The sequence below is a fragment of the Microbacterium proteolyticum genome (assembly GCF_030818075.1).
GTDB lineage: Bacteria > Actinomycetota > Actinomycetes > Actinomycetales > Microbacteriaceae > Microbacterium > Microbacterium proteolyticum_A.
In genome coordinates, this window is the sequence record NZ_JAUSZZ010000001.1 from 979,090 (window position 1) to 1,036,760 (window position 57,671).

The following is a 57,671-nucleotide window of genomic DNA, read 5'->3' on the forward strand; positions in this document are numbered from 1 at the left end:
CGCAGCTCCCCCGTTGCCGATCACCGGTGCCGTCGGCTCCCCGGTGAACCCCCTGGCCCTTCTCTAAACCCCCGCCCCAGAACAGAGAGGTTCTGACATGACCGCCGTTCAGAAAGTCGCGATCGCCGGAGCCGGCGTCGCGGGCCTGGCCACCGCCATCTTCCTCGCGAAGGCCGGTGTCGAGGTCGATCTCTACGACGCCCAGCCCGCGCTCACCACGCGCGGCTCGGGCATCACGCTGCAGGGCAACGCCCTGCGGGTGTTCGACGAGCTCGGCGTGTGGGACGAGGTGGCCGCCGCCGGCAAGGCGTTCGAGGGTCTCAACCTGCGAGCCCCGGGACCGGGCGCCCCGGTCGTCGCGGCCCTGCCCGACCTCAAGACCGGCGGCCCCGACTACCCCTCCACGATGGGCATGTCGCGCCCCGACCTGGCCCGCATCCTGCTCGCCGCGGCCGAGAAGCACGGCGCGCGCGTGCACTTCGGCACCCGCGTCACCGGCGTCTCGCAGACCGACGACGGCGTCGCCGTCGAGGTCGACGGGGAGCCCGCGGGCACGTTCGACCTGCTCGTCGGCGCCGACGGCCTGCACTCCGCGGTGCGCGAGATGATCGGCATCCACGTTTCGCCCGAGCAGACCGGCATGGGCATCTGGCGCACGTTCGTGTCGCTGCCGCCCGACGTCGACCGCAGCGAGCTGTACTACGGCGGGCCGATGTACATCGCGGGCTACACCCCCACCGGCGACGACACCATGTACGCCTTCCTCGTCGAGGCCGCGCAAGACCGCTCGCTCGTCGCGCCCGACGAGGCCCGGCGCATCATGGTCGAGCAGTCGCGCGCATACGACGGTCCGTGGAACCACATCCGCGCCGACATCGAAGCGGGCGCCGACGCGAATTACACCTGGTTCACCCGGCACCTCGTCGACGCTCCCTGGAACCGCGGTCGGGCCGTGGTCATCGGCGACGCCGCCCACAGCTGCCCGCCCACCATCGCCCAGGGCGCGGCTCAGGGTCTCGAAGACGCGGCGGTCCTCAGCGAGCTGCTCGTGGAGAGGGATGCCGTCGACCAAGCGCTGTGGGATGCCTTCCACGAGCGCCGGGTGGCGCGGGCGAAGGCCATCGTCGACGCGTCGGTGCAGCTCGGGCAGTGGCAGCTCGACGGCGTCCGCGACGCCGACATGGGCGGACTGATGTTCGGGGTGGCGCAGCTGACGGCGGCCCGCGCGTGACCGGCGTCGTCGACGGCACCGCGGCCGTCACGGGCGACCACGGTTCGGCGCACACGGGTGAGATCACCGACGTGCACGCGCACCTGCTCATGCCGGGGCTGCACGCCGAGGTCGAGCGCCGCGTGCCCGACGAGGTGAAGGCCGCGGCCGACCTCGAGCTGAGACGCAACGGGCTCCCGAGCCTGCAGGCCTCGGGCCGCATGATCGGCGAGCGCTTCCCGCAGCTGACCTCGGTCGACGCGCGCCTGGCCGCGATGGACGCGCAGGGCGTCGACCGGCAGTGGGTGAGCCCCTCGCCGAACCACTTCTACCCGTGGGCGAACGAGGGCCTGGCGACCTGGGCTACCGGCGAGGCGAACCGTCTGATCGCCGAGCACGTCGCTGCAGCGCCCGAACGGCTGGTCGGGCTCGGAACCGTGCCGCTGCAGCATCCGCACCTTGTCGTCGACGCGCTCGATGACGCGGTGCTCGGGCGCGGCCTGGCTGGTGTCGAGATCTCCTCGTTCGCCGGTGACGTGGAGCTCGGCGACGAGCGGCTCGAGCCGTTCTGGGCGCGGGCGGCGGAGCTGCGCGCCGTGGTGTTCCTCCACCCCTTCGGCTGCTCGCTCGACGAGCGTCTCGACCGGTTCTACCTCTCCAACACCGTGGGGCAGCCCATTGAGAACGCCGTCGCGCTGTCGCACCTCATCTTCGCCGGCGTGCTGGATCGGCATCCGGGCCTGCGCCTCGTCGCCGCGCACGGCGGCGGGTACCTGCCCACCGCGATCGGACGATCGGACCGCGCGTGGAGAGTGCGGCCCGAGGCGCACGGCTGCGCTCACGCGCCCTCGACCTACCTGTCGAAGCTGTGGTTCGACACCGTCGTCCACGACGAACGGGCCCTGCGCTGGCTCGTCGAGGTGGCCGGCGCCGACCGCGTGCTGCTCGGCAGCGACTTCCCCTTCGACATGGGGCTCGACGACCCCGTCGCCTTCGTGCGGGGGGCGGGCCTTCCGGAGTCGGACGTCACCGGCATCCTGGGCGCGAACGCCGCCGAGCTGCTGCGCACCCGGGTGCACGCGTGAGGATCGCGCGCTGGGCCGATGGCGCCGACGTGGGCGAGGGGTTCGTCGTCGGCGATGAGGTCGTGCCCTTCCCCGACGGTCTGCGCGTCGCGGAGGTGCTCGCGCAGGGGCTGTCGGCCGCTGCGGCGCTGTTCGAACGCCGGGACCGCTCCGCCGCGCGGCCGCTCGCCGAGGTGCGCCTGCTCGCCCCGCTCGTGCCCGCGTCGATCCGCGACTTCGTGGCCTTCGAGGAGCACGTGGAGGGCGTGAGCGCCTCGGTCGACGGCAAGAGCGAGGTCGTGCCCGAGTGGTACGAGGCGCCGACGTTCTACTTCACCAACCCGCACACCGTGCGGGCGACCGGAGATGTGGTCGCGATCCCCGAGACGCAGCGCCTCGACGTCGAACTCGAGCTGGCGGTCGTGATCGGCGCGGTGCCCGGCTCGACCGGCGAGAACCTGGATGCCGCAGCGGCGGCATCCCACATCTTCGGCTACACCGTGATGAACGACTGGTCGGCGCGCGATCTGCAGTCGCGCGAGATGAAGGTGCGCCTCGGCCCGGCCAAGGGCAAGGACTTCGCGATGACGCTGGGTCCGTGGATCGTCACGGCCGACGAACTGGAGCCGTACCTCGACGACGACGGCTTCCTCGCCGTGCGAGCCGAGCTGTTCATCAACGGCGAGCTGATCGGCCACGACCTCGTGTCGAACATGGGGTGGCCGTTCCCCGAGCTCGTCGCCTACGCCGCGCGCAACTCGGTGGTCGTGCCGGGTGACGTGCTGGGCTCGGGGACCGTGGGCAACGGCGGCTGCCTCGGCGAGCTGTGGGGCCGCCGCGGTGGGCTCGACCCGCGACCGCTCGAACCGGGCGATGAGGTGCGCCTCGTGATCGAGGGCGTGGGCGAGATCGTGAACGTCGTGGGGGAGCGGGTGGCGGCGCCGTCCGTGGCGCGGGCGCGGGGGCGCTCGCGAGCGCGGGCGCGATGAGCACCCCCGGGCTCACCGGGAACCTGTTCGTCGTCACGGGGGCCGCCGCCGGACAGGGCGCCGCCGAGGCCCGCGCTCTCGCGCGTGCGGGCGCCGACGTGGTCGCGGTCGACGTCGCCCCCGAGGCCCCCGATCTCGACGAATCGGACCGCGTCACCTACCGCCGCCTCGACGTCTCATCGGAAGAGGGCTGGGCCGCGCTCGCCGCTGCGCTCGCGGGTCGCCGGGTGCGGGGCCTCGTGAACAATGCCGGGATCACGCATCGCGCCCGCATCGGCACGCTCACCCGGCACGACTGGGATCGCGTCTTCGCCGTCAATGTCACCGGGGCGATGCTCGGCATCCAGGCTCTTCTTCCGCTGATGGATGCCGGCTCGTCGATCGTCAACATCGGCTCGGTCGCGGGGCTCACCGGGCACTACACGGCGGCCTACACCGCCAGCAAGTGGGCGCTGCGCGGCCTCACGCACGCCTGCGTCACCGAGCTCGGTCCGCGCGGCATCCGGGTCAATCTCGTGCACCCCGGCTTCATCGACACGGCGATGACCGCGAGCGCCCCGCCGGCGTTCCGGGCCGCGAACGACTCCGTCATCCCGCTCGGTCGGGCGGGTTCCGCCGACGAGGTGGCGGGGATGGTGGCGTTCCTCCTGTCGGACGCGGCGGCCTTCGTCACGGGCGCGGAGATCACCGTCGACGGGGGTCAGACCGTGTCGGGAGCGGCATCCGTTCTTTCTCGCGCCCTGCGTCCACGGTGAACGGGCGCGGGCTGCGGCCGATGCGTCGGAGACGGCGTGGATGGAATGGGCGGCTCGTCCCTGCTCTCCGAGATGGGGCGGGCAGCCACCGCAAGCCGAACGAGAACACCGTCGTCAGCACGACGCCCGGGAGGACAAGACGGCGTCGACACCGCGATGAGCTCGAACCCCTGAGCGCCTGGGCGAACGGGCGCCGGCCGCTCGTGCAGCGTGCGCACGGCGGCACGGATCCACGAACTGCCGCGACCCGACCGGACCGGGACGCCGGGTTCCGGCGCGGCGTCGTCGATCGGGTGCGGCCGCACGTCCTGCAGGGTCACGGCGCCACTCTCCGCCGACCGCCGGTGGCGGCGAACTCCGCGGCGACGTCGGCGCGCAGCTCCTCGTCCGAGACGAAGTCGGCCGCCGCCCCGGCCAGGGCGATTGCGGCATCCACGAGGGCGTCGAAGGCGGCCGGCTGCACGGTGCTGTCGGCGAAGGCCGCGTTGTGGGGCAGGACGCCGGGCGCCGCTCCCAGGCCCAGCGTCGGGTGGATCGACGGCACGAACCAGCTGACGTTGCCCATGTCGGTCGACGGGCCGCCTTGCCGGGCGGTCCGCGGGCGGAGGGGCACGACGCGGCCCCGACGTTCCAGCGCCGTCGCCCATCGTTCCGTGAGGGTGACGTTCGGCCGGAGAGGGAGGTAGGCGGGCACGAAGTCGAGGTCGAGGTCGAGCCGCGTGCCGGTCGACAGCGCCGCCGCCTCGAGGATCGCGACGACCCGCTCGACGAGGACGTCGAGGGTGGCGATGTCGTCGGAGCGGATGAGGAACTCCGCCGATGCGCGCTCGGGGACGACGTTCGCCGCCGCGCCACCGTCGGTGATGATGCCGTGGATGCGGTCGACGGGCAGGATGTGCTGTCGCAGCTGAGCGATCGACTGGTACGCCGTGACCACGGCATCCAGGGCGTTCAAGCCGAGGTAGGGGCTGAGCGCCGCGTGCCCGGCGCGGCCGTGATACGTCGCGATGAGGCGGCGCACGCCGCTGGTGCCCCCGCCGAGGATCGCGCCGACGTCGTCGCCCGTCGAGGGGTGAACCATGCCCGCCGCATCGACGTCGTCGAAGCCTCCGGCGCGGAGGATGAGTTCTTTCCCCCCTCCGCCCTCTTCGGCGGGGGCGCCGATGATGCTGATGCGCCCGTCGCGGACGACGTCGGATGCCGCCAGGAAAGCGCCGGCGGCGATCGCCGCGATGACGTTGTGGCCGCACGCGTGACCGATCCCGGGAAGCGCGTCGTACTCGGCGACGACGGCGAAGTGCGCTCCGCCCGCTCCGCTGGTGGCGCGGAACGCCGTGGGCAGTGCGAAGGCGCCGCGCTCGACCTCGGCCCCGTGCGCCTCGAGCAGGTCGGCGATCCGGGCGGCGCTGCGCACCTCTTCGAAACCGACCTCGGGGTTCGCGTGCAGATCCACCGCGAGGGCGGTCAGCTCGGGACGCAACTGCTCGACCCGTGCGGCGATCGCGGCGTGGACCGACGGCCCCGCGCCTCGGCGGTCGCGTCGGACCGGTTCCGCGACGGTGGCCTCCGCGCGGGCCCGGCCCCACGCGGTGTACACCTCGAGGGGGTCGACGGTGTGTCGAGCGCTCATGCCTCGTCCTTCGATCGTCGGGGATCGAACGCCGTATCGCCCACTTCTCGAGCGACGACGTGGTCGATCCGTGCCAAGGTCTCGGCATCCAGTCGGATGCCGGCGGCTCGCGCGTTGGCCGCGAGATGGGCCGAGGAGCGACTGCCCACCACCGCCCCCGCCCCGGGCGCCGTGGTGAAGATCCAGGCCAGGGCCACCTGGGCGCCGTCGAGGCCGAGCGGCGCGCCGATGGCGGACAGGCCGGCGAACAGCGCCCGGTGCTGGTCGGCGCCGATCCCGCGCCCCAGCAGCGGCCAGTACGCGAGGAAAGGGATGCCGCGCTGCTCGAGACCGCGGACGAGATCGGCGTCGCCCCGCGCCACGACGTTGTAGAGGCTCTGAACGGCGGCGAGGTCGGGCTCGAGCGCGAGGACCTCGTCGAGCTGCGTCGCGGAGGGCTGGCTGACGCCGATATGCCCGATCAGCCCCTGGCGGCGCAGCTGCTGCAACGCGCCGAGCTGATCGGCGAGCGGATAGTCGGGATCGATGCGGTGTAGATAGACCAGGTCGATGCGCTCGCGACGAAGTCGCGACAGGCTCGCGTGCACCTGCTGTCGCAGGTAGTCGGGGCGACCGAGCACCCCCCACTCCCCGGGACCGGGCCGCAGCATCCCGACCTTGGTGGCCACGAGCACATCGGCGCGATCGCCCACCACGTCGCCGATGATCTGCTCGCTGACGGCGGGGCCGAGCGAGTCGGCGGTGTCGATGTGGTCGATGCCGGCATCGAGGGCCGCCCGCAGGATGCCGCGGGGCACGTCGAGGTCACGGGGCACGCCCCACCCGTCCCCGGCGGTCAGCCGCGCCCCGCCGAGAGCGACGCGAGAAACACGGTGTCCGGCGAGGTCGAGGACGGCGCGCGCGGGCGCGTCGAGGTGGGGCGGCGAGGCGGCGAGGCTCACGGTGATCCTTTCGAGCGGGGCGAGGCACGACGCTAGGGGAGCGTCGCGGCCCGCACGGCATCAGCCGACACGCGAGGTCAAACCCGGTAACGCAACGACAACGACCGTCACAATCCGGAACCTTTCTCGTCGCGCCCGTCGTCGGGCTGCTCGTTTCCGGGGGTGCGGCTGACGGCAGCGGGGTTACGAAACGTGACCGTCCGGTTCGAGATGTGTTCGTTCGTCGTGATGAGGTGGGCATCCCGTCAGCACCTTCCCTCGCCCGCCGTTGTTCGGCACCTCTGGAGATCACATGTCACGACTGACCCGCACAGCCGTGACCGCGGCATCGACACTCGCCGTGGTCGCCCTTCTCGCCGGTTGCTCTGCGAGCCCCAGCCCGTCCGCGTCGGATCAGGGAGGCGAGCCCGTCAGCGGCGGCACCCTGACCTACCTCGAGCCGCAGACCTGGACGACGCTGTACCCGCCGTCCGCGGGGTTCTACCCGAACGGGGGAATCGTCAACAACATCACCGACCGGTTGCTCTACCAGAACCCCGAGACCCTCGAGCTCGAGCCGTGGATCGCGACCGACTACACGGTCAACGACGACGCGACGGAGTACACCTTCGACCTGCGCACCGACGTCACCTACTCGGACGGCACGGCGCTCACCGCCGCGAACGTCGTGAAGAACATCGACCTCTACGGCAAGGGCGACAAGGACCGGGCGCTGCCGATCTCGGAGGCCATCAACAACTACGACCGCGGCGAGGTCGTCGACGACGACACCGTGGTCTTCCGTTTCACGGCACCCTCGCCCGGCTTCGCCCAGGCGGTGTCGACGATCAACTCGGGCCTGCTCTCGGATGCCACCCTCGATCGCACCAGCGAGCAGTTCGGCCCCGGCAACGCCGCGGAGATCATCGGCAGCGGTCCGTTCGTCATCTCCGCCGAGCAGATCGGCACGCAGACGAGCGTCACCAAGCGCGACGACTACGACTGGGCGCCCGCTTCGGCGAGCCACCAGGGCCCCGCCTACCTCGACGGCATCGACTACATCCTCGCCGGCGAAGACAGCGTCCGGATCGGTACGGTCGTCGCGGGACAGGCCGACATCGCCCGCAACATCCCCGCCCCCGACGAGGCGCAGTTCGCCGCGGGTGGTTTGTCGCTGCACGCGGCGGCCACGAACGGCGTCAACAACGGTCTGAGTTTCCGCTTCCGCGAGCCGCGGCTGGAGGACGTCCGGGTCCGCAAGGCCATCATCGCGGGCATCGACCGCCAGAAGATCGTCGACACCCTCTTCACCCAGAACTACCCGCTGGCCACCGGCCGCCCTCGCCAAGACGGCACTCGGCTATGTCGACACCTCGTCGTCCTACGTCTACGACCCCGACGAGGCGGCCGCGCTGCTCGATGAGGCCGGCTGGACGCGTGGCTCCGACGGCATCCGGGAGAAGGAGGGCGAGAAACTCACCCTCACCTTCAACGAGGCGTTGCCGCAGCCGCGTTCCCGCGAGGTCGTGACCCTCATCCAGGAGCAGCTCGGCGAGCTCGGCATCCAGGTCTCGCTCTTCGCCGGCGATCAGGCCGCGCAGACGAAGGCGTCGACCGATCAGAGCACCATCCAGGTGTACCACTCGATGGTCGGCCGTGCGGATTTCGACGTCCTGAAGTCCCAGTACTTCTCCAAGAACCGCAACACGCTGCTGAACCTCAACCCGGCCGACGGCACGGTGGGCGACACCGAGCTCGACTCGCTCCTGCAGGCGATCGCGTCCAAGCCCACCACGCCCGAGCGTCAGGCGGCCTCCGAGGCCGCGCAGGCCTACCTCGCCGAGAACGCCCTCATCCTGCCCCTCTTCGAGGAGCCCCAGGTCTTCGGCCTGACGAGCCGGGTCCGGGGCTTCGAGACGGAGTCGGTGGGCCGGCCGTCGTTCTTCTCGACCTGGCTCGCAAGCTGAGGTCGTCGGACGAATCGATCCGGAGTATCCATGTCCTTCGTCCTTCGTCGTGTGGGCCAGGCGCTGCTCGTGCTCGTCCTGGCCTACACGGCGGCCTATCTGCTCCTGGCCGCGCTCCCCGGCGACGCTGTCATCGCTCGGTACGGCAGCCCCGAGCTGGGCCTCACGCCCGAGCAGATCGAGGCCATCCGTCAGACTCTCGGGGCCGACCAGCCCCTCGTCGTGCAGTACGCCCGATCCATCGCGGGCTTCGTGACCGGCGACTTCGGGTATTCCGTCGCGAGCGGCGCGGCGGTCTCCGATCTGATCGCGACGGCGCTCCCGCCCACTCTCACCCTCGCCGTGCTCGGGCTCGGGCTCGCGATCCTGCTCGCGGTGACGATCGCCGTCACCGCGACGTACGGCGCCGGTCGCGGGCTCCGCCGGGTGTTCCGCGGCATCCCCCCGCTCTTCGTCTCCTTGCCGGTGTTCTGGATCGGCATCATCCTCATCCAGGTGTTCTCGTTCCGCCTGGGCCTGGTGCCGGTGATCGGTGCGAACCCCGTGCAGGCGCTGATCCTGCCCGTCATCACCCTGGCCATCCCCATCGCTGCGCCGCTGGCGCAGGTGCTCATGCGCTCCATCGACGAGGTGCGCGAACAACCGTTCGTGGCCGTGGTGCGCGCGCGGGGCGCGAGCACGTCATGGCTGCTCTGGCGCAACGTCGCCCGCAACGCGCTCCTGCCCACCTTGACCATGGCCGGCCTGCTCTTCGGCGAACTGGTCGGCGGCGCGGTCGTGACCGAGACGGTCTTCGCTCGTGCCGGCATCGGCCAGCTCACGGCGCAGGCCGTGGCCAACCGCGACACCCCCGTGCTGCTGGCCGTCGTGGTCATCTCGACGGTGGCGTTCGTCGTCATCAACCTGATCGTCGACCTCCTCTACCCCGTCCTCGACGCGCGACTGCGCACCGCCGGCCGTACGCGCGGCGATGGTGCCCCGGCCCGGATCCCGGATGCCGCCGAGCACGCCGTCGACGAGCTCATCGAGGCCGAGGTCGGCGCGCCGCACGCCGGCTCGAGAGGAGGAGATCGATGACCGCTGTGACAACCGCGGACGCCGTCGCCGACGGGTCCGGTGGGAGAGGCCCCGCCGATGCGCCGCCCCGCCGCGGCATCCGGTGGAGCGTCGTCGCCTCCCGCGCCGGGTTCGTCGTGCCCTCGGCGATCATCCTGATCGCCCTGCTGTGGTCGGTTCTCCCGGGGGTGTTCACCGCGGTGGACCCCCTGGAGACCGTGGCGCCCGCTCTGCAGCCGCCGAGCGCGGAGCACTGGTTCGGCACCGATGCCACGGGCCGAGACCTCTATGCGCGCGTCGTCTACGGCGCATCGCAGTCGATCCTCGGCGCCCTCGTCGCGGTGCTCGTGGGACTCGTCGTCGGAACGGCCGTGGGGCTGACCGCCGGTGCGCTGGGCGGCGCGGTCGACGACGTCCTCATGCGGGTGGTCGACGTCCTGTTGGCGATCCCGGCGCTGCTGCTGTCACTGAGCGTCGTCATCCTGCTCGGTTTCGGCACCACCAGCGCCGCGGTCGCCGTGGGCGTCACCTCGATCGCCGTCTTCGCGCGACTGGCCCGCTCTCGCGTGGTCAGCGTGCGCGTGACCGATTACGTCGAGGCGGCCTACGGTTCGGGCGGCACGTTCTTCGGCATCCTGTGGCGTCACATCCTGCCCAATTCGCTCACGCCGGTCATCGCGCTCGCCGCGCTGCAGTTCGGCTCGGCCATCCTGCAGATCTCGACGCTCGGCTTCCTGGGCTACGGCGCGCCGCCGCCCACGCCGGAATGGGGTCTGCTGATCGCCGAGGGCCGCAACTACGTCGCCACCGCCTGGTGGCTCACCGTGCTGCCGGGAGTCGTCGTCGTCCTCGTCGTGCTGGCGACGAACCGCCTCAGCCAGGCTCTTCGAGGAGGGGATGCCGCATGAGCGCGCAACCGCTGCTGTCCATCCGCGACCTCGCCGTGTCCTACCGCACGCGTCGCGGCGAGGTCGATGCCGTTCGCGGAGTCTCGTTCGACGTCGAGGCGGGATCGGTCACAGCGCTCGTGGGCGAGTCCGGTTCCGGCAAGAGCACCGTCGCCCAGTCGGTGATCGGGCTGCTCGCCACGAACGGCCGCGTCACCGGCGGCAGCATCCGTCTGTCGGAGCGCACCGACGGCCCGACCGAGCTGGTGGGTCTCGGCGAGCGGAGCTGGCGCCGCTTGCGCGGACGGTGCATCGGTCTCATCCCCCAGGATCCCGGCAACTCCCTCAACCCGGTGGCCACCATCGGGTGGAGCGTCGGCGAAGCTCTCCGCATCCACGGTTGGAGGGACTCCGCCAAGATCCGCGCCCGCGTGATCGATCTGCTCGAGCGTGTCGGCATCGACGAGCCCGAGGTGCGGGCGCGGCAGTATCCGCACGAGCTCTCCGGCGGCATGCGCCAACGCGTGCTCATCGCCGCGGCACTCGCCCTCCAGCCCGAGTTGATCATCGCCGACGAGCCGACGAGCGCTCTGGACGTGACGGTGCAGCGCACGGTCCTCGACCTGCTCGACGAGCTGCGGGCCGAGACGGGCACCGGCGTCCTGTTCATCACCCACGATCTCGCGGTCGCCGCCGACCGCTCCGACGCCCTCGTCGTCATGCAGGGCGGCCGGGTGCACGAGACCGGCCCGACGGCCCAGGTCCTGGCGGCGCCGTCCTCGGCGTACACGCGAACGCTCCTCGCCGACGCCCCGTCGCTCGCCCGTGTCGTCGAACGGGTCCCGCCCTCCCCGGCATCCACCCCCGGTGCGGTGCCACTGGTCGAGGTCGCGGGCGTGACCCAGGAGTTCCGCCGAGCGGGGCGGTCCCCGCTGGTCGCGGTGGACGACGTCTCGTTCACCGTCGCGCGCGGCACGACGCACGCGCTGGTCGGGGAGTCGGGATCGGGCAAGACCACGACCGGTCGATCCATCGCGGGCTTCACCAAGCCGACGCGGGGTGTGATCCGCGTCGGCGGCACGGAGGTCACCTCGTTGCGCGGCCGTCGGACGCATCGCGCCTTCCACCGCACCACCCAGTTGGTGTACCAGAACCCGTACGCCTCGCTCGACCCGCGCCAGAGCATCGCGCAGATCCTGACCGAACCCCTGCGGAACTTCGGCATCGGCTCGCGCTCCGAGCGGGCCGATCGCGTCGCGCATCACCTGTCGCTCGTGGCCCTGGCGCCGGAGATCGCGAACCGTCACCCCCGGGAGCTCTCCGGCGGTCAGCGCCAGCGCGTGGCCATCGCCCGGGCCCTGATCGTGGAGCCCGAGTTGATCGTGCTGGACGAGGCGGTGTCGGCGCTCGACGTCACGGTCCAGGCGCAGATCCTGCGTCTGCTCGCCCGCCTGCAGGCCGAGCTGGGCGTGACGTACGTGTTCATCTCGCACGACCTCGCGGTCGTCCGTCAGATCGCCGACACCGTCTCCGTCCTGCGGCGCGGCCGACAGGTCGAGTACGGCCGTGCCGATGCGGTGTTCGACGACCCGCAGCACGCGTACACGCGTGAGCTGCTCGCTGCCATCCCCGGCGCTTCCCTGCGTGACAGCGGCGCCCCACCGACCCACGCGGCAGTCGCCGCCGGTCTCGAACAGAAGGACGACGTGCCCGCATGAACGCCCCCCGTCTCGGGTTCTTCAGTCGTGTGCTCGAACACGCCTCTGCCGCTGACCGCTACCGTTTCGCGGTGGAGCAGATCGCGCACGCGGAGCGCAGCGGCTTCGCGTCCGCCTGGATCGCGCAGCACCACTTCGGGGAGAACGAGGGCGGGATGCCGTCGCCCTTCGTCCTTCTCGCCGCCGCCGCGCAGCGGACGAGCCGCATCGCGCTCGCGACCGGCGTCGTGACCCTCCCGCTGGACGACCCCCTGCGTGTGGCCGAGGACGCCGCGGTGCTCGACCAGCTCAGCGGCGGACGCGTCCAACTCGGGCTCGCGACCGGCGGGACTCCGTCGTCGTTCGCGGCCTTCGGGCGCGAGTCGGATCGCCGGCGCGAGATCTTCGCCGATCACCTCGAGGTCCTCCTCGACGCCCTGGAGGGGCGGGGCGTGCGCGGTTCGCAATCGCGCATCTACCCGCACGCCGGCGACCTCTCGGAGCGCATCTGGCAGGCCACGTTCTCGGTGGACGGCGGCCGGCGCGCGGGTCAGCGGGGCGACGGCCTGTTGTTGTCGCGCACGCAGCCCCGCGCGGCGGACGCGCCGTCGGCGCCCCTGCATGATCTGCAGCTGCCCATCATCGAGGCCTACCGCGCGTCGCTGCCGCACGGAGCGCCCGTGCGGGTGCTCGCCTCCCGGACGGCACTCGTGGTCGACCCGGAGAATCGAACCCGCGCGCTCGAGCTCGCGGGCGACGGGCTGCGTCACCTGGCCCGGACGGTGCTCGGCATCGACACCGACGGAGTCGCGCTCGACGACCTCGTGCGTCTCACCGACACCCATGTCGGCACGGTGGACGAGGTCGTCGCGTCCCTGTCCGCCGATCGGACGCTCGCCGAGGCGAGCGACGTGTCGTTCCAGGTGCACTCGATCGCGGCGACGCACGAGCTGACCCTCCGTTCGCTCGAGCTGCTGGCGGACGAGGTCGCTCCCCGGCTCGGATTCGCCGTCGGACCGGATGCCGCAACCGACCTCCAGCGCGCGCACCGGCCGTTCGCCGCTGCATCCACTTCCTCGGAAGGCCCCGCATGAGCACGACCACCGCCGACATCATCGACCTCCTGGCCGGTATCGCGCCCGGCGACGCACTCGACGGTGTCCGCCGTCAGCGCGCCCAGGCGCGCGAGAACGCCCAGCGCAGCTTCGAGGCCCTGCTGGAGCCGGACGATCCGGGCACCTTCTCTCTCGCGGAGCGGTATGCCGTGGCGGTCTTCGTCTCGCAGCTGCACGGCTTCGACGCAGCCACGGCGTTCTACGGCGACGTGCTGGGCGATGAGAGTCCCGAGCTGGCTCCGATCGTCACCACGGCTGCGACCGCCGCCGCGGCGACCGGCCCGTTCGGGTCGTACCGTGAACCGCGCCTCGAGCCGGAATCGACGGACGGTCCGCGATGGACACCGGATGCCGCGGTCGCCGGCGAGCTCGGTAAGCGGCTGGCCGCGGCGCTCGCGCACGCGCACCTGCTCGTGTTCCGGCCCCGCGAGGCGCGCAGCGAGGCTCTGCGGGCGCTCGTGGATGCCGGGTGGGACCCGGACGCCATCGTCTCGCTGTCGCAGCTGGTCGCCTTCCTCACGTTCCAGCTGCGCGTCGCGTGGGGGCTGAGAGTGCTGGCCGAGGCCGCCCCCGCCGCATCCGTCGCCGAAGGAGTCTGACATGACCGAGATCGTCACCGAGTACCCCCAGCTCGCTCGCCCCGACGCCTTCACGCAACGCGGGCTCGGCTGGGTGCCGTGGCTCGCCCCCGTCGCCGAGGACGAGCTGTCCGAGGCGCAACGCGATGCCCTCATCGAACCGGCGCGCGCGAAGATGCCCTACTTCCGGTTGCTCGCCCGCGACCCCGCGGCCCTGCGCGCCCGCACCCTCACCGACCTGGACATCTTCTACAACGTCTCCGGGGGCATCGGCCGTGCCGAGCGCGAGCTCGCCGCCGCCGCCACGTCCCGCCGCAACGGCTGCGTGTTCTGCGCGTCGGTGCACGCGGCATCCGCCACCCGGGAATCGGGTCGCGAAGCCGACGTGCAGCGCCTCCTCGACGAGGGAGTGGATGCCGATCTCGGCGACGAGAGGTGGAACGCGGTCGTCGCGGCCTCCGTCGCCCTGGCGGAGACGCCGCTCGCGTTCGGAGAGGCCGACATCGCCCGGCTTCGGGCGACCGGACTCGACGACGCCGAGATCATCGACGTCATCGGTGGCGCGGCCTTCTTCAACTGGGCGAACCGCCTGATGCTCTCGCTCGGCGAACCCGAAGTACCCACCCCGAAGGGAGCGAAACAGTGACCATCCCCACTCTCCTCGACCACGTCGTCATTGCCGGCCCCGACCTCGCCGATCTCGTCGAGTGGTTCGCCGACCGGACCGGCGTGGTGGCCGCGCCCGGAGGCGCGCACCCGACGGGGACCGCCAACGCGCTCGTCGCGCTCACCGTCGACGGGCGCCGGGGCCCGCAGTACGTCGAGCTGATCGGGCCCGATCCCGCACGCGCAGAGGCCGCCCTGCCCCGGACCTTCGGCATCGACGCGCTCTCCGTTCCCGTCGTGCAGGCGTACGCCGTCCACCCCCACGACATCGACGCGACCGTCGCGACCGCACGGGCGGCCGGTTACGACCCCGGCGACGTGCAGCCTCTCTCGCGGCGGACGCCGGCGGGGACGCTGCTGGAATGGCGGCTGACGCGCGGGGAGCACCAGCGGCTCGACGTACCCTTCCTCATCGACTGGGGAACGACGCCGCAGCCGGGCGTGAGCGACATCCCGTCGATCGAGCTCGTCTCGTTCGTTCGGACGGAGCCCGACCCGGAACCGTTGCGCGCGACGTCGTCCGCCCTCGGCCTGGGAGACGGGGTGGCCGAGGTGCGGTCGGGCGAGGCGTCGGCGTTCCACCTCACGGTGCGGACCGCCGACGGCGCGCTGGTGACGTTGTGAGACCCATGCGGTGATCGCGGGGGCGCTCGGGACGGGGTCGTCGAGATGATCGGGGGAGGGGGCCCGCTGGCGACCATCGCCCGCAGGGCCCGGGACGTGGTCGACGCCGACGACAAACGTTGAATTCCGACATAAGTCCGCTACACTGGAGGGGACGTCGGGGCTCATCGAGTCCGTTCGCCCGGTGAGGGAGCCGGTGCGGCACACACGGTCGCGTCGATCGCCCGGTCTCACGGGCGCCCTCGCATGACTCTCTCCCGCACTCGGCTGCGCGTCCTCGTCGCGGCCCTCCTCTCCGTCTCCTTCCTCGGTGCGCTCGACCACACCGTGGTCTCGACGTCGCTGGCCACGATCGCCGGGCAGCTCGGCGCGCTCGAGCACATGAGCTGGATCATGGTCGGCTACACCCTGGCCGCCACGGTGATGCTGCCCGTGCTGGGCAAGCTCGGCGACATCGTGGGGCCGCGCCTCGTCTTCGTCGTGTCGCTCGTGACCTTCCTCGTCGCCTCGCTGGTGTGCGGCTTCGCCCCCGACCTCGGGTGGCTCATCGCCGCGCGGGTGCTGCAGGGTCTCGGGTCGGCCGGGCTCCAGCTGATGTCGCAGACGATCATCGCCCGCGTCACCACCGCGCGCGAGCGCCCGCGCTACATGGCGATCATCGGGGCCGCCTTCCCCATCGCGATCGTGGTCGGCCCCGTCGTCGGCGGGCTCATCACCGACTACTGGAGCTGGCCGTGGGTGTTCTGGATCAACATCCCGGTCGGCGTCGTCGCCCTCGTGCTCGCGGTCACGGCCGTCCCGCGGCTGCCCGGCGGCGCGCACCCGCGCTTCGACGTGCCGGGCTCGCTCGTGTTCACCGCGTCGCTGCTGGCGCTCATCCTCGCGGTGACCTGGATCGGCGACGACGCCCTGCGTCCCGCGGCGATCGCCTGCGCGGTCGGTGCGGGTGTCGGCATCCTGGCCCTCGTCGCCATCGAGCGTCGGGCCGCCGCCCCCATCTTGCCGCCGCGGATCCTGCGCGACCGCACCATCCTCGTCTGCCTCGGGCTTTCGCTCGTCGTCGGGGCGGGCCTGTTCTCGGTGGTCGCGTACGTGCCGACCTACGTGCAGATGGCGTACCGCACGAGCGCGACGGTGTCGGGTCTCGTGCCCATCGCGACGGTGCTGGGCATGCTCGTGAGCAGCCTGCTGACCGGGTGGCTCGTCAGCCGCTCGGGGCGATACCGCCTCTATCCGATCGCGGGCACGGCGCTCGCCGCGCTCGGCCTCGTCGCGATGGCGCTGCTTCCCGCCGGCATCCCGCTGTGGGTGCCGATGGGGGTCATGGCCGCGGTGGGAATCGGGACCGGGGCCTTCACGAACCTCATCTTCGCGGTCGTGCAGAGTGCGGCCTCGCGCGACGACCTCGGCGCGGTCACCGCGACCACGAACCTCGTGCGGCAGATCGGCGCGGCCGTCGGCACCGCGGTGGTGGGCGGCGTGATCGGCTTCGCCGTCGCGGCGGGTCTTCCGGCGGGGATGGATGCCGCGACGCTCACGCCCGCCGCGGTCCGGTCGATGCCGGAAGCGTTGCAGGAGCAGATCGCGCTGGTCTATCACGACGTCTTCGCCCCCGTCTTCCTCGGGCTCGCGGCCGTCTACGCGTGCGGTGTCGTCATCGCGCTGCTGCTCCCGTCGGGACGACTGTCGGACGAGATGCCCGCGCCCGCCGCGCCCGTTGCCGGCCGCCAGCCCGTGTGAACTCGAAGGAGAGGACATGTCCGAAACCACCATCGCCATCGTCGGCAGCGGACCGATCGGCTCCGCCTACGCGCGCGTGCTGCTCGAATCGCTGCCCGACGCGCGCGTCGTCATGTTCGAGGCCGGCCCGCAGATCACCGAGCGTCCCGGCGAGAGCGTCCGCAACATCGCCGACCCCGACGAGAAGGCCCGGGCGCGCGAGCGGTCGCAGGGACCGCAGTCCGGCGCGTTCCGCGATGCGCTCGGCATCCCCGCGACGGCCGTCGTCGAGGGCATGTTCACCGCCCGTCAGGGGACGCACCTGTTCGACTTCGGCGGGGAGGGATCCGCGCACGCGAGCTCGTTCCCCGCGGCCGCCGGGGCGACGAACGTCGGCGGCCAGGGATCGCACTGGACCTGCGCGATTCCGCGCCCGGCGTTCAGCGAGAAGCTCGACTTCATCGACGACGACGAGTGGGAAGACCTCGTCTCGACCGCTGAAGACCTGCTGCACAAGCAGAGCGCCGCCTTCTCTGACTCACCGGTCGGCGCGGCGATCCGCACCCTGCTCGACCGCGAGTTCGGTGCGGAGCTCCCCGAGGGGTACGGCGTGAGCACGCTCCCGGTCGCCGGTGACCCCCAGCCCGACGGCACGATGCGCTGGGCCGGCGCCGACACGGTGCTCGGTCCCCTGATCGAGCCCGGCACCGGCACCGCAGCCCGTTTCGAGCTGCGCGACCTCCACCTCGTGCGGCGCATCGCGCACGACGGCACGCACGTGCGCGGTCTCGTCGTCGAGGATCTGCGCACCCGCGAGGAATCGTTCGTCGAGGCGGATGCCGTCGTGGTCGCCGCCGACGCCTTCCGCTCGCCGCAGCTGCTGTGGGCCTCCGGCATCCGTCCCGCACCTCTGGGGCGCTACCTCACCGAGCATCACGTGGTCATCAGCACCGTCGCGCTCGACGGCGAACGCATGAGCGCACTCGTCTCGGACGACGAGCTCGAGGCCGAGCTCGCCCGCCGCGCCACGAACCCCGCCGACCCGGTCGCCGCGGTCAACCGCATCCCGTTCTCCGAGCCCGGGCACCCGTACTCCGCCCAGATCATGTACGCCGAGAACCCGCCGTTCCCGCTCGACGCGTCGCACCCCGCATTCGAGAACCGCTGGGGGTACGTCAACATGGGCTTCGGCGTGCGCAAGTTCCCGCGGGTGGAAGACGGCGTGACGTTCTCGGACGACGAGCTCGACTACCGCGGACTGCCGAACTTCACGATCGACTACTCGCTCGACGCCGACGAGGAGCGCGAGATCGCCGAGGCGACCGAACGGCTGCGCCGCGCGGGCGACGCCCTCGGCACCTTCATCGCCGAGCCGCGGCTGCTGCCGTTCGGGTCGAGCCTGCACTTCATGGGCACGATGCGCGCGGGAACGGATGCCGAGACCTCGGTCGCCGACCCGTACTCGCGGGTGTGGGGCTTCGACAACCTCGTGGTGGGGGGCAACGCGCTGATCCCCACCGCGAACACGATGAACCCGACGCTGACGAGCGTGGCCATCGCCGTACGCGGGGCGCGGCATCTCGCGCAGGAGCTCGGCGCACGCGGATGAGGCTCGGGTGCGGGTCGCGAGATCACACCGTCTGCGCGAGATCACACGCTTTTCGACGCAATCGCGGGTGATCTCGGGGACAACGGGTGATCTCGGCGAGCGGGCCGAGCGCGGGCGGGGAGATCTCCTCCCCGCCCGCGCCTCCGGTGGGCCGCTCAGGCGGTCAGCGGCAGCTCACGGCCGCGAACGGCGCGTCCACCGTCCGGGACCCGGTGGGCCCCGCCGCCGTCACCTGGACCGACCCCGCCGCGACCGACGATGCGCGCACCGTGGTCGTGGTCGAGACCGTGGCGCCGGCTGCGACCGCGTTGTGGGTCTTCGAGCCCCACTGCGAGGTGACGGTGATGTTCGCCGCCGCATCGCTGTCGTTGGTGACACGCGTGGTCAGGACCACCTTGCCGCTGACGCACCGCGCGGACGCGACGGCCGTGACCGCGGGTCCGGGAGGAGCCGTCGCGGTGATGGTGGCCACGGCCGGGGTGGCCGCGGAGTTCGCCAGCTGGCCGCGCACCTGGACGGTGTCACCGGCCTTCTTCAGCGACGACAGGTCGGCCGTGTCCCAGGTCACGGCGACCGTCTCACGGTGTCCGTCCTTGAAGGTCGCCTGCACCGTGCCGGGCAGGGTGACCTCGGAGGAGCCGGCGGGCACGGTCGTCGAGACCGGGTCGACCGAGGTCACCAGCAGCGAGGGGTTCCACTTCGCCGCGAGGGCGTCGCGCTCCTTCGCGGTGATCGCCAGGATCGAACCGTGTCGCGGCGATGCCGGGAGCGAGAAGCTGCTCGGGATCGTCCACTGGATGTCGCCCTCGAGGGAGTTCGTCCCCAGCGGGATGTAGCCGCGGCCGCCGTAGTTGTCGACCCACAGGAAGTACTTGTACCCGGCGCGGTCGCCCTCGTTGGCCTTGAAGATCTCGGGCCCTTCGACCTCGGGCGTCCCGGCGTTGCGGCCGATGCAGGTGTCGATGAGCGACCAGGCACCCGACTCCGTGGTGGCGCGGAGGTTCGTCGACTTCTGCCCGATGATGTCGGGAGACGGGCACCCGCTGCTCTGCGTCGCCTTCGTGAAGCGGTAGTAGGTGTCACCCTCCTTCAGGACGGTCGAGTCGATGAGGCCGTTCCCCTGCACCAGCCCGGCGACGTCGCGTGCCTTGAACCACGGCTGCGGCGTGGTGAAGTCACGGAAGTCGCGTGTGGTGGAGATGAGGATCTGCGGGCCGTTGCCGTCCGGCGTCGTGCGGCTGGCGTCGCTGAAGATCGTCGAGGTCCAGTAGACGGTGTACGCGCCGATGGTCTCGTCGTAGATCGCCTCGGGTGCCCAGGTCATGCCCGTGTTCGGCAGGTTGACCTCGACGTGACGCTGCTCACCCCAGTTGACCAGGTCGGTGGACTCCCAGATCTCGAGGAAGTGGCTTCCGCGATCGGTGGCGCCGCCCCAGCCGGACGTGCCCACCGACAGGTCGGTGGCGAGGAGGAAGAAGCGGTCGCCCTCCTTGGAACGGAGGATGAAGGGGTCGCGCAGACCCGTCGTGCCCTTCGTCGACGTGAGCACGGGCTGCGCGTCGTTGAGCGTCTTCCACCGCAGCGAGTCGTTGCCGTCGGAGGTGGCGAAGCGGATCTTCTCCCCCTCGACGTTGTCGCCCGTGAAGTAGGCGAACATGTAGGCGTCGAGGTCGCTCGCCGCGACCGGTGCCGCGGCCGGGACGGTGCGCGCGAGGTCGCGGGTGACCGCGGCGGCTCCGGGCACGGTGACCGTCGCCGTCAGCGTGACCTGCGTGTCGGCGGCCGGCCGGACGACGGCACCCTTGGCGATGACGTTCGGGGCGGTGCCCGTGTCGACGCTCGAGATGACCGCCTCGTTCGACGAGGCCCAGGTGATGGTCGCGTTCGATGCGCCGGCCCGGTTCTTCGTGGCATCCACGTCGGCGCCGTTGGTGGGCAGCGTGACGTTGCCGCGGATCGGGCTCGCGAGGGCAGGGTCGGCCGCGACGGCGTCGGCGACCGCGCGGGCGAGCTCGGCCTGGGCGCTGTCGCCCTGCGCGTACGCCGGCACCTTCACGGTGATGCCGCCGCCGGCGACGGCGGTGCCGCCATGGGTGGCGGTGGGGGTCAGGATGACGGTGGCGTCGGGCGATCCGGCCGCGGGGCGCACGACTGTGCCGGTGGTGCTGACCACGCCCGGGGCGCTCGAGGTCCAGGAGATCGTGGAGCCTCCTGCGCCGGTGGTCGGCAGGGCCAGGTCGGCGGTGACGTTCGAGGTGTCGCCGAGCGAGACGGCGGCGTCGCTGCGGGCGATCGTCGCGTGCACGTCGCTCTCGGCCTGCTGCAGCTGACCCGTGGTCAGCGCCGAGGTCCAGACCTTCACGTCGTCGATGGCGCCGGCCCAGTAGGCGTCCGGCCCGTAGAACGACTTGCCCAGGTACCCCGAGAAGGTCGACGAGCCGATGGCCGCCGCGGCCGTGTGCGTGGTGGATGCCTGGCCGACGAGCGCACCGTCGAGGTAGGTGGAGACGGTCTTGCCGCCGGCCACGACCACGGCCATGTGCACCCAGCGCGACGCCGCGACGGGGGCGGTGCCGGAGGCGCGCACCTCGTAGCCGCTCTTGATCGCGCCGTAGCCCGAGCTGCCGCACTGCGTGGTCGCCAGGATGTGGGCGTCGACGCTCGAACCGAGCGTGAACGGCCACGTGCACTGCGGCGCGCCGCTCCAGCGGATCCACGCCGACATCGTCACGTCGGTGGTGCCGGCGGGGATGAGCCCGGGAGCGATGCGCACGTGGGGCGCGGCGGCGTTGCTGGCTCCGCCGGGGAGCGACAGAGCGAGGTCGCCCGCGGCGCCGGTGGGTCCGGCCACGCTCATGGCTCCGCCGTTGACGACGGTGCCGGCGTGGTTGCCCGGGGCGCTGTCGGCGATGATCGCACCGTCCGCGGGACGTGCGTCGATCTGGTCGAAGCCGTACTCGAGGATCGGAGCCGGCACGGTCTCCGCTGCCGTCGCGGCGGGGGTGACGACGGTGACCATCGACGCGATGCACGCCGCGGTCGCCGCAAGAGCCAATCCCGCTCTTCCTCGTCGAGAACCCGTGGTCCTCGGTCCTGCATGATTCGTCATGGTCTCCTCCTCGAGACATGGGGTCGGGTAGCCCGCTGAGTCCCTCGGGGGAGGGGGCTCTGGCCGTTACGTTATCGCTCACAATTGCGTGCCGACAAGAGTTCGAGGCAGCGGTTTCCTCCGAGAACGCCGCATGGCGCCGTCATGAGAGCCCCGCACGAGCAGCGGGTCGGCGCGGTAGCGAGACGATGCCCGTCCGGCGGGTCCCAGTCGGGCGGGGGTGGGGCGACGGCGTTGTGGGCCCTCGGGGTTACCGCTAACGTGTAGCCCAACGTCCCCCGACGACCGATGCGGGGGCGCTGACCCGAGGCGACGGAGCCCGCGGTCCTCGACCGTGATGGCGAGGAGTACCGGCGTGCTCCGCCCGATTCGGATCCCCCACCATCGCGTCACCCCCCCGCACCACACAGAGAGGTCTCATCGATGAGATCGTCCGATTCCCGCCCGCCCCGAGCCGCACGGTTCTCGCGAGGGCTCGGCCTGTCGCTGACCGGCGTGCTCATCGCCTCCACGATGAGCCTGGTCGCGCCGGCGGCTCACGCTGCCGACGTCCCGACGCCGACGGCGCACTACGACATGTCGCACACGGGCACGACGCTGACCGACGTGTCCGGCAACGGTCGCAACGCGTCGCTCACCGGCTTCACCGACGCGTCGTTCGCGGACGCCGCCGGCGACGCCGTGCTGCGCTTCAAGGCCGACGGCTACGCGGCCCTGCCGAAGGGCCTCGTCACCGGCACCGACAACGACTTCACCGTCGAGTACACCGTCTCGACGCAGACCTCCGCCAACCACTTCGGCTGGGTGATCGGCGACGGGGTCGGGCCGTGGAACACCACGCAGCTCGGCAACCACATCTTCCTCAGCCCGCGCTCGGCGCAGGGCGGATACACCGACCAGGTGCTCGCGGCCATTCGCGTGAAGAACGGCAGCAGCAACGGCGAGAGCCGCATGCCGGCGGGCGGCGGGCTCAATCCCGGCTTCACCACGCTGACCATGGTCGGCGCGGGGAACACGCTGACGCTCTACCGCGACGGCAGCGTCATCTCCACGCTCTCGCACACCAACGCGCTCAGCTCGATCATCCCGTCGGGCACCGTGCTGGGGTACCTCGGTCGTTCGCTCTACCAGGGTGACGCGCTGCTGCGAGCCGATGTCAGCGACGTGAAGTTCTGGGATTCGGCGCTGACCGCCGACCAGGTCTCGTCGAGCATGCCCACGGCGTCGCAGAAGTCCGCGACGACATCGGCGCTGCTGCGCGGCGACGTCCAGGCGATCATGCTGCGCGCCAACCCGTCCCTCGACAGCGTGTCGAGCGACCTCAACCTCGCGAGCTCGGTGAACGGCGTCGCCCTCACGTGGTCGTCGTCCAACCCGGCCGTGATCTCCAACACCGGTGTCGTCTCGCGCTCCATCACGACGAACACCCCCGTCACCCTCACCGCCACGAGCTCGCTCGGGGTGTTGACCTACGACGTCATCGTCGTCGCGCCGAACGTCTCCACCGACCTGGATGCCATCTCCCTGGCATCCCGGACGACCGAGAACCTGCCGCTGGTCACGAAGGGCGCCGTCAACGGCGCGGCGATCACGTGGGCCTCGTCGGACGCGGCCCTGGTCACCCCGACGAAGGCCGATTACGCGGCGCAGGCGGTCGGCGCGGCCGACCCGTTCCGCGGCGGCGGAGTCGTGGCGCGTCCCGCCTATGGCGCGGGCGATGCGAAGGTCACGCTGACGGCCACGGCCACGCTCAACGGCCAGACCGCGCAGAAGAGCTTCGAGGTCACCGTGGCCGAGAAGGGGCGCTGGGCTCCGGATGCCGGATACGCGGCGGCGTACTTCAAGTCCGACGGCGACGAGAAGATCTACCAGGCGGCCACGAACGGCAACGACTTCTTCTCGTTCTCGCCCGTCAACGGCGGTCAGCCGGTCATCACCTCGACGACCGACACGAAGGGTCTGCGCGACCCGTACATCCTGCGGTCGAAGGACGGCGACAAGTACTACATGGTCGCCACCGACCTCTGCATCAGCTGCGGCACCGGCTGGGGCCCCGCGCAGTCCGACGGCTCGCTGAAGATCGAGGTGTGGGAGTCCACCGACCTCGTGACGTGGACGCGCACCAACGGCAAGAACGAGGGCATCACGATCAACCAGCCGGCGGCCGGCATGACCTGGGCGCCCGAGGCGTACTGGGACGATGCGCTGCAGTCGTACGTCGTGCACTTCTCGTCGCGCCTGTACAGCAGTGCCTCGAAGACGAACTCCGACAACCTGCACGCCCGTGTCTTCTCCGTCCTGACGCGGGACTTCAAGACGTTCACCTACCCGCCGACCGAGTGGCAGAACACCGGCTTCGCCCGTATCGACTCGACGGTGCAGAAGATCGGCGACTACTACTACCGCTTCACCAAGAACGAAGAGGGTGGTGCGGCCGACGGCCTCGAGGCGGGCAAGGACATCTTCCTCGAGCGCTCCAAGGTCCTCACCGCCCCGACGACGCGGTCGAACTGGAACGCCGACCCCGAGACGACCTGGCAGCTGACCGATACGAACATGACGGTGCCGGAGACGGGTCAGGCCGGTGAGGGGCCGCAGATCGTCAAGCTGAACGAGGGTGACCCGAACAACGCCGGGGGCGACGGCTACGCCTTCCTCGTCGACAACTTCGGGGCGGGCGGCTACCGCGCCTTCGTCACCACCGGGGCGGCCATCGCGAGCAGCTCGCAGGCCGATCGTCTGTCGCGTCGCGCGGACTGGAACGTGCGTCCGGTCGGCGGCCTGCCCGCCAGCCCCCGCCACGGCTCGTTCGTGAGCGTGAGCCAGTCGGTCCTCTCCGCGATGCAGGACTGGACGTCGGTCAAGGCGGTCGCCTCGACCACGACCCTCTCCCGGGACGGACGTACCGTCACCGCCGCCGTCGCCGCGGCCGACCGGGGCGATGTCGCCGGAACCGTCACCTTCTCGGGGGACGGATGGACGCAGACGGTGAAGCTCGATCAGCGCTCCGCGACGGTCGACGTGCCGGCGAACGTCCGCTCCGTGACCGCCCGATACGACGGGTACACCGACGGTCGCGTCACCGCATCCACCTCGGCGGCTCTGACGCTCGGCCTGCAGGTATCGGCCGTCGTCGCGAACCGCTGCGTGTCGGGCAAGGTGACGCAGATGGTGACGGTGACCAACAAGGATGCCGTCGCCGCCGACGTCACGGTGACCAGCGCATTCGGGACGAAGCAGCTGACGCTGGCCGCGGGCAAGTCGGCGTCGACGGCCTTAGCGACGCGAGCGACGAGCGTCGAGGCGGGAACGGTCTCGATCGACGCCGTGGCCAGTGCGACGAAGGATGCCAAGACGTCATTCGCGGTGTCGGCACCGTCGGGCAGCTGCCGCTGACCGACGCCGGCGCGGTGGGTGCGCTCGGGCGTCCGGGCGCACTCACCGGCATGGCGGAGCTCGCGTTCCTCGCGCCGACGCACCCGTCGGCGCGGGCTCGTATGCGTCCGCCGGCATACGGTCCACCCCAGATGTCGGGAAGACGATCTGAGTCTTGTCTTCCCCATCTGTTCTCGCTAACATTTGAGGTGCGCGGGTCGTGGGTGACCCGGATCCCTCCCGTAGCAACCGGAGCGTCCGGTGAGCGTTGTGGTCGTTCGACGTCGGTGTCGGATGAAGAAATGGAGTTGACAATGAAGTTTTCCAAGGGTTTTGCTGCGCGTATCGCCGTGGCGACCGTGGGCGGCCTGGTGCTGATCGGAACGGCCGGTGCGGCCTCCGCGGCTGAGCAGGTCGGCGGTGAGGACGTCGACGTCAACGTCGACATCGCCGACACCGGAGCGGAGAGCCTGAGCCTGACCATCGCCGGCACGAAGGCGACGCTCGCAGAGACCGCGTCCGGCGTCGCCGACGTGCGTCAGTTCGACGGCACCCTCCCGACGGTCACCGTCACGGACACCCGCGACGTCGCCGACATCCCGGCGAACACGTGGTGGTACGTGACCGGCCAGGCGTCCGACTTCGTCGGCCCCGACGGCGCCATCATCACCGCCGACCACTTCGGCTGGACCCCGCAAGCGGTCGACGACGGCGACACCGGTCTGATCGCCGTGGGCGACGAGGTCGGCACGTCCCTGGACTCCGGCCCGAACGCCGTCGGCCTCGTCGGCCAGGAGCTGCTCTACGCCTCCCTCGAGTCGGCGACCGTCCGCGAGAGCGGAGAGACGTCGTGGACGGCTGACGCCGCGCTGGTGCTGAAGACCGATGCCGGTGTCACCCCGGGTGCGTACACCTCCAAGCTGACCCTGTCGCTCTTCGAGGACGTGTTCTGAGCCGACCAGCCGTAAACTCGGTTACTCGCGGGCCGGGTCCTGACAGGGACTCGGCCCGCGGTTTCGCGGGAGTGACGAGGTCGCCGCGGTCGATGACGATCTGGAGAGTGACGAAGCGGTATGTCTGAGAACCGCCCCTTTCTCATGCGGGCGACGATGGTGCTGCTGGCCGTCGTCGCGACGGTGTTCCTCGGCGTGCCCGCCGCGCATGCCGCCTCCGACACCGACATCACCTGGGCGGTGACGCCGGCGGATGAGTCGGGTCCGGACAAGCGCGGCATCATCCAGCAGGAGCTGGACCCGGGAGCCTCCCGCCAGGACTTCCTGGCGGTGCGCAACCTGAGCCGTTCGGAGGTGACCTTCGCGCTGACCGCGGCGGACGGCTTCTACACGCCGACGGGGCGCTTCAACATGCTGCCCTCCGACCAGGAGTCCGTGGACGCCGGTCTCTGGATCGATATCGCGGACACCGTCACGGTCGCCCCGAACGCGATCGTCGTCGTGCCCTTCACCACGACGGTGCCCGACGACGCCATTCCCGGCGACCACGCGGCGGGTATCGCGGCGTCGGTCTTGTCGACCGGTACCGACGCCTCCGGGGCCGAGGTGGGCGTGGAGAGCCGCGTCGGCTTCCGCGTCATGACCCGCGTCACCGGCGACATCGTGCCGTCGTTCGCTGTCACGGGGATCGACGCGTCATACGACATGTCGTGGAACCCGTTCCGCCCCGGCGCCGCCCACACGACGTTCACGGTCGAGAACACCGGCAACGCCAGCCTGCTCGTCACCGGAACGGCGGCGATCGGCACCGGTTCGGCGGCCTTCCCCGAAGACGGCGCCCCCCGGCAGGAGCTCCTGCCCGGCGAGTCCCGCTCGTTCACGGTGACCACGCCGGATGTGTGGCCGACGATCTTCGTTCCGGGTTCCATCGACGTCGTCCCGACGGCCACGGATCTCGGCGGCGATGCTGTCGAGGTGGCGCCCCGGTCGACCGATGCGTCGCTGTGGGCCTTCCCCGTCTCGCAGGCGCTCGTGCTCCTGGGCGTCCTGCTCATCGTCGCCGCGATGTTCTGGCGGCGCCGCCGGTTCGAGGCCGCCCTCGATCGCGCGCGTGCGGAGGGTCGAGCGGCTGCCGGCGCTCCGGCCGAGTCCGCCGGGTCGGCGGTCTCGTCCGAGAACGCCCCCGCGCGGGGAGCCGGTGCGGACCGCGCCGAGAGTCCGTGGACGTCGCCCACGGGGAGGCCGTGATGTCGGCCGGTCCGACGGGGTCGCTGCACGACGACGACTTCTTCATCACGGTCGAGATCGCGCCCCTCCCGAGTCCTCCGTCGGTCCTTCCGCCCCCCGCGTCCGACGGCTCGTCGTCGGTGTGGGCGGGTCTCGGCCAGGGCTGGCTCCCCGCGACCGGCGCGGAGCCGGCGTGGCTCGTCGGCGGCGGTGCCCTCCTCCTCGTCGTTCTCGGCGTCGTCCTGCTCCGCGCCCGGCGTCGCGCCTCGCCTTCGCCGTCCCCCTCTCCCGCGCCTGGGCCCGCGAGAGACGTTCCGCGGGATCTCTGAGCGACGTGTGGTGAGGCCCGTCCCAGCGAAATGTTCGCGTGCTATAGAGTGGCCAGATCGACTTGCCGGGGGGCGCTGTCCGAAGTCTGCCGCGTGTTCCGTTATTTTCGGTACACCCGTGATCGCCGGCGGAATCGGATGAACCTCAATGCCTCAGTCCTCTGACCGCGGGTGGCAGCGGCCCAGTATCTACGACGTCGCGCGACGCGCGGGTGTGTCGCACATGACGGTGTCGCGGGTGCTCAACAATCACCCGAACATCCGCGAGTCGACGCGGTCGCGCGTGCTGCAGGCCATCGAGGAGATGAACTACACGCCGAGCTCGATCGCCCGCGCCCTCGCGACCCGGCGTGCTCGCAGGATCGGTGTCGTCATCGATGGCCCCGTGCAGAACGGTCCCAACAACACCCTGCGTGCGCTCGAGAAGGCCGCGCGGGGGGTGGGCTACGCGGTGAGCGCGTTCTCCATCAGCGACGAGGACTCGTCGCAGATGGACTCCGGTGTGATGGAACTGGTGACCCAGGGCGTGGACGCCCTGTGCATCATCGCTCCCCGGGCGTCATCGTTGGATCTGCTGCGCCAGCAGAGCGTCGGACTCCCGACCATCGTGATCAAGGCCGAGGCCGACTCGGTGTGGCACACGGTCGGCGTCGATCAACGGCAGGGAGCCCGACTGGCCGTCCGGCACCTGATCGAGCTCGGTCACCGCCGGATCGCTCACCTCGCCGGTCCCATGGACTGGTTCGACGCCCGGGAGCGCACGGAGGGATGGCGCGAGAGCCTGGCCGAGGCGGGGCTGGAAGAGGGACCGTTCCTCATCGGCAACTGGAGTTCCGATTTCGGCTACGAGTTCGGCCGGTCCTCCGACCTGGGAGACACCACCGCGGTGTTCGCGGCGAACGACCAGATCGCCCTCGGCGTCATCCACGGGCTCCACGGTCGCGGCATCCGTGTTCCGGAAGACATCAGCGTGGTCGGGTTCGACGACCTGTCAGACGCGCGTCATTTCCTGCCGCCGCTCACGACCGTGCGGCAGGACTTCTGGGAGCTCGGCGAACTCGCCCTGCAGCAGATCATCGCCGCCATCGAAGGCGACGTCGAACCCACTCACGACATGATCCAACCGCGCCTCATCGTGCGCGAGTCGACGGCATCCGCGGCGTCTGCGTAGTGCCGCGCGCGACCGTCCCGACGGCTCGCGAGCACCGGCGTGATCGAGTTGTGATCTGATTCGCGAACATTCTCGTTCTCGCTCTTGCGCTCGGCTTTGTTAGCGCGCACACTGGACCTGACCAAGAGTGCCGCTCAAAGCTGCACAGCACTCCTCTCCAACCCGATGCTGGAGAGATCTCAAGGAGGAGAACACATGTCGATTTCGAAGCGCATGCGCGGCGTCGTCGGATTCATCGGAGCGGGCGTCGTCGCCCTGAGCCTGGCCGGCTGCGCCGGCGGCTCCAGCTCGGGTGGCGAAGGGGACGCCGCGGGGGGAGACGATGTCGTCACCGTCGGCTTCGTCGCCGTCGGCCCCGAGGGCGGCTGGCGCAACGCCAACGAGCAGGCGATCAAGGACGCCTTCACGGCCGACGCCGGCTTCGACCTGAAGTACGCCCCCGCCGCCAGCCCGAGCGACCAGAAGTCGCAGCTCGACGCCTTCGCGACCTTCGTCAACGACGAGGTCGACGTCATCCTGCTCACCGCCACCGAGGCGTCGGGCTGGGAGTCGTCGCTCGAGCTCGCCAAGGAGGCGGAGATTCCCGTCGTGCTCCTCGACCGCGGTGTCGACGCGTCCGACGACCTCTACGTCACGCGCATCGCCCCCGACAACAAGCAGGTCGCGGAGTCGGTGGGCTCGTGGGCCGTGTCGACGTTCCCGAGCGGCGCGAAGTACTTCGTCCTCGAGGGCGTCCCGGGCCTGTCCGTCGTCAACGAGCGCAACGAGGGCTTCGACGCCGAGGTCAGCAGCGCTTCGGGCTTCACCAAGGTGGGCGCTCAGACCGCCAACTGGAAGACCGACGAGGGCAAGTCCGTCATCGAGACCGTCCTGAAGGCCAACAACAACGACATCCAGTTCATCTTCGCCCAGAACGACGAGATGGGCATCGGCGCGGCGCAGGCCGTGTCCGCCGCGGGCCTGACCCCGGGCACCGACGTCAAGATCGCCACCATCGACGGCACCAAGGGCGCGCTCGAGGCCCTGGCCGCCGGCCAGCTGAGCTTCGTCGCTCAGTACAACCCGTTCTTCGGTGACACCGCCGTCGAGGCCGTGCAGAAGGCTCTCGCCGGCGAGACCGTCGACAAGACGATCATCGTCGACAGCGCGATCTTCGACTCGCCCGAGGCGGCCGAGACCGCGCTGTCCGAGGGCCTGGGCTTCTAAGCCCCGTCCCGCCCGCTCGAACAGTACGACCCACGGAGTGGGGGCGGCCCGCCGGGCTGCCCCCGCTCCCCATTCCCTACCCGCTCCGTACAGCGAGGAAGTTCGTCAGCGATGACAGAATCCCTACCGATCGTCGAAGTCCGCGGCGCATCGATCACGTTCCCCGGCGTCAAAGCCCTCGATGAGGTCCAGTTCCGACTGCTGCCGGGAGAGGTCCACACCCTCATGGGTGAGAACGGGGCGGGCAAGTCCACCCTCATCAAGGCGCTCACCGGCGTCTACCAGATCGACTCCGGCTCGATCCTCATCTTCGGCGAGGAGCGCCGGCTGACCGGCACCGCCTCGGCTCAGGCCGCCGGCATCTCGACGGTCTACCAAGAGGTCAACCTCTGCACGAACCTCACCATCGGCGAGAACGTCATGCTCGGTCACGAGATCCGCGGACCGCTGGGCATCAATTGGCGCGCCACCCACAGCCGCGCCCAAGAGGCGCTGACCCGCATGGGCCTCGGTCATCTCGACACCCGTGCTCCGCTGTCGTCGATCTCGATCGCTCTCCAACAGCTCGTCGCCATCAGCCGCGCGATGGTCACCGACTCGAAGGTGCTCATCCTCGACGAGCCCACCTCCAGCCTGGATGCCGCCGAGGTCGAGGTGCTCTTCACCGTCATGCGGCGTCTGCGCGACCAGGGCGTGGCCATCCTCTTCGTCTCGCACTTCCTCGATCAGGTGTACGCCATCAGCGACCGCATCACGGTCCTGCGCAACGGCGGCTTCGTCGGCGAGTACCTCACCCGCGACCTCGATCGCACCCAGCTCATCTCGAAGATGATCGGCAAAGACATCGAGGCCCTGCGCGCCCTCGGCTCCAACCGCCAGGTCGACGCGCGCGACCGCAGCGAGACCCCCGTCTACGCCGCCGAGGGAATCGGCCGCGCCGGGGCTCTCGCGCCCACCGACATCGAGATCCACAGGGGTGAAGTCGTCGGGTTCGCGGGTCTGCTCGGGTCGGGCCGCACCGAACTCGCCCGCCTGATCGCCGGGGCGGACCGCGCCGACTCGGGCACCGTGCGTCTCAAGGGCAAGAAGGTCAACGTCAGCTCGCCGGTCTCGGGGCTCGGCAACCACATCGCCTACTCGACCGAGAACCGTCGCGACGACGGCATCATCGGCGACCTCAGCATCCGCGAGAACATCATGCTGGCCCTGCAGGCCAAGCGCGGATGGCTCCGCCGCATCCCCGCGAAAGAGGTCGACCAGCTCGTCTCGACCTACATGGAGCGCTTCAGCGTCCGACCCAACGACCCCGATCGTCCCATCCGTCTCCTCTCCGGCGGCAACCAGCAGAAGGTCCTGCTGGGGCGCTGGCTCGCGACCGACCCCCAGCTCCTGCTGCTGGACGAACCGACGCGCGGGATCGACGTCGGCGCGAAGGCCGACATCCAGGAGACCGTCGCCGAGCTGGCCGAGGGCGGCATGAGCGTCGTGTTCATCTCGTCCGAGCTCGAAGAGGTCGTGCGCCTGTCCGAGCGCATCGTCATCATGAAGGACCACGAGAAGGTCGGCGAGATCGTCAACGGCCCCGACGTCACGGCGGAACGCGTCGTGTCGATCATCGCCGCCGAGAGTGAAGAAGAGGCAGAGGCTCAGACCGAGGCCCTCGCCGAAGGAGAGACCCGCTGATGCCCGTTCTCAAGTCGCTGCTTCGGACCCCGTGGTTCTGGGGCATCATCGGCATCGTCCTGCTGCTGTCGCTCAACGTCATCAAGGATCCGACCTACCTCGCCGTCGGCATCAACCCCACGACCGGGCAGCTCTCGGGCAACGTGCTCGACATCCTGCGCGTCTCGGCGCCGATCATCATGATCGCCCTCGGCATGACCTTCGTCATCGCCACCAAGGGCATCGATCTGTCGGTCGGCTCGATCATGGCCGTCGGCGGCGCTGCCGCCATGGAACTGCTGCGGGCGCTCAACGCCCCGAGTTCGTTCGGGGCCATGTTCACCGCGATCGCCCTCGCCCTGCTCCTCGGCGCGGTCCTGGGCCTCATCAACGGTCTGCTGGTCTCGATCGTGGGTCTGCAGCCGTTCATCAGCACGCTGGTCATGATGCTGGCGGCCCGCGGAATCGCCCGCGTGATCACGGGCGGCCAGAACACCAACTCGCAGAACCAGCCGTTCCAGCAGATCTCGAATGGTCAGGTGCTGGGACTGCCCATCAGCTTCGTCACGGCGATCGCCATCGTCGTGGTGGTGACCGTCATCATGCGGCGTACCGCTCTGGGTCTCATGATCGAGTCGATCGGCGTGAACCCGGATGCCAGCCGGCTGGCCGGCATCCGCCCGCGCCCCATCCTCATCACCGTGTACGTGCTCTCGGGCATCCTCGCCGCCGGCGGTGGTCTGTTCACGGTGTCGGAGGTCATGACCGTCGACGTCTCGGGCACCGGCTACCAGATGGAGCTCGATGCGATCCTGGCCGTCGTCATCGGCGGGACCTCCCTCGCGGGAGGCAAGTTCTCCATCCTCGGGTCGACCGTCGGGGCGTTGCTGATCGCGACCCTCAACAAGACCGTCCTCTTCCTCGGGGTCTCCGCCGCGGCGACCCCGGCCTTCAAGGCCATCGTCATCGTGCTGCTCGTCCTGCTGCAGTCCGAGCGGGTGAGGACCTTCGTCCTCCAGGCCGGACGCCGCCGTACCCGTAAGGAGGTCGTCGCATGAGCGCGACCGTCTCACCCCCGTCGCCCTCGCACGGCACCGAAGTCCCGGTGCGGGGACTGGCGATCTCCCGCATGTGGGGGCGCAGCCAGTCCGCCATCCCGACGCTGGCCGCCGTCGTGCTCCTCGTGGCGATGCTCGTGTACGCCGAGCTCGCCTACGGCCGCGTGTTCCACGCCGGCACCATGTCGAGCCTGCTCGTCAGCTTCGCGCCGACGATCATCCTCGCCGTCGGCATGACCATCGTCATCCTCTCGGGCGGTATCGACCTGTCGGTCGGCGCGGTTGTCGCCTTCACCTCGGTGTCGGGCGTCATGCTGATGAACAACGGCGTCAACGGCTGGCTCGCCGTGGTCCTGATGATCGCGTTCGGCGCCCTCTTCGGGCTCGTCTCGGGCGTGCTGATCCAGTACTTCAACGTGCAGCCGTTCATCGCGACCCTGGCCATGATGTTCCTCGCCCGGGGCCTGGCATCCATCCTGTCGACGGTGCCCGTCCAGGCGCCGGAGGGGGCGCCGATCCTGGTGCTCGCCACGGACCTCAAGCTCTACGACGGGCCCAAGACCAACGACCTCGTGCTCACGCCCGGTTTCTTCGTGGCCGTGGTGGTGGTCGTCGCCGCCTTCTGGCTCCTGCACCGCACCCGCACGGGTCGCACGGTCTACGGCATCGGCGGGGCCGAGAACTCTGCTCAGCTGATGGGCCTGCCCGTCGCCCGCACCCGGGTCGTCATCTACGTCCTGAGCGGAGCCCTCGCCGGCCTCGCGGCCGTCGTCTACACGGCCGAGGTGGGCGGCAAGGCGCAGAACGTCACGGGTATCGGATGGGAACTGGATGCCATCGCCGCCGTCGTCATCGGCGGAACGCTGCTCACCGGCGGGGCGGGCTACGTCCTGGGCTCCGTCGTCGGCTCGCTCGTGCTCGCGGCCCTGGCGATGATCATCACCAAGGACGGCGGAATCCGTCCGGAGTACCTCACCATCATCACCGGCGGTATCCTGCTCGCGTTCGTCCTGCTGCAGCGCGTGCTGACCGCGCGGCGCCGAAAATGAGCATCGTCGTCGACCCGCACCCCCGCAAGGAGAACATCGTGGCAGCGTCCCCTGCTGACATCACCCCCGACGTCCAGGCATCCATCGATCGTGTCCGCGAAGACGTCGCCCGGCTGCACGACGAGCTCGTGCGCTACAACCTCATCGTCTGGACCGGCGGCAACGTCTCGGGTCGGGTGCCCGGTGCCGATCTGTTCGTGATCAAGCCGTCGGGCGTCTCGTACGACGACCTCTCCCCGTCGAACATGATCCTGTGCGACCTGGACGGCAACGCCATTCCGGGCACGCCCGGTAGTGAGCGCAGCCCCTCCAGCGACACCGCGGCGCACGCCTACGTCTACCGCCACATGCCCGAGGTCGGCGGTGTCGTGCACACGCACTCCACCTACGGCGTCGCGTGGGCGGCCCGGGGCGAGGAGATCCCCTGCGTCATCACGGCCATGGCCGACGAGTTCGGCGGCCCCATCCCGGTCGGCCCGTTCGCGATCATCGGCGACGACTCGATCGGGCGCGGCATCGTCGAGACGCTGCGCGGTCATCGCTCGCGCGGCGTGATCATGCAGAACCACGGTCCGTTCACGATCGGCTCGAGCGCGAAGGATGCCGTGAAGGCGGCCGTCATGCTCGAAGACGTCGCCCGCACGGTGCACATCGCCCGTGAGGCAGGTCCGCTCATCCCGATCCCGCAGGACAAGATCGACGCCCTCTACAACCGTTACCAGAACGTCTACGGACAGAGCACGGACGATCGCCGATGAGCGCGGCAGTCACCACGGCCGCCGAGACGATCTCGTCCGGACGGGCGGCGCTCGGCATCGAGCTCGGCTCGACGCGCATCAAGGCCTGCCTCGTCGACGCCGATGACCCCACCCGCGTGCTGGCCACAGGCTCGCACGCATGGGAGAACCGCTACCGCGACGGCAACTGGACCTACGCACTCGAGGACGTCTGGACCGGCGTGCAGACCGCGTACGTGGCGCTCGCCGCCGACGTGAAGCGCCGCCACGGGGTCGAGATCGAAACGCTCGCGGCGGCCGGCGTCTCGGCGATGATGCACGGGTACCTGGCGTTCGACGCCGAGGGCGACCTGCTGGTGCCGTTCCGCACCTGGCGGAACACCTCGACCGAGCGCGCCGCGGGCGTGCTCTCGGAGCTGCTGGGCACCAACATCCCCCTGCGCTGGTCGATCGCCCACCTCTACCAGGCCGTGCTCGACGAGGAAGACCACATCCCCGACCTGCACTCGTTCACCACTCTCGCCGGATACGTCCACGAGAAGCTGACCGGCCGCCGTGTGCTCGGTATCGGCGACGCATCGGGCATGTTCCCGATCGACGTCGCGACGCGCGACTACGACGCGGCGATGATGGCGAAGTTCGACCGCCTCGTGACCGATCGCGCGCCCGGTCTCGAACTGCGCAGGCTCCTGCCCGACGTGCTCGTCGCCGGCGAGGCGGCGGGAGAACTGACCGCCGAGGGGGCGGCACTGCTCGACCCGTCCGGCGTCCTGCGCCCCGGTGTGCTGTTCTGCGCGCCCGAGGGAGATGCGGGCACCGGGATGGTCGCGACCAACTCGGTCGCCCCCCGCACCGGAAACGTCAGCGCGGGCACGAGCATCTTCGCGATGGTGGTGCTCGAGCGTCCGCTTCGTCGTGCCCACGACGAGCTCGACCTCGTCACGACCCCGGCGGGCGACCTCGTCGCCATGGTGCACTGCAACAACGGTGCGAGCGAGCTCGCCGCCTGGGTCGGGATGTTCGAGCGGTTCGCCGCGATCGCCGGCGGAACCCTCGACGCCGACGAGGTCTTCGAGGCGCTGTTCCTGGAGTCGCTGGACGGGGCGCCCGACGCCGGCGGCCTGCTCGCGTACAACCACCTCGCCGGCGAGCCGATCGCGGGCCTGCACGAGGGGCGTCCGCTCGTCGTGCGCACCCCCGACAGCCGTCTGACGCTGGCCAACTTCATGCGCGCTCAGCTGTACGGCGTGTTCGGCACCCTCGCGCTGGGGATGCGCGTGCTCTCCGAAGAGGGCGTCGAACTCGACCGCATGTACGCGCACGGCGGTGTGTTCCGCACAGCCGGCGTGGCGCAGCGCTTCCTCGCGGGGGCGCTGGACGCCCCGGTCGCCGTGGCCGCCACCGCGTCGGAGGGCGGTGCGTGGGGCATCGCCGTGCTCGCCGCGTTCGCTGCCGATACGGCCGGGCACCCCCTCGACACCTACCTCACCGACCGTGTGTTCGTTCAGACGACGTTCGAGTCGCTGGATCCGGACCCCGAGGACGTCCCCGGGTTCGCCGCCTACCTCACCCGATACCGCGCGGGTCTCGCCATCGAGCACGCCGCGATCGCGGCGACGCCCTGACCAGGGCCGTCGCCTCACCCACCCAAAAGGAACATGTGCATGTCTCGCTCCCCGCTCAAGAACGACCTCAACGGCTACGAGGTCTGGTTCGTCACCGGTAGCCAGAACCTCTACGGCGAAGAGACGCTGAAGCAGGTCGCCGAGCAGTCGCAGGCCGTCGTCGAGGGCTTGAACGGTCTGCCGGTGAAGGTCGTCTGGAAGCCCGTGCTGAAGGACTCCGACAGCATCCGCCGCATGGCGCTGGAGGTCAACGGCCGCGACGATGTCATCGGCGTGATCGCGTGGATGCACACGTTCAGCCCCGCGAAGATGTGGATCTCGGGTCTGGACGCGCTGCAGAAGCCGCTGCTGCACCTGCACACGCAGGCCAATGTCGAACTGCCGTGGAACGACATCGACTTCGACTTCATGAACCTCAACCAGGCCGCGCACGGCGACCGGGAGTTCGGGTACATCCAGACGCGCCTCGGCGTCTCGCGCAAGACCGTCGTCGGCCACGTCTCGAACCCGGCGGTGCGCCAGCAGATCGAGGACTGGGAGCGCGCTGCGGCCGGCTGGACCGCCGCCCGCACCCTCAAGCTCGCCCGCTTCGGCGACAACATGCGCTTCGTCGCCGTCACCGAGGGCGACAAGACCGAGGCCGAGCTGCGTTTCGGCGTGCAGGTCAACACCTGGGGCGTCAACGAGCTCGTCGAGGCCGTCCAGGCAGCATCGGATGCCGACATCGACGCGCTCGTGCAGGAGTACATCGACAGCTACGACGTGGTCGCCGAGCTGCTTCCCGGGGGAGCGCGTCACCAGCCGTTGCGCGACGGCGCCGCCATCGAACTGGGCCTGCGCTCGTTCCTCGAGGAGGGTGGTTTCGGTGCGTTCACCACGTCGTTCGAAGACCTCGGTGCGCTGAAGCAGCTGCCCGGTCTCGCGGTGCAGCGCCTCATGGCCGAGGGCTACGGCTTCGGCGCCGAGGGCGACTGGAAGACGGCGATCCTCGTGCGCGTCGCGAACGTGATGGGTGCGGGCCTGCCCGGCGGTGCCTCGCTGATGGAGGACTACACCTACGACCTGGTTCCCGGGCAGGAGCGCATCCTCGGTGCTCACATGCTCGAGGTCTCGCCGACGCTGTCCTCGCAGAAGCCGCGACTCGAGATCCACGCGCTCGGCATCGGCGGCAAGGACGACCCGGTGCGCCTGGTCTTCACCGCCGACCCGGGCCCCGCGATCGTCGTCGCCCTCAGCGACATGCGCGACCGCTTCCGCCTGACCGCCAACGTCGTCGAGAACGTCGAGGCGCCCGACCTGCCGAAGCTCCCGGTGGGTCGCGCGGTCTGGAAGCCCGCGCCCGACTTCGCGACCTCGGCCGCGTGCTGGCTCGCTGCCGGTGCCGCCCACCACACCGTCATGACGACGGCCGTGGGCATCGAGGTGTTCCGCGACTTCGCCGAGATCGCCAAGACCGAGCTCGTCGTCATCGACGACGACACCACGGTCCGCGGCTTCCAGAGCGAGCTGCGCTGGAACCAGGCGTACTACCGCCTGGCCCAGGGCCTGTAAGACCCGTCGCCCCGGGTGCCGCACTGCCCCGGGGCGATGCGGCACTCGCGCGTCCTGTTCGCTCGGGACGCGTGCCGCGCGCCGGTTCGACCGACGCACGGATCGTGCCCCGGAATCGTCGTAGCGGTGGGCTGCGGCGAGACCGGGGCACATCTGCGTGCGGGCGCGTCTCGCGCTCGCCCGGCGGTTCGGGGCGGTGCTCACGCTTCGCCGGCGGACACTCCTCGGCCCCGAACGGCGGAACCGGCCCCGCACTGAGGGACGAGCCCCGGGTGAAGCCCCGGGGGCCGTGGCGCCGTGAGACTGCTTCCCGCCGACACGTCGCTCGCAGGGTGCAGCCGTCTCATCGGGTGGATTCCGTCTCGCGGCGTCGCTGCACCACGTCGGGAGGGCGCCGGCGCGCCGCTGCGCTGCCGCCGTCGGAGCGGCGCACGCTGACGGCACGAGAGCCCGGGAACGACACAGGCCCCGGTGGAGAGGAGTCCACCGGGGCCTGGACCGTCACCCGAGGGTGACGGTGCGGGGGTCAGCCGCAGGACTTCGCGGCGTACGGGGCCGCGATCGTGGCCTTCGCCGCGCCCTGCGTCACCGCCGCGGTCGCCTCGCCCGCCGCGACAGACGTCGAGCGGGTGGCGAAGACGGCGGAGGTGGTGGCGCCCGCAGCGACGGTGGCGTTCTTCGAGCCGTACGCCGACGACATGGCGACGGATGCCGCGACGTCTCCGGTGTTGACGGCCTTGACCACGAGCTGCACCTTGCCGGCCACGCAGCGCGCTTCCGCCGTGTACTGCACCTTCACGAGCGAGCGCACGGTGACGGTGGCCTCGACCGGCATCCGCGAGTCGTCTTGAGCGACGCCCGAGACCGTGAACGTGCCCGGGGCGTTGTACTTCGCCGCATCCACGGCATCCCACTTCACGTCGACCGTCTGCACCGAACCGTCGGCCTTGGTCAAGCGGGCCTGGGGCAGCACGGGCGCGGTGCCGGCATCGGTGGCGACGTCGATGGCATCCACGGTCTTCACCGCGATGTTCGGCGCGTACGCCTCGAGTACCTTCTGGTACTCGGCGCGGGTCACCGGGATGACGGTGCCGTGACGCGGTTTGCCGCCGTCGGCGTTCTGCGGCAGACCCTGACGGAGCTTGCTGCCCAGCGCCTGCCAGCTGCCGGCCTGATCGAGGTCGTTCGTGCCGAACGGCACGTAGTGGTTGGGCCCGCCGTGGTAGTTGGGCTGGTCGATGAAGAGGAACCAGTCGAGGTCGTTCACGTCGCCCTCATTGGCCGCGAAGATGTTCGCGCCCTCACCGCTGGAGTAGGTGCCACCCGGCTCGCCGTTGGGCAGGCCGCTGGCGACGCGCTCCTCGACGAGGGTCCACTGGTCGGCCGGTCCCGAGGTGCCGGGCAGCGTGCCCGAGATCGTCGCGAGCAGGTCGGTGGACTTCTCGTGGCGGATGGTCATGCTCGCCTCGTCCTTGGTGAAGCGGTGGTAGACGCCGTCCTTCTTCGCCACGGTCGAGTCGATGAGGCCCAGGCCGTTGCCGCGACGCACGTCGGACCACACCTTCGCGTCGGAGAAGGTGACGAAGTCGTCGGTGGTGGCGTACATCATGCGGTTGTAGGTGACGCCCGTGCGGTCAGCCACGTTGGTGGTCGGGTAGAGGTTCGACGCCCAGAACACCACGAAGGTGTCGAGCTCTTCGTCCCAGTACGCCTCGGGCGCCCAGGTGTTGCCGGCGAAGTCCGACGACACCTTGACGTGCCGCTGCTCCGACCAGCTCACGAGGTCGTCGGACTCCCAGACCTCGATGTATTTCGAGCCCGAGATCTGCGCGGTCGTGAAGCCGCCGGCGAGTCCCGCGACCTTGAGGTCGGTGGCGATCATGTAGAACTTGTCGCCGTGCGGGGCGCGGATGATGAACGGGTCGCGCAGACCCTCGGTGCCGACGGTGGAGCTGAAGATCGGCTTGCCCTGGTTGAGGGTGTTCCAGGTCAGTGCGTCGTTGCCCTTGGAGGCCGCGATGCTGACGCGCTCGGCGCCGTCGCCCTCGCCGGTGAAGAACGTCCAGAAGTACGCCTCGGTCTTCTGCGATCCGCCCGGCATGGGCTGGATGCGAGCGGTGAAGGTGCGGCTCGAGGTCGCCGAGCCGTTGGTGGCGGTGGCGGAGAGCTCGATGTCGACGGCGGGCGAGCCCGCGGCCGGTCGCTTGACCTCGATGGTGCGCGAGTCGTCGCGGACGCCCGCGCGCAGCTCCGCGTTGGCCGCGCCCGCCGGAGCGATCGACCAGGCGATGCTCGAGCCCTCGGCGCCGGTGGTGGGCACCGAGAAGTTGCCGCGGATGTTGTCGAGGTTGCGGATCGACACGGCGGCGAGGTCGCGCGACACCTTCTCGGCGTCGGAGAGCTGCTGTGCGACCAGGACGGGGTAGGTCTGCGTGCGAGTGTCGGAGCCGACGGTGAAGGTCGCGGTGAGGGTCACCGCGGCGTCACCCGCACCGGCTGCCGGACGCGTCACCGTGGCGGTGCCGCCCGAGACGGCGATGGCGGCGTTGTCGGAGGCCCAGCTGACGGTCGCGCCGGCGCTGGTCGTGGGGACCGTGAAATCGGTCAGGGCCGTGGTCGGCACGCTCACGCCCGCGACGGCGCGGTCGAGCGCCTGCGCGTTGTAGAGCGACTTCACGTCGGCCTCGCTGAGCGCGGAGGCGTAGACGGCGTAGTCGTCGACGAGCCCGCTCCAGCCGGCGTCGTTGTAGGTGGAGCGACCGAGGTACGACACCAGCGACGATCCGAACGAGGACACGTCGCGTGCGATGGCGTTCTGCGCGATGCGCGTGCCGTTGATGTAGACGCTCAGCTGGCCGGTGGTGCCGCTGATCACCGTCGTGTAGAGGCTCAGCCCGGCCGGGGTGCGTGCGCCCGACGTCGCGGCGTTCGTCGCGCCGGGGCCGACCTCGGTGCCCCACGGGGCGCTCGCGTTGACGGAGTCGGTGACGACCGACTTGACGTAGCCGCTGGGATTGGCGGGGTTGAGCAGCCAGTAGCCCGACGAGAAGCTCGCGCCCGAGGCGACAGCGGCGCCGATGAAGGCCGCCGCGACGTTGCCGTTGCCCGAACGCGGCGAGAGCCACGTCGAGATGGTGAGGTCCTTCTTGCCGACGAGGCCCGCCGTGGGGATGTCGAGGTAGGCCGCCGTGTTGGCGGCGCCGCCCGGGAGCGACAGGCTGCCGCCGCTGATCGAGCCCCCGCTCTGGCGGAGCGTGCCGTTCCAGCTGTTTCCGCTGGAGTCGGCGGTCGTTCCGTCGTCGAAGGAGTAATGGAGGAGAGGCTGCGGCCCGGTGGCCGCCTGGGCGGCCGTCGCGGTGGCTCCCAGACCGGTCATCGAGAGGGTCAGCGCGGCCGTGACGGCCAGACCTTTCCTCCACAGGGGTGAACGTGTGCGCGTGCGCATGGTGGGCGTCCTTGCTCTCGAGGGACGCGAGACCGCATGTTCGGCCCGGGACGGCGACGTCACGAGCGCCGGACACGCGCCATCGCGGTCGGGGGTGGTCACTGAGCGATCAGTGGGTGCCTTGTTACCGGAAACACCGGCCGATCTCACGGTAAGTCGGAGCCAAATCGCTGTCAAGAACGGTGGTCGGCAGCGCCATCGGAAGGCCGGGAAGCGCAGTCGCGAACGAGAGGGTGCGCCCGGCCGTACCCGGACGCACCCTCATCCCTGTCGCTCTCCGCGGCAGCTGCGTGCCGCGTCGTCGGTCGTCGCCGACCGATGCGTCGGCGCTCCCTTCACCCGAGAGCGCTGAAGATCACCCCCGCGCAGCGTCGGCGCACGGCGGCCCGGGCGGGCGCGCTCGTCTTCCTCGTCACGTCGTTCCTCCGCTTCGTCGAGTCGGCTCGACCGGTCACTTGCAGCTGGTGGCGCGGTAGTCCGCGGTCACCGGGGTGGGGATGCCCTGCACGGTCACCGTCACGGTGCCCGCGTCGACGGACGCGCTGCGGGTGGACTGCGCCTTGGAGACGGCCTTGCCCGGAGCGAGGTTGGCGAAGGTGGTTGAGCCGAAGCTGCTCGCGATGGTTCCGGACACCGCGGCGGTGCCGGTGTTGGTAACCGTGGTGACGAGCGTCACCTTGCCCGAGACGCAGCGCGTCACCGCACTCGCCTGCACGCCGGCGGGGGCGGCGGCCACGATCACCCGCGCGGTCACCGTGCGGTGGGCCGGGGCGACCTCCTGCGCGGCGGTGAGTGACAGGTCGAGCATGCCGTTCGCGCGCACGTTGACCGCCTTGAACCAGCTGTTGCGGTCGGGGTCGAACAGGCCGCCGGCGGCGGCGCCCGAGTGCGGCTCGGGGTAGGGACGGGCGTGGTAGGCGAGCACGAGGTTGCCGGCCGGGTCGGTCGCGAAGGAATTGTGACCGGTTCCGGCTTGCGGCGCCCCACCGATGCGGCCGGTGAAGGTGTCGTTCGTGGTGAGCACGGGGGAGGGCACCTGCGTCCAGCTCGCGCGGTTCGTCAGATCCGCGTCCTTCGGGGCGCGCAGCATGCCGAGGTCGTAGTACTTGTCGACGGTGCCGCCCGAGTAGGTCAGGTAGATGAAGTCGCCGTGCTCGACCATGAAGGGCGCCTCGACGATCCCCTGGTCGGCGCCCTCGTTCGTGTCCGAGGGCGTCGGGGCCTGCTTGCCGTACTCCCACGGCTGGCTGAGCGCGTAGATCTCGCTCAGTCCGCCGTCGAGCAGCGGGACGGTGCCGGTCGCGCCCATCTTGGCCTTGCCGACGAGCACGCGGCCGCCGTTCGGCATCACCCAGTAGCCCTGGGTGGCGCCGTTCTCCTGGCGCTCGAGGTACGAGACGTCGAAGGCGGCGCCCTCGAGGATGGTCGGCTCGCCCCAGTTCGCCTGGTTCACGAGCCCGCCGTTCCGCAGCGACTCCTCGGTGCCCGTGTAGGGGATGAGCACGGTGTTGTCGCACCAGCCGTTGGTGGGCGCGTAGCCGCGGTTCATGCCGGCGACGATCCACCACCGCCCGTTGATCTTGTGGAACTCCTGCGCCCAGATGTATCCGCCCCAGCCGTAGAAGGTGTTGGGGTACTGAGCCTGCTTGCCGGGCGTTCCGTTGTCGGGGTCGATCACGATCTGCTCGGGAGCGTCCTTGAGGCCGGCGATGGTCGTCGCGCGCTTCAAGCCGATCTTGCGGTAGGCGTTGGCGTCGATGAGCTGGTCGTCGGGCGCGTTCGAGGGGATCGAGTAGTGCGAGCCCGTGAGGTACCAGTAGCCGTCGTCCTCGTTGAAGAAGAGGTGCGGATCGGCCCGCGCATCGTTGACCATCTCTTCGGCCGTCTGCTGCACGGTTCCGGACACCTCGTACACGCCCGCCTTGCGCGAGTCGATCGCGGCGAGGTCGGCGGCATCCCATGCCACCGGCAGATTCTTGGTGGAGCCGTCGTTGTAGTCGAGGGTCACGGTGGCGGGCAGGGTCGACGCCTCCACCTTCGTGCCGTTCTCGACCTGCACGTCGCCCGGGGTGCGGACGCCGGTGTTCTGAAGGTCGACGTAATTCTTGAAGAACACGTCGAACTCGCTCTTCGACAGCGCGAACGAGCTCGCCTGCGCCTGGGCTGCGAAGTCGGGGAGGCCCGATCCGGTCACACCGAGCGTGCGCAGGTCGGCCTTGGTCGCGGCGGTCGGGGTGCTGCTGCCGGTGAGGCCGTCGAGCCGGGCCACGCGGCCTTCCCCGGTGAGCTCGTCGGTCCAGAAGGCCTTGTACTTCTGGCTCGCGGCGTCGAACTCGATGCGCGGGTTCGTGACGATCGATCCGTCCGAGGCGAGCTTGACGCTGCGCTGGTTGCGGAAGGTGGCTCCGTCGGGGGCGTCCCAGACGTACACCGAGTCGGTGGCGTTGTTCTGCGCGGCCACCGCGCCCAGGCTGCCGTCGGCGAAGCGGATCAGGGTGGGCGAGCCGACCTGGGCGTTCGGGTTCGCGCTCTGCGAGCCGTTCCAGGTGGCGTAGAGGATCGCCTGCGAGCGGTTCAGCGGCTCCCAGGTGGAGGCGCCCGCGGGCCGGGCCGAGACGAACAGTGCGTCGGAGCGGCGGTCGTCGTCGTACGCGAGCGGGTCGTCCTTGACGCCGCCCGTCGTCGTGACCGTCTTGACGTAGGTGGCGATGTCGCCGCCGGCGTCGAGGATCTGCGCCGAGGCGGTGATCGGCTGCGCGACGCCGGCGATCGCGGCCGTCAGCTGCACCGCGACGGGACCGGATGCCGGGCGGGTCACCTTTCCGTCGGCCGAGACGAGCGAGGCGCCGGGGCCGGTCGCCGACCACGTCACCGCGTTGCCGAGAACGGACGGCGGAAGATCACCCGTGATCCGAGCGGGGATGCTCAGGGCGGCAGCGGGGGTCGCTTGCGACGGCCCCGACGCCGAGTTCGGACGGGGTCAGGGCGCGGTTGTAGATGCGCAGGTTGTCCAGAAGACCGGCGAAGTACTCGCCGCCGCCCCAGTTGGCCTTGCCCACCTGGAGCACGCCGCCCGAGGCTCCGAGGATCTGGGAGAGGGCGGGTCCCGCCGCGTTCGTCGAGACGAGCTTCTTGTCGACGAACAGGCGCGCCGTCGCGCCCGACAGCACCAGGTCGACGTGCTTCCACTCCGTCGTGGCGACGGTCGAGACGAGGTTGCCCGCGGTGTTGCGGGAGCCGGCGTTGTCGTACCGCTCGACGGTGACGCCGGAGGTGCGGTCGAGGTACCCGAGGTAATGCTCCTGGGCGTATGCCTGGGCGGCGGCGTTCCGGGCCGCGAACACGGTCCAGCCCACGTTGCCGGAGGCGTTGGGCTTGCTGTCGTACGAGATGGTGAGGTTGTCGAGCCCGGCGAGCAGCGGGGTGCCGTCGGTCTTGGCGACGTCGAGCCAGAAGCTGCTGCTCAGCTGCGCGGCATTGCCGTCGACCCCCGGCGCCAGCTGCGCCGTGCCCCGCGTGGTGGCGGTGGCACCCGCGCCGGTGAAGCTCGTCGTGCCGCTGTCGAAGGTGAAGTCGGCGATCAGCGCGTCTTCGGGTCCGGCGGCGGCGGCGAGGCCCGGCGTGAGAAGACCCGCGCACAGGGCGGCGGCCGTGGTGCTCGCGGCGATCGCGGCCCTCCGACGACGCGTGCGCGTGGGCGGGGTTTCGAAGCGCTCGGGGGGCGTCGTCGGACGCGCCGCAAAGGGCAGGGGCATAACCACTCTCCATTAAGTGAATGACCGTCGGGGTGCTGTGTTATCGCTCACAGTATCCGGTCGCCACCGGTTTGCCCAGGGCGATCTGGCGCGCTCGGCGGTCCCGGTCGCGCGGGGCCCGTTCCGCCGGCGGGTCTTGCCCCGCTCTGTGGTGAGCGGTAACATCCACTCGTTCCTGCGTCTCAGGGGCCCCGATCATCCTGGCAAAGGAGCTGGAGTGATGACCATGCACCCGACCGCCCCCGCCGCGCCCCGGCGGACGGTTCCCCGTCGTCGCCGGAGCGCGATCCTCGGCTTCGCCACGGGAGTCGCCCTCCTCGCGGGCGGGCTCGCTCCTCTCGCGGCGGCACCTGCCGTCGCCGAGACCGCGATCCCGTCCTCGGGCCTGCGCGCGGAGTACGTCTTCGACGAGACCGTCGGTGCGAGCGTGCCCAACAGTGCGCCCACGGGGCTCGGCGCCGCCACCGTCGTGAACGGCGCCGATTCGCTGTGGACCGGTTCGTCCCTCGTCTTCACCGGCGGGGGGAAGACCAGCCCCACCGCCAGCTGGGTGCGACTGCCGAACGACGTGCTCGCCGGCGCGCGATCGGCGACGATCACCATCGAGACCAAGCTCGATGCGTCGATGATGAACAACTGGAACTTTCTCTGGAACATCGGAAACGACTCCCCGACGCGGTCGTACTTCGCATCGGTGCGCGACAACCCCCGCACCGTCATCACCACGAACGGCGGCGGCGGCGAGGTCAACGCCCGGTCCGGATCGGCCCTGACGGCCGATCGCTGGTACAGCCTCACCTCGGTCATCGACGGCGCGGCCGGGCGCATCGCCTTCTTCGTCGACGGCGTGCAGGTGGCATCCACCCCCACCACCCTCTCGCCCGCCGACATCACCGATCAGACCCTGAACACGATCGGTCGCGCGCCCTACCCCGACCCCATGTACAAGGGCGAGGTCTCCACGTTCCGCGTGTACGACCGGGCCCTGAGCGCCGACGAGGTCGCCCGCGTGTCGACCGCCGACGCGTCGATCCACTCCGACGAGCACCGGCGCGCAGCACAAGCCGTGGTCGACGGACTCGCCCCCGTCACCGTCGACGAGAGCGTCACCACCCTGCCCACGTCGGGTGGCCGCGTGTCGTGGAGCTCGACCGACCCCGGTCTGACCGTCTTCGCGGACGGCGCGACCGTCACCGCTCAGCAGCCCGCGCCGGGCGCTGCGCCTCGCACCTCGTCGCTGACGGCGACCGCGACGGTCCGCGGAGTGGCGGCCACCCGCTCGGTGCCCGTCACCGTCCAGCCCGCCCGGGCCGCCGGCGACGCCTTCGGCTACGCGATGGTGCATTTCGTCGAGGACGCCAACGGCTACGCCGAGAAGATCTATCTCGACGTCTCGCGGGGCGATGACCCCGAGGCGTGGGATCCGCTGAACGGGGGCAAGCCGATCCTCGCGTCGCAGCTGGGCACCACCGGCGTCCGCGACCCGTACCTGACCTACAACCCCGAGACGAAGACGTACTACATCATCGCCACCGACCTGCGCGTGTTCGGCGGCGACCGCGGAACCGGCTCCTGCACCGACTGGTGCTACTGGCAGACGCAGGGCAGCACGAAGCTGAACGTGTGGGAGTCGAAGGACCTCGTCACCTGGAGCGATCTGCGCCAGTTCGACGTGGCGCAGTCGCCCGCCGGCAGCAAGGTCGCCGAGCTCGGCATGGCCTGGGCGCCCGAGGCGACGTGGGTCCCCGGCTACAACGCCGACGGCAGCGGCGCGTTCGTCCTCTACTGGTCGTCGACGATGTTCGACAACAGCGCGCACACGGGTTCGAGCTACTCGCGCGTGCTGTGGGGCGCGACCACCGACTTCACGCAGCAGACCTACCGCTACGGCGGCACGATGATCGACACCGGCGGCAACGCCATCGACACCACCGTCATCCAGAACGACGGCACCACCTACCGCGTCACGAAGGACAACGCCTTCGGCCGGGGCATCTACATGGAGTCGACCACGGCCACCGACTGGTGGAAGCCGACGACGGTGTGGACGACCGTGCAGGAGCGGATCGGCGCCGTCTGGTCGGGCGGCAACGCCGGTGGCGTCGAGGGGCCGGCCGTGTTCCAGCGCCACGGCGAAGACCACTGGTACCTCTACGTCGACGTCATCCCCTCGACCGGCTACCGGCCGATGGAGACGTCGAACCTGGATGCCGGGTGGACGCAGCTCGTGTCCGACTCCTTCTCGATGGCGCCCAGCACCAAGCACGGCGGAATCGTGCCGCTGACCTTCGGGCAGTACGACGGGATCCGCAAGGCGGATGCCGCGGCGGTCGTCGCCAGCGACCTCGGCGACGCCACCGTCGCCCAGGGCGCGAACGCGCAGACGGTCTCGGCCGCTCTTCCCCGCGAGGCGCAGGTGACGTTGGCGTACGGCCGCGGCACCGCCGCGCAGCCGGTGACGTGGAACCTGTCGGGTGTCGACACCGCGCGGCCCGGCACCTACCCGATCACCGGCACGGTGCGCACCATCGGCGCCAACCTCAACCAGTGGGCCGGGGCGAACGGCTCGACGGCGTACAACGCCGCCGATCGGCGCCTGTTCAGCTCGACCGCGCTGACGGTCACGGCGGACGTCGTCGTGACCGCTCCCGCGCTGGCCGTCACGGCCACGGCGGAGACCCGGTGCGCGGCGGGCAAGCCCATCGTCATCGCCCGCATCGCCAACGGCGGCACGGCGCCCGTCGCGGTGAAGGTGGAGTCGACGCACGGCTCGAAGACAATCGCCTCTCTCGGTGCCGGCAAGAGCACATCGGTGACCTTCACCTCGCGGACGAACCCGATGTCCGCCGGCGAGGTCAGTGTGACCGCGACCGCCGGCGACGCGACGACGACGGTGACCGCGCCCTACGCGGCGACCACCTGCCGCTGACCCGAGCGACCCGGACCCGCCTGATGGCGGATCCGGGTCGCCGCGGCGACGGCCCCTGATGGACCAAGAGCATGCCCTCCACGCGCACCCGGCCCCCGGCGCCGCCTCCGCCCGCGGCCCCCGTGCCCGCCATCGGACCGCGGCGGGCGCTGATCGTCGCGGCGTCGCTCGTCGTGATGGCCGTCGTCGTGCGGTGGGTGACGATCGACGTCGACGCCTCCCTGCCGAGCGCCCTCTCCGACGGCATCACGCTCGCCGCGAGCGTCGTCATCGAGTCGCTGCCCTTCGTCTTCCTCGGCATCTCGATCTCGATCGCGGTGCAGCTGTGGGTCCCTTCGCGTGTCCTGGATGCCGTGATCCCGCGCAGGGGCGTGCTCCGACGGGCCGTCCTGTCACTGCTGGGGGTCGTGCTGCCGGTGTGCGAGTGCGGAAACGTCCCGCTGGCGCGCGGGCTGATGATGCGCGGGTTCTCCGTCGCCGACTCCGTGACCTTCCTGCTCGCGGCCCCCATCCTCAACCCCGTCACCCTCGTCACGACCTATCAGGCGTTCGGCTGGAACGACGGCATCCTGATCTCCCGCCTGGTGGGTGGTTTCGTGCTCGCCAATCTCGTGGGCTGGCTCGTGAGCCTGCACCCCGCCCCGGAGCGCCTGCTCACTCCGCAGTGGGCCGCGGTGTGCGCGTCGGCGTCGTCCTCCGAACGGCAGCCGGCGACGCTGCGGCGCGCGGCGGTGATGTTCCGCGACGAGGTCTCCGCCATGCTGCCGGCGCTCTTCCTCGGTGCGGCGATCGCCGGCGTCATCCAGGTCGCCGTCTCGCGCGACACGCTGACCGGGATCGGCGGGCACCCCGTGCTCGGCATCCTGGCGCTCATGGTGCTGGCGTTCGTGATCGCGATCTGTTCGAACGTCGACGCGTTCTTCGCGCTGTCGCTGGCGTCGACGTTCTCGCCGGGGGCGCTCGTGGCGTTCCTCGTGCTCGGGCCGATGATCGACGTGAAGATGCTCGTGATGCTGTCGACGACGTTCCGCCTGCGCACGCTCGCCGGGATCACCCTCCTCATCGCGCTGGGCGCGCTGACCCTCGGTCTGGTGGTGAACCTCGTTGTCTGACCTCGTCTCCCGCTGGGCGGGTCTCGCCCTGTGCGGCATCGGCCTCGTCGCCACGCTCCTGCTGGCCGCCGCCGGCGACCTCACCCTGTACATTCACCCCCGCTATGTCGTCTTCACCGTGGTGTTGAGCATCATCGGAGCGGCCCTGTTCGCGGTGGCCGTCTGGGTGACCGCCACCGGCCGGGGGTCGGAGCATGACCACGACCACGACCACGACCACGACCACGACCACGACCACGCGCCGCGACGTCGGCCGCTGCGGATGCTGTCGATCGGCGCGACCGGCGTGCTCATCGTCGTCTCCGCGCTGGCGCTGCTGGCCGCGCCTCCCACGACCCTGAGCGCGGAGCGGGCGCTGTCGCTGGAGAGCGCGGCGGACGGGGCCGGCGACGTCCCCCGCCCCTCGCTGATCGGCAGCGACCCCACCCGCTTCTCGGTGCGCGACTGGGCGAGCATCCTCGGCAGCGGGGCCACGGCCGACGACCTCGTCGGGCAGCAGGCCGACGTCACGGGGTTCCTGCTCGTCGACGACGACGGCGCCGTCCGCGTCGGCCGCTACGCCGTCACCTGCTGCACGGTCGACGCGCAGTTGTTCGCCGTCCCCGTCGTCGCCGCCGACCTGCCGAGCGATCTGGGCTCGGGCGACTGGGTGCGTCTCACCGGGACATTCACCGACGATGCCGGCGCGACCCGCCTGCGCCCCGGCACCGTGGACGCCGTGGAGGAGCCCGATGATCCGTATCTCTCCTGAGGGGGATGCCGCCCGCCCGCGGGCGTCGCGCCGGTGGGTCGTCGCCGCCGTCGCCGTGGTGACCTGCCTCGCCGCGGCCAGTACCGCGCTGGGCGCGGGTGCACTCGAGCGGGGACCGCGCATCCGCGGCGTCGACGGCGACACCGCGCTCGCCGTGCAGCAGGCGGGAGTGACGCTCGTGTTCCGCGCCGATCAGCCCCTCGATCCGCGCTCCGGCGACGGGGTGCGGGTCGAGCCCGCGGCGCCGGTCGAGGTCGAGGTGGCCGGGTCCACGATCCGCCTGCGTTTCACCGGCACGATCGACCACGCCCGTGACTACCGGGTGCGCATCCCGTCTCTGACGGGGCGGGCGACCGGGGCGACGGCGGAGGCCGCGTTCGACTTCACGACGCCGCCGTTGACCGTGACCACCCTCGAGCGAGGGGGCGCCTTCGATCGTCCGGACGGTGCCGACGATCGGATCGTCCGACACGACCTCTCGACCGCCACGGACGAGGTCGTCTTCTCGGCGCCCCGCATCCAGGAGTACGCCGACGACGGCGTCGGCGTGGTCGCCGCCGTGCTCGACCCCGACGGACGGGCCGACCTCACCCGGGCGGAGCCGGGGGAGGAGCCCGTCGCGCTGCCCCTCCCCGGCGACGGCACGATCGGTCTGCTCCGCGCCTCCGGCGACGCCCGCCGCGCGGGATACGTCTTCACGGGCACGGGCGATGACGCGCAGCAGTACATCAGCACGCTCTTCCTCGTCGATCCCGCCGACCCCGACGCCGGCGCGCGCGCCGCGCTCGACCTCGAGGATCGTCCTCTGCAGGCCGACCTGTGGGTCTTCATCCCCGGCACGTCCTACCTCGTCGCACAGACGCCCGTCGGGTCGCTCATCCTGGTGGATGCCACCGGCGCGGCGCCCCCGCGTCTGCTCGGCGAGGTCGGGTCGTTGCGCGCGGTGCTGCCCGCCTCGACCTCGCTCGTCGTCGACGGCGCCACCGGCCCCGCCGTCCTCGACCTGACGAACGGCGCTCTCACCGAAATAGTCGGCGGGGCGGTCGACGAGGTCTCCGCGGGGACGGTGTTCCTCTCCGCATCGTCCTCCATGGCGTGGACCGCGACGGACGTCGTGCGCCGGACCGCCTCGCAGCCGGATGCCGAGGTCTTCCGCTCCGACCCCGGAGAGCGGATCGACGAGGTGTGCGTGTCTCCGAGCGGCCGCTACGCGTCCGTCGGCCTGGTGCCCTCCGCCGCCGGCATCGACGACTACCCGACCCGCGCCGAGTGGCTCGGGAGGACCTCCCGTGTGGTGGACGTGTCGTCGGGCGACGTGGTCGCCGACGTGCGGGGGACGCGCCCGAACTGGTGCGCCTGAGCCGTCCGGACGTACGCACGTGCGGCCGTTCCCTGTCGTTTCGCGGCCGATCCGTACTTGTTAGCGCACACATTCTTCGCTAGCGTGGGTCCACCACCGTTCACTTCCCCGGCCTCGTGCCGGGGTGGCCGGGTTCGACGACGAACCGGAAAGGGGGCGTCGATGACGACGCACAGCGTGCTCTCGCACACGGTGAACGATGCCCTCGATCTCGTTCCGGCATCCGTCGATCCACTGCTCGGCGCCGATTCACCACGACGATCCTGCACGCCCTCGCGGCGTGGGGAGTCGACCTCCTCCGTGCCGCGCGGTCGTCGCGCGCCGGGGAGGCGTATCCCGCTTCGGTCGTCGTCCCTCTCCCGCCCCGAATGCCCCTGCACGGAAAGAAGCCGATCGTGAGATTGCAACGTCCCCTCGCGCTCCTGGTGGCCGCGACGCTGACGACGGGGGTGCTCACCACGAGCGCCGCCCCCGCCGTCGCCGCGGTCCCGAGCCCGATCCTGTCCTACGACTTCTCGGCGTCGGCCGCCGTCGGTGCCGGCGTCGCGGCCGGCAGCACCGTCAGCGACGGAGCCGGTGCGCACGCCGGAACGGTGCGCGGAACGGGCGCGACCGTCGTCGCCGGCCCGCGCGGCGGCGGCGACAAGGCGCTGCGTCTGCCCGGCGGGGCCGCCGGGTCGAACGCGGCCTTCGTCGAGATCGCCCCGGGTCTCACGACGAACGCCACCACGGACGTGACCATGTCGGCCTGGATGCGGTGGGAGGGCAACCAGAGCTGCGCCTGGGCGTACACGCTCGGCCAGTCGTCCGACCGCTACCTCTTCACCACCCCGGAATGCGGCGGGCGGCTGATCGGAGCCGTCAAGGCCGGCAGCGAGCAGCGCGCCTCCGACGACGCCCCCGCGGCGGTCGGCCGGTGGTCGCACGTCGCCGTCGTCCTGCGCAGCGGCGTCAGCGTCTCGACGTACGTCGACGGCGAACTGGCCCAGACCACCCCGACCGGCGCGACCGGCGCCGCGACCGTGGGCACCTCGACGTTCTCGGGTCTGCTCGGCAAGTCGTTCTACGGCCCCGACCCGTTCTTCATCGGCGCGCTCGATGACGTGCACGTGTACGACCAGGCGTTGACCGCCGCGCAGGTGAAGGAGGACGCCGCGCCCGCAGCGGCCGCCATCGCCCGCGCAGACGCCGACGCCGCGCGTCCGCCGGTCTCGGGCACCGTCACCACCGACATCGCCCTGCCCACCTCCGGAGCCGGGGGATCGACGCTCACGTGGGCCAGCAGCAACCCGGCGGTGATCGACGCGAACGGCAGAGTCACGCGGCCCGCAGCGGGTTCTCCGGACGCCACCGTCACCCTGACCCCCACCGCCGCCTTCGCGGGTGTCACGGCCACCGGCGCGACCGCCACCCTCACCGTGCGCGCCGACAGCGACGCCGACGCCGCCGAGCGCATCCGCACCGCTCTCGTGGTGCCGCCCGTCGTGGCATCCGGTACGAGCCTCCCCGAGGTGAGCGGCTACGACATCCAGTGGAGCGCGGACGGCGCGACCCTCGGCTCCCGGGAGCTCACCAACTCCACGGCATCCGACCAGGTCCGTCAGATCACGGCGCGAATCTCCGTCGGCGCGAGCACCGTCGAGAAGACGTTCTCGGTGACCGTGCTGAGCGCATCGACCGGCCGCCAGCTGGTCTCGTACACCCGCAACGCCACCGGTGAGCACGACGCCAATCACGACTCCGTGGCGCACAGCCTCCACCTGGCGCTGGGCACCTCCGTGAACGACGCGGCGCCGCTGTACAAGAACGGCGGCGTGGTCTTCGCCGAGGGCGAGTTCTTCGCGGTCGACCGTATCGACCACCGCGGGATCTCGAACCCGTCGCTGTTCACCTTCGCCGACGGCACGATCGGCGTCATCGCGACGCGCGTGCTGCAGTGGGGAGCAGCGGACGGCACCGAATCCTCGAGCGCCCTCGTCTTCAAGGCGCGCGACGCCGGCGCGACCGACTTCGACGAGCTCGGCCTGATCGACCTGGGCACGACCGGCGGCGTCATCGCCCCCCGCGCCGTCTACGACTCCGCCGAGAAGCGCTACCTTGTGTCGTGGACGGATGCCGCCGGCGCGACCAAGTCGACGACCGTCACCGACCTCGCCCTCACCGAACTGCGCACCGCGCCGTTCTGGCCCGAAGACGGCGGCAAGCGTCCCTGGATCGTGACCGACGGCAACCGAGGCGACCTGCGCGCGGGCGGTGCACTGACGGTGGCCGCCCCCGACCTCTCCGGCTTCGCCGGTCGGGTGGCCGATGCCCGGCCCGCCGGCACCCTGGCCGTGTCCGCCGCGACCGCGAAGGCGCTGACCGACCGGCTCGGCCGAGTGGTCAACACGGGGGTGACCGTCGACCCGCAGACCATCACGTCGGGTGACACGGCATCCCTCGCCAAGACGAAGGCGAAACTCGCCTACTCCGACGGCTCGACGGGACAGCTCGGCATCGACTGGAACAAGGAGCAACTCGACCGTCTCGCCACGGCCGGACCCGGCACCTACACCCTGTCCGGGACCGTGCGCCAGCGTCAGTACGCGGAGCCCTTCGCGTACAACCGCGCCGACCCGACGATCTACCGGTACGAGCGCGACGGCAAGACGCGGTACCTGTTCATCGCCACCGATGACACCAACAACAACAACATCGCATCCGCGCACCTGCCGATCCGCGTCGCCGACACGATCGATCAGCTCGCCGACGACAACGGCGGACGCGACCGCGAGGTGGACCTGCTCAATCGCTACACCCGCGGTGACCGCACCACCGACGGCCGGGTGATCGCCGGATGCTACTGGGCCCCGGAGATCCACGAGATCGGCGGCAAGCTCTCGATCCTGTTCGCGCCGTGCTTCAACCCGTCCAACTCGCAGTCGAACGAGGGCGGGCAGTGGTACACGGTCCAGGCGCACATCATGCAGCTGCGTGACGGCGGCGACCCGGGCAACCCCGCCGACTGGTCGAAGCCGGCTGCCGTCCTGAAGTCCGACGGCTCACCGCTGGGCCGCGCGGAGTTCGGGCGCAATATCAGCCTCGACATGACGTATTTCGAGTCGGGCGGCACCGCGTACTACGCGTGGTCGCAGCGGTACACCCCCGAGGGTGCGCCGCTCAGCGACCCGGCCACGTGGATCGCGAAGGTCGACCCGAGCAACCCGACCCGCGTCATCGGCACCCCCGTGCCCATCATCGTCCCCAGCCTGTCGTTCGAGGAACGTCTGGCCGAAGGTGCCTTCGCCATCCAGCGCAACGGGCGGATCACGCTCGTCTACTCGAGCGACGGGGTCAGCCCGAAGTACATCGTCGGCGGTGCCTGGGCCGACGAGTCCAGCGACCTGACCGACATCAACAGCTGGCACAAGTACGACATGCCCCTGCTCAAGAGCGAGGCGATGCCGGCGGGCGTCTGGGACTACCGCACCTACGAACAGGGCCCGGGCCACGGCGCGGTCACGACCGACGAGGACGGCAACGACCTGTACGTCTACCACACGTGGGGCGACGGTGTCGGGGGGAACGGGCGCGACACCCGCATCACCCGCATCCACTACGCAGCCGGCGATCGACCGATCTTCGACATGACCCGTGACGAGGAGGTGCAGCCGTCACTGCGCACCGTCTCGACGACGGTCACTGTGACCGCTCCGGTCACGGTGGCGTCGACGGCGAGCACGCGCTGCGTCGCGGGCAAGGTCACGCTCGTGACGACGGTGAAGAACACGAGCGCCTACGCCGTCGACGTCGCGCTCACCACGACCTGGGGCACCAAGTCGATGCGTTCCGTCGCCCCCGGCGCCACCGCGTCGACGACGTTCACCACCCGCGCCGCGTCCGTCCCGGCGGGCTCGGTGGGGGTCACGGCGACGGCGACGGTCGATGGGAAGCCCGTGTCGACGCAGACCAGCACCGCCTACGCGGCCCGGAGCTGCTCGTGAGCGCCTGAGAGGACCCGGACTCTCGACAGCAGTGATCTCCGCCCCCGTCCACGGACGCGGGGCGGAGATCACTGCGTTGTGCCCGAGGACGGTGCGCAGGCGGGGACGGCCCGCGCCGATCCGCACCGGGCGCCTCTGCGTCCTCGGGTGCGGCATCCGTCCGTCCCCTCCGGTGTCGCACTGACGGGTGCCCTCCCGCGGGGCGTGGGTGCTCGCGTCCTGCGGTGACTTGCGCCGTGTGTACGCGCGGGGTGGGTGTGCGTGTGCATTTGGGCGAAGTCAGCGGTGGGGGCGTGGGGCGTGGGTGCTGGGTCTTGTCGTGACTTGCGCCGTATGTACGCGCGGGGTGGGTGTGGGCGTGCATTTGGGCGAAGTCAGCGGTGGGGGCGTGGGGCGTGGGTGCTGGGTCTTGTCGTGACTTGCGCCGTATGTACGCGCGGGGTGGGTGTGGGCGTGCATTTGGCCGAAGTCAGCGGGGGGTGGGGTGTGGGTGCTGGCGTGCGGCGTGGCTTGCGCCGTGTGTACGCGCGGGGTGGGTGTGCGCGTGCATTTGGCCGAAGTCAGCGGGCGTTGAGCGTGGGCGCTAGCGCGCAGCGGTGACTTGCGCCATGTGTACGCGCGGGGTGGGTGCGCGTGTGCATATGGCCGAAGTCAGCGGGGGTGGGGTGTGGGCGCTGGCGTGCGGCTGTGACTTGCGCCATGTGTACGCGTGGGGTGGGTGTGCGTGTGCATATGGCCGAAGTCAGCGGGCTTGAGGCGTGCGGCGGTGGCTTGCGTCGTGTGTACGCGTGGGGTGGGTGCGCGCGTGCATTTGGCCGAAGTCAGCGCCGGGGAGCGGGGGGGGGGGGGGGGGGGGGGGGGGGGGTGACGCACGCGGTCCGGGAATGCCGCCGGCACGAGTTCTCCTGCCGTTCGGATGTCGTCCACGGGGGAGTCGATCGTCGGACGACGGTGCGCCTCTGGCCGTGCCGGGCGGGCGCGCCGTCCCAGCACGACAGAACGCCCCGGGTCACCGGTCGAGGGTGACCCGGGGCGTCCCCGGGGGTGGGTGCCGGGCGGCTGCGCCTCACGCGTCAGCCGCCCGGTGACGACATGTCAGCCGCAGCTGCGGGCGCTGTACCCCGCCTTCTGCGTCGCCGTCGACGGGGCGCCGTCGACCTGACCGGTGGCGGTGACCGACGCCTCGCCCGCGGGGATCGACGTCTGTCGGGTCGTGAACGCCTGGCTGGCGCTCTTGCCCGGAGCCAGGCTCGTGACGCTCTTCTTGCCGAAGGCGGTGGTCACCTCGACCGACACCGGGACCGTGCTGGTGTTCTTGACCGTGGTGGTCAGGGTCACCTTGCCCGAGACGCACCGCGTCGCCGCCGAGAACTCCGTCTTGATCGCGGAGGCCGCGGCCCGCACGATCTGGATGCTGTACGTCTTGGCCGTGGTGTGATCCTGCGCCAGTGCGCGCAGCGTCAGCGTCGTCGGCGAGCCGTCGGCGTTCAGAGCGACGGTGCGCTTCTGCGTGTCGTCGATCAGGATGTCGCCGACGTAGACCAGGCCGCTGGGTGTGGCCGGGTCGGCGTCGAACGTCGCCGTGGTCGCATCGCGCGGAACCGTCACGGTGTAGCCGTACGTTCCGTCGGTCAGCTGGGGGCTGATCGTGCCGCCGTCGAACGTGAGGGCGTTCAGGTCGGCGTCGGTCGCGTACGTCGTGGACGTGGTCGTGTAGACCCCGTACACCCCGCCCACGTAGCTGGCGCCGGTGCCCTGGAAGCGCACCGTCACGATGGGGATCTTGTTCCCCTTCTCGTCGAGCACGTAGTTGCCGGCCTGATCGCGCTTGTAGCGGTCCTTGGCGGCGATGTCGGCCAGCGCCGACGCCGGGATCTCGTCGTACTGGATGTAGAACGAGTTCGCTCCGTTGGCATTGGTGACGCGCTCCGACTTCAGCTTGACGTCGTTGATGTAGACGTCGAACGTCCGGCCGTTGTCGCCGCCGAAGTACCGCACACCGAGGTAGTTCTTCGGCGCCGACGGGTCGACGGCCATGTCGTACTGGAAGAACGCCTCGGCCGACATCTCGCCGTCGCGGTACTGCTGCCCGAGCCACGTCCCCACCGACGAGCGGTTGAACTTGTAGTTCTTCCCCGCCTCGCTGTTGTTGTTGTCGAACGAGGTGAGGGCGTCCGTCGTCGTCTCGTCGACGCGGAGCTTCTCCTTCTCGCTCTTGATCAGCGCCTGCGCGGCGGCCGAATCGGGCTGGATGAGGTTCATGTAGATCGCGTAGCGGGCGTTGTACATGCTGTAGTACGGCTCGAAGGTGAGCGCCGCGGAGGCGGTGTCGACGTTCTGCAGCGTGAATTTCATGACGGTACGGCCGTTGTTGTCCGCACCGTTCGCCTGACGGACGAGGTTCTTCTCGATGTCCTTCTTGAAGCCCTCGACGTCGCCGACGCGCACGCTGTTGATGACCGACTTGTCGGCGGCGCTCATGCGCACGAGGATGCCCGCGGGCGTGGTCGCCTCGACGTTCGCCCGGTTGAGCTCCGTCGACAGCACGACGGGGCCGTAGCGGAACGCGACCCAGTTGGGGTCTTCCGTGCCGGCCTCGACCTGCACCGTGGCGGGGAGCTTGTACGCGATCGTGTCGCCGGCGGCGACGGGGATCACCACGTAGCCCTTGTCGGTGGCGGCGGCGACGTCACGCGTCTGGCCGTTCACCGTCAGGGTCGGGTTCGGAGACCACGACGGCACGCGCAGGCGCAGGGTGGTGCCCTCCGCCAACGTTCCCCCGTCGAGGGCGGCGACCG

Annotated in this window: 38 protein-coding genes and 1 pseudogene (2 of these 39 only partly in view); 32 read left to right on the forward strand and 7 right to left on the reverse strand. The window is 70.7% G+C overall.

Annotated elements, in window-relative coordinates; all coding sequences use genetic code 11:
* The 5 genes from QE392_RS04595 to QE392_RS04615 all read left to right on the forward strand — a co-directional run.
* A protein-coding gene (locus tag QE392_RS04595) for a cyclase family protein (protein ID WP_307454023.1) crosses the window boundary here: on the forward strand, positions 1-67 show its 3' end. It extends 869 nt beyond the left edge of the window; only the last 67 of its 936 coding nucleotides appear in the window; its start codon lies beyond the left edge, outside the window; the stop codon is at positions 65-67.
* Between the two features lie 30 nt (positions 68-97).
* Positions 98-1,231, forward strand: coding sequence for an FAD-dependent monooxygenase (locus QE392_RS04600; RefSeq protein ID WP_307448596.1), 1,134 nt, complete (start codon positions 98-100; stop codon positions 1,229-1,231).
* Positions 1,232-1,293: 62 nt separating this feature from the next.
* Positions 1,294-2,295 carry an amidohydrolase family protein gene (locus tag QE392_RS04605; RefSeq protein ID WP_307454025.1) on the forward strand — a complete coding sequence of 334 codons (1,002 nt, stop codon included), beginning with the start codon at positions 1,294-1,296 and terminating at the stop codon, positions 2,293-2,295.
* Positions 2,292-3,263: a fumarylacetoacetate hydrolase family protein gene (locus tag QE392_RS04610; protein WP_307448600.1), complete on the forward strand. Its 972-nt coding sequence runs from the start codon at positions 2,292-2,294 to the stop codon at positions 3,261-3,263. Before QE392_RS04605 ends, QE392_RS04610 begins: the two co-directional genes overlap by 4 nt.
* Positions 3,260-4,018: an SDR family NAD(P)-dependent oxidoreductase gene (locus QE392_RS04615; RefSeq protein ID WP_307448604.1), complete on the forward strand. Its 759-nt coding sequence runs from the start codon at positions 3,260-3,262 to the stop codon at positions 4,016-4,018. The genes QE392_RS04610 and QE392_RS04615 overlap by 4 nt, the downstream gene beginning before the upstream one ends.
* A gap of 316 nt (positions 4,019-4,334) precedes the next feature.
* On the opposite strand, the gene QE392_RS04620 is transcribed toward QE392_RS04615, so the two are convergent.
* Positions 4,335-5,648, reverse strand: coding sequence for an amidohydrolase (locus QE392_RS04620; RefSeq protein ID WP_307448607.1), 1,314 nt, complete (start codon positions 5,646-5,648; stop codon positions 4,335-4,337).
* On the reverse strand, positions 5,645-6,589 hold the full coding sequence (locus QE392_RS04625) for an aldo/keto reductase (protein WP_307448610.1): 945 nt from the start codon (positions 6,587-6,589) through the stop codon (positions 5,645-5,647). The genes QE392_RS04620 and QE392_RS04625 overlap by 4 nt, the downstream gene beginning before the upstream one ends.
* Positions 6,590-6,881: 292 nt before the next feature.
* Between QE392_RS04625 and QE392_RS04630 the strand changes: the two are divergent.
* The 10 genes and pseudogenes from QE392_RS04630 (at position 6,882) to QE392_RS04675 (ending at position 18,486) form a co-directional block, all read left to right on the forward strand.
* Positions 6,882-8,535, forward strand: a pseudogene (locus QE392_RS04630) (TIGR04028 family ABC transporter substrate-binding protein).
* A 30-nt stretch (positions 8,536-8,565) separates the two neighbouring features.
* Positions 8,566-9,612 carry an ABC transporter permease gene (locus QE392_RS04635; protein WP_307448612.1) on the forward strand — a complete coding sequence of 349 codons (1,047 nt, stop codon included), beginning with the start codon at positions 8,566-8,568 and terminating at the stop codon, positions 9,610-9,612.
* Entirely contained in the window at positions 9,609-10,499 is an 891-nt protein-coding gene (locus QE392_RS04640; RefSeq protein ID WP_307448614.1) for an ABC transporter permease, read from the forward strand. The genes QE392_RS04635 and QE392_RS04640 overlap by 4 nt, the downstream gene beginning before the upstream one ends.
* Positions 10,496-12,196: a dipeptide ABC transporter ATP-binding protein gene (locus QE392_RS04645; RefSeq protein ID WP_307448617.1), complete on the forward strand. Its 1,701-nt coding sequence runs from the start codon at positions 10,496-10,498 to the stop codon at positions 12,194-12,196. Before QE392_RS04640 ends, QE392_RS04645 begins: the two co-directional genes overlap by 4 nt.
* Positions 12,193-13,269, forward strand: coding sequence for a putative FMN-dependent luciferase-like monooxygenase (locus tag QE392_RS04650; RefSeq protein WP_307448619.1), 1,077 nt, complete (start codon positions 12,193-12,195; stop codon positions 13,267-13,269). The genes QE392_RS04645 and QE392_RS04650 overlap by 4 nt, the downstream gene beginning before the upstream one ends.
* A complete protein-coding gene (locus QE392_RS04655) occupies positions 13,266-13,889 on the forward strand; it encodes a CMD domain protein (protein WP_307448622.1) in 624 nt (207 codons plus the stop codon). The genes QE392_RS04650 and QE392_RS04655 overlap by 4 nt, the downstream gene beginning before the upstream one ends.
* 1 nt (position 13,890) lies before the next feature.
* The gene (locus QE392_RS04660; protein WP_307448624.1) at positions 13,891-14,514 is read left to right on the forward strand and encodes an alkylhydroperoxidase domain protein; all 624 of its coding nucleotides are present in this window, start codon (positions 13,891-13,893) and stop codon (positions 14,512-14,514) included.
* The gene (locus QE392_RS04665) at positions 14,511-15,158 is read left to right on the forward strand and encodes a VOC family protein (protein ID WP_307448626.1); all 648 of its coding nucleotides are present in this window, start codon (positions 14,511-14,513) and stop codon (positions 15,156-15,158) included. The genes QE392_RS04660 and QE392_RS04665 overlap by 4 nt, the downstream gene beginning before the upstream one ends.
* A 246-nt stretch (positions 15,159-15,404) precedes the next feature.
* Complete coding sequence (locus tag QE392_RS04670; RefSeq protein WP_307448629.1) at positions 15,405-16,898, forward strand: MDR family MFS transporter; 1,494 nt, start codon at positions 15,405-15,407, stop codon at positions 16,896-16,898.
* A 16-nt stretch (positions 16,899-16,914) separates the two neighbouring features.
* The gene (locus QE392_RS04675) at positions 16,915-18,486 is read left to right on the forward strand and encodes a GMC oxidoreductase (RefSeq protein WP_307448632.1); all 1,572 of its coding nucleotides are present in this window, start codon (positions 16,915-16,917) and stop codon (positions 18,484-18,486) included.
* A gap of 163 nt (positions 18,487-18,649) precedes the next feature.
* Here the strand turns inward: QE392_RS04675 and QE392_RS04680 are convergent, their stop codons facing one another.
* Positions 18,650-21,541 (reverse strand): immunoglobulin-like domain-containing protein, encoded by a 2,892-nt coding sequence (locus QE392_RS04680; RefSeq protein ID WP_307448635.1) that lies wholly within the window; start codon positions 21,539-21,541, stop codon positions 18,650-18,652.
* Between the two features lie 477 nt (positions 21,542-22,018).
* Between QE392_RS04680 and QE392_RS04685 the strand changes: the two genes are divergently transcribed.
* The 12 genes from QE392_RS04685 (at position 22,019) to araA (ending at position 37,538) form a co-directional block, all read left to right on the forward strand.
* Positions 22,019-24,991, forward strand: coding sequence for an immunoglobulin-like domain-containing protein (locus QE392_RS04685; RefSeq protein WP_307448638.1), 2,973 nt, complete (start codon positions 22,019-22,021; stop codon positions 24,989-24,991).
* A gap of 293 nt (positions 24,992-25,284) precedes the next feature.
* Positions 25,285-25,923 carry a hypothetical protein gene (locus tag QE392_RS04690; protein ID WP_307448641.1) on the forward strand — a complete coding sequence of 213 codons (639 nt, stop codon included), beginning with the start codon at positions 25,285-25,287 and terminating at the stop codon, positions 25,921-25,923.
* A gap of 120 nt (positions 25,924-26,043) precedes the next feature.
* Positions 26,044-27,171 carry a hypothetical protein gene (locus QE392_RS04695; RefSeq protein ID WP_307448644.1) on the forward strand — a complete coding sequence of 376 codons (1,128 nt, stop codon included), beginning with the start codon at positions 26,044-26,046 and terminating at the stop codon, positions 27,169-27,171.
* On the forward strand, positions 27,171-27,479 hold the full coding sequence (locus QE392_RS04700) for an LPXTG cell wall anchor domain-containing protein (protein WP_307448647.1): 309 nt from the start codon (positions 27,171-27,173) through the stop codon (positions 27,477-27,479). The genes QE392_RS04695 and QE392_RS04700 overlap by 1 nt, the downstream gene beginning before the upstream one ends.
* A gap of 148 nt (positions 27,480-27,627) precedes the next feature.
* Entirely contained in the window at positions 27,628-28,650 is a 1,023-nt protein-coding gene (locus QE392_RS04705) for a LacI family DNA-binding transcriptional regulator (protein ID WP_307448652.1), read from the forward strand.
* Positions 28,651-28,845: 195 nt separating this feature from the next.
* Positions 28,846-29,856 (forward strand): ABC transporter substrate-binding protein, encoded by a 1,011-nt coding sequence (locus QE392_RS04710; protein ID WP_307448655.1) that lies wholly within the window; start codon positions 28,846-28,848, stop codon positions 29,854-29,856.
* A 111-nt stretch (positions 29,857-29,967) separates the two neighbouring features.
* Positions 29,968-31,539 (forward strand): sugar ABC transporter ATP-binding protein, encoded by a 1,572-nt coding sequence (locus tag QE392_RS04715; RefSeq protein WP_307448658.1) that lies wholly within the window; start codon positions 29,968-29,970, stop codon positions 31,537-31,539.
* A complete protein-coding gene (locus QE392_RS04720) occupies positions 31,539-32,576 on the forward strand; it encodes an ABC transporter permease (protein ID WP_307448660.1) in 1,038 nt (345 codons plus the stop codon). The genes QE392_RS04715 and QE392_RS04720 overlap by 1 nt, the downstream gene beginning before the upstream one ends.
* Positions 32,573-33,625, forward strand: coding sequence for an ABC transporter permease (locus QE392_RS04725; RefSeq protein WP_307448663.1), 1,053 nt, complete (start codon positions 32,573-32,575; stop codon positions 33,623-33,625). The genes QE392_RS04720 and QE392_RS04725 overlap by 4 nt, the downstream gene beginning before the upstream one ends.
* On the forward strand, positions 33,622-34,383 hold the full coding sequence (locus QE392_RS04730; RefSeq protein ID WP_307448665.1) for an L-ribulose-5-phosphate 4-epimerase: 762 nt from the start codon (positions 33,622-33,624) through the stop codon (positions 34,381-34,383). Before QE392_RS04725 ends, QE392_RS04730 begins: the two co-directional genes overlap by 4 nt.
* Positions 34,380-35,987, forward strand: coding sequence for a xylulokinase (locus tag QE392_RS04735; protein WP_307448670.1), 1,608 nt, complete (start codon positions 34,380-34,382; stop codon positions 35,985-35,987). Before QE392_RS04730 ends, QE392_RS04735 begins: the two co-directional genes overlap by 4 nt.
* Before the next feature lie 39 nt (positions 35,988-36,026).
* Positions 36,027-37,538 carry an L-arabinose isomerase gene (gene araA, locus QE392_RS04740; protein WP_307448673.1) on the forward strand — a complete coding sequence of 504 codons (1,512 nt, stop codon included), beginning with the start codon at positions 36,027-36,029 and terminating at the stop codon, positions 37,536-37,538.
* Positions 37,539-38,064: 526 nt separating this feature from the next.
* On the opposite strand, the gene QE392_RS04745 is transcribed toward araA, so the two are convergent.
* The 3 genes from QE392_RS04745 to QE392_RS04755 all read right to left on the reverse strand — a co-directional run bounded on the left by QE392_RS04745 (position 38,065) and on the right by QE392_RS04755 (position 44,738).
* Positions 38,065-40,983, reverse strand: coding sequence for an immunoglobulin-like domain-containing protein (locus tag QE392_RS04745; RefSeq protein ID WP_307448676.1), 2,919 nt, complete (start codon positions 40,981-40,983; stop codon positions 38,065-38,067).
* 451 nt (positions 40,984-41,434) lie between these two features.
* A complete protein-coding gene (locus tag QE392_RS04750; protein WP_307448679.1) occupies positions 41,435-43,855 on the reverse strand; it encodes a family 43 glycosylhydrolase in 2,421 nt (806 codons plus the stop codon).
* Between the two features lie 28 nt (positions 43,856-43,883).
* Complete coding sequence (locus QE392_RS04755) at positions 43,884-44,738, reverse strand: LamG domain-containing protein (RefSeq protein ID WP_307448682.1); 855 nt, start codon at positions 44,736-44,738, stop codon at positions 43,884-43,886.
* 220 nt (positions 44,739-44,958) lie between these two features.
* Here QE392_RS04755 and QE392_RS04760 point away from each other — a divergent pair, with 220 nt between their 5' ends.
* From QE392_RS04760 to QE392_RS04780, 5 genes are all read left to right on the forward strand, one after another.
* Complete coding sequence (locus QE392_RS04760; protein ID WP_307448686.1) at positions 44,959-47,667, forward strand: LamG-like jellyroll fold domain-containing protein; 2,709 nt, start codon at positions 44,959-44,961, stop codon at positions 47,665-47,667.
* Between the two features lie 71 nt (positions 47,668-47,738).
* Positions 47,739-48,779 (forward strand): permease, encoded by a 1,041-nt coding sequence (locus QE392_RS04765; RefSeq protein ID WP_307448689.1) that lies wholly within the window; start codon positions 47,739-47,741, stop codon positions 48,777-48,779.
* The gene (locus tag QE392_RS04770) at positions 48,772-49,530 is read left to right on the forward strand and encodes a TIGR03943 family putative permease subunit (protein WP_307448692.1); all 759 of its coding nucleotides are present in this window, start codon (positions 48,772-48,774) and stop codon (positions 49,528-49,530) included. The genes QE392_RS04765 and QE392_RS04770 overlap by 8 nt, the downstream gene beginning before the upstream one ends.
* On the forward strand, positions 49,511-50,890 hold the full coding sequence (locus QE392_RS04775) for a hypothetical protein (protein ID WP_307448696.1): 1,380 nt from the start codon (positions 49,511-49,513) through the stop codon (positions 50,888-50,890). Before QE392_RS04770 ends, QE392_RS04775 begins: the two co-directional genes overlap by 20 nt.
* Positions 50,891-51,285: 395 nt before the next feature.
* The gene (locus tag QE392_RS04780; protein ID WP_307448698.1) at positions 51,286-54,873 is read left to right on the forward strand and encodes a LamG-like jellyroll fold domain-containing protein; all 3,588 of its coding nucleotides are present in this window, start codon (positions 51,286-51,288) and stop codon (positions 54,871-54,873) included.
* A 1,095-nt stretch (positions 54,874-55,968) separates the two neighbouring features.
* Here QE392_RS04780 and QE392_RS04785 read toward each other — a convergent pair.
* A protein-coding gene (locus tag QE392_RS04785) for a beta-L-arabinofuranosidase domain-containing protein (protein WP_307448701.1) crosses the window boundary here: on the reverse strand, positions 55,969-57,671 show its 3' end. Its footprint extends 2,437 nt past the window's final position; 1,703 of the gene's 4,140 nt are visible here — the last part of the coding sequence; the start codon falls outside the window, past its right edge; the stop codon is at positions 55,969-55,971.

Bases quoted from the DNA above. Each gene is read 5' to 3' on its own strand.
- QE392_RS04650 (WP_307448619.1), top strand. From the start codon at position 12,193: ATGAACGCCCCCCGTCTCGGGTTCTTCAGTCGTGTGCTCGAACACGCC.
- QE392_RS04710 (WP_307448655.1), top strand. From the start codon at position 28,846: ATGTCGATTTCGAAGCGCATGCGCGGCGTCGTCGGATTCATCGGAGCG.
- QE392_RS04760 (WP_307448686.1), top strand. From the start codon at position 44,959: ATGACCATGCACCCGACCGCCCCCGCCGCGCCCCGGCGGACGGTTCCC.
- QE392_RS04645 (WP_307448617.1), top strand. From the start codon at position 10,496: ATGAGCGCGCAACCGCTGCTGTCCATCCGCGACCTCGCCGTGTCCTAC.
- QE392_RS04700 (WP_307448647.1), top strand. From the start codon at position 27,171: ATGTCGGCCGGTCCGACGGGGTCGCTGCACGACGACGACTTCTTCATC.
- araA (WP_307448673.1), top strand. From the start codon at position 36,027: ATGTCTCGCTCCCCGCTCAAGAACGACCTCAACGGCTACGAGGTCTGG.
- QE392_RS04725 (WP_307448663.1), top strand. From the start codon at position 32,573: ATGAGCGCGACCGTCTCACCCCCGTCGCCCTCGCACGGCACCGAAGTC.
- QE392_RS04675 (WP_307448632.1), top strand. From the start codon at position 16,915: ATGTCCGAAACCACCATCGCCATCGTCGGCAGCGGACCGATCGGCTCC.
- QE392_RS04730 (WP_307448665.1), top strand. From the start codon at position 33,622: ATGAGCATCGTCGTCGACCCGCACCCCCGCAAGGAGAACATCGTGGCA.
- QE392_RS04745 (WP_307448676.1), bottom strand. From the start codon at position 40,983: ATGCGCACGCGCACACGTTCACCCCTGTGGAGGAAAGGTCTGGCCGTC.
- QE392_RS04735 (WP_307448670.1), top strand. From the start codon at position 34,380: ATGAGCGCGGCAGTCACCACGGCCGCCGAGACGATCTCGTCCGGACGG.
- QE392_RS04690 (WP_307448641.1), top strand. From the start codon at position 25,285: ATGAAGTTTTCCAAGGGTTTTGCTGCGCGTATCGCCGTGGCGACCGTG.
- QE392_RS04670 (WP_307448629.1), top strand. From the start codon at position 15,405: ATGACTCTCTCCCGCACTCGGCTGCGCGTCCTCGTCGCGGCCCTCCTC.
- QE392_RS04600 (WP_307448596.1), top strand. From the start codon at position 98: ATGACCGCCGTTCAGAAAGTCGCGATCGCCGGAGCCGGCGTCGCGGGC.
- QE392_RS04720 (WP_307448660.1), top strand. From the start codon at position 31,539: ATGCCCGTTCTCAAGTCGCTGCTTCGGACCCCGTGGTTCTGGGGCATC.
- QE392_RS04755 (WP_307448682.1), bottom strand. From the start codon at position 44,738: ATGCCCCTGCCCTTTGCGGCGCGTCCGACGACGCCCCCCGAGCGCTTC.
- QE392_RS04655 (WP_307448622.1), top strand. From the start codon at position 13,266: ATGAGCACGACCACCGCCGACATCATCGACCTCCTGGCCGGTATCGCG.
- QE392_RS04705 (WP_307448652.1), top strand. From the start codon at position 27,628: ATGCCTCAGTCCTCTGACCGCGGGTGGCAGCGGCCCAGTATCTACGAC.
- QE392_RS04775 (WP_307448696.1), top strand. From the start codon at position 49,511: ATGATCCGTATCTCTCCTGAGGGGGATGCCGCCCGCCCGCGGGCGTCG.
- QE392_RS04635 (WP_307448612.1), top strand. From the start codon at position 8,566: ATGTCCTTCGTCCTTCGTCGTGTGGGCCAGGCGCTGCTCGTGCTCGTC.
- QE392_RS04685 (WP_307448638.1), top strand. From the start codon at position 22,019: ATGAGATCGTCCGATTCCCGCCCGCCCCGAGCCGCACGGTTCTCGCGA.
- QE392_RS04620 (WP_307448607.1), bottom strand. From the start codon at position 5,648: ATGAGCGCTCGACACACCGTCGACCCCCTCGAGGTGTACACCGCGTGG.
- QE392_RS04765 (WP_307448689.1), top strand. From the start codon at position 47,739: ATGCCCTCCACGCGCACCCGGCCCCCGGCGCCGCCTCCGCCCGCGGCC.
- QE392_RS04695 (WP_307448644.1), top strand. From the start codon at position 26,044: ATGTCTGAGAACCGCCCCTTTCTCATGCGGGCGACGATGGTGCTGCTG.
- QE392_RS04715 (WP_307448658.1), top strand. From the start codon at position 29,968: ATGACAGAATCCCTACCGATCGTCGAAGTCCGCGGCGCATCGATCACG.
- QE392_RS04640 (WP_307448614.1), top strand. From the start codon at position 9,609: ATGACCGCTGTGACAACCGCGGACGCCGTCGCCGACGGGTCCGGTGGG.
- QE392_RS04660 (WP_307448624.1), top strand. From the start codon at position 13,891: ATGACCGAGATCGTCACCGAGTACCCCCAGCTCGCTCGCCCCGACGCC.
- QE392_RS04615 (WP_307448604.1), top strand. From the start codon at position 3,260: ATGAGCACCCCCGGGCTCACCGGGAACCTGTTCGTCGTCACGGGGGCC.